This window comes from Rhodovulum steppense (genome assembly GCF_004339675.1).
In the GTDB taxonomy this organism is placed as follows: domain Bacteria; phylum Pseudomonadota; class Alphaproteobacteria; order Rhodobacterales; family Rhodobacteraceae; genus Rhodovulum; species Rhodovulum steppense.
Map to the genome: position 1 here is coordinate 165,756 of NZ_SLVM01000003.1, position 54,536 is coordinate 220,291.

At 67.3% G+C, this 54,536-nt stretch carries 53 protein-coding genes and 1 pseudogene (1 of these 54 only partly in view); 47 read left to right on the plus strand and 7 right to left on the minus strand.

Annotation, left to right across the window (positions count from 1 at the left end; translation table 11 throughout):
• The 34 genes from EV216_RS03130 to EV216_RS18550 all read left to right on the plus strand — a co-directional run.
• On the plus strand, window positions 1–767 hold the 3' portion of the coding sequence (locus EV216_RS03130) for an ABC transporter permease (RefSeq protein ID WP_132693605.1). Its footprint begins 154 nt before the window's first position; 767 of the gene's 921 nt are visible here — the last part of the coding sequence; its start codon lies off the left edge, out of view; its stop codon occupies window positions 765–767.
• Window positions 768–787: 20 nt separating this feature from the next.
• Window positions 788–2,413, plus strand: coding sequence for an ABC transporter substrate-binding protein (locus EV216_RS03135; protein ID WP_132693606.1), 1,626 nt, complete (start codon window positions 788–790; stop codon window positions 2,411–2,413).
• Entirely contained in the window at window positions 2,403–3,347 is a 945-nt protein-coding gene (locus tag EV216_RS03140) for an acetamidase/formamidase family protein (RefSeq protein WP_132693607.1), read from the plus strand. Before EV216_RS03135 ends, EV216_RS03140 begins: the two co-directional genes overlap by 11 nt.
• Window positions 3,344–5,137: an ABC transporter ATP-binding protein gene (locus tag EV216_RS03145; RefSeq protein ID WP_132693608.1), complete on the plus strand. Its 1,794-nt coding sequence runs from the start codon at window positions 3,344–3,346 to the stop codon at window positions 5,135–5,137. Before EV216_RS03140 ends, EV216_RS03145 begins: the two co-directional genes overlap by 4 nt.
• Before the next feature lie 24 nt (window positions 5,138–5,161).
• Window positions 5,162–5,851 (plus strand): cysteine hydrolase family protein, encoded by a 690-nt coding sequence (locus EV216_RS03150; protein ID WP_132693609.1) that lies wholly within the window; start codon window positions 5,162–5,164, stop codon window positions 5,849–5,851.
• A gap of 340 nt (window positions 5,852–6,191) precedes the next feature.
• Window positions 6,192–6,398 (plus strand): cold-shock protein, encoded by a 207-nt coding sequence (locus EV216_RS03155; protein WP_132693660.1) that lies wholly within the window; start codon window positions 6,192–6,194, stop codon window positions 6,396–6,398.
• A 165-nt stretch (window positions 6,399–6,563) separates the two neighbouring features.
• A complete protein-coding gene (locus tag EV216_RS03160) occupies window positions 6,564–6,773 on the plus strand; it encodes a hypothetical protein (RefSeq protein WP_132693610.1) in 210 nt (69 codons plus the stop codon).
• A 223-nt stretch (window positions 6,774–6,996) separates the two neighbouring features.
• The gene (locus tag EV216_RS03165; RefSeq protein WP_132693611.1) at window positions 6,997–7,809 is read left to right on the plus strand and encodes a transglutaminase-like domain-containing protein; all 813 of its coding nucleotides are present in this window, start codon (window positions 6,997–6,999) and stop codon (window positions 7,807–7,809) included.
• Between the two features lie 470 nt (window positions 7,810–8,279).
• Window positions 8,280–9,302, plus strand: coding sequence for a TRAP transporter substrate-binding protein (locus EV216_RS03170; protein WP_132693612.1), 1,023 nt, complete (start codon window positions 8,280–8,282; stop codon window positions 9,300–9,302).
• Between the two features lie 184 nt (window positions 9,303–9,486).
• Window positions 9,487–9,999, plus strand: coding sequence for a TRAP transporter small permease (locus tag EV216_RS03175; protein ID WP_132693661.1), 513 nt, complete (start codon window positions 9,487–9,489; stop codon window positions 9,997–9,999).
• 3 nt (window positions 10,000–10,002) lie between these two features.
• Entirely contained in the window at window positions 10,003–11,289 is a 1,287-nt protein-coding gene (locus tag EV216_RS03180) for a TRAP transporter large permease (protein WP_132693613.1), read from the plus strand.
• A gap of 34 nt (window positions 11,290–11,323) precedes the next feature.
• Window positions 11,324–11,761 carry a universal stress protein gene (locus EV216_RS03185; RefSeq protein ID WP_132693614.1) on the plus strand — a complete coding sequence of 146 codons (438 nt, stop codon included), beginning with the start codon at window positions 11,324–11,326 and terminating at the stop codon, window positions 11,759–11,761.
• A 90-nt stretch (window positions 11,762–11,851) separates the two neighbouring features.
• Entirely contained in the window at window positions 11,852–12,016 is a 165-nt protein-coding gene (locus EV216_RS18130) for a hypothetical protein (RefSeq protein WP_165899125.1), read from the plus strand.
• Complete coding sequence (locus tag EV216_RS03190; RefSeq protein ID WP_132693615.1) at window positions 12,013–12,696, plus strand: class I SAM-dependent methyltransferase; 684 nt, start codon at window positions 12,013–12,015, stop codon at window positions 12,694–12,696. The genes EV216_RS18130 and EV216_RS03190 overlap by 4 nt, the downstream gene beginning before the upstream one ends.
• Window positions 12,693–13,301: a methyltransferase domain-containing protein gene (locus tag EV216_RS03195; RefSeq protein WP_132693616.1), complete on the plus strand. Its 609-nt coding sequence runs from the start codon at window positions 12,693–12,695 to the stop codon at window positions 13,299–13,301. Before EV216_RS03190 ends, EV216_RS03195 begins: the two co-directional genes overlap by 4 nt.
• Window positions 13,302–13,739: 438 nt before the next feature.
• A complete protein-coding gene (locus tag EV216_RS03200) occupies window positions 13,740–13,994 on the plus strand; it encodes a hypothetical protein (RefSeq protein WP_132693617.1) in 255 nt (84 codons plus the stop codon).
• A 209-nt stretch (window positions 13,995–14,203) separates the two neighbouring features.
• On the plus strand, window positions 14,204–15,421 hold the full coding sequence (locus EV216_RS03205; protein ID WP_132693618.1) for an MFS transporter: 1,218 nt from the start codon (window positions 14,204–14,206) through the stop codon (window positions 15,419–15,421).
• Window positions 15,422–15,637: 216 nt separating this feature from the next.
• The gene (locus EV216_RS03210; RefSeq protein WP_132693619.1) at window positions 15,638–16,051 is read left to right on the plus strand and encodes a universal stress protein; all 414 of its coding nucleotides are present in this window, start codon (window positions 15,638–15,640) and stop codon (window positions 16,049–16,051) included.
• Between the two features lie 43 nt (window positions 16,052–16,094).
• Entirely contained in the window at window positions 16,095–17,792 is a 1,698-nt protein-coding gene (locus EV216_RS03215; RefSeq protein WP_132693620.1) for a BCCT family transporter, read from the plus strand.
• Window positions 17,793–17,921: 129 nt separating this feature from the next.
• A complete protein-coding gene (locus EV216_RS03220; RefSeq protein WP_132693621.1) occupies window positions 17,922–18,218 on the plus strand; it encodes an ArsR/SmtB family transcription factor in 297 nt (98 codons plus the stop codon).
• A complete protein-coding gene (locus EV216_RS03225; RefSeq protein ID WP_132693622.1) occupies window positions 18,215–19,270 on the plus strand; it encodes a permease in 1,056 nt (351 codons plus the stop codon). Before EV216_RS03220 ends, EV216_RS03225 begins: the two co-directional genes overlap by 4 nt.
• 16 nt (window positions 19,271–19,286) lie before the next feature.
• A complete protein-coding gene (locus EV216_RS03230; RefSeq protein WP_132693623.1) occupies window positions 19,287–19,523 on the plus strand; it encodes a thioredoxin family protein in 237 nt (78 codons plus the stop codon).
• Window positions 19,524–19,550: 27 nt separating this feature from the next.
• Entirely contained in the window at window positions 19,551–20,462 is a 912-nt protein-coding gene (locus EV216_RS03235) for an MBL fold metallo-hydrolase (protein ID WP_132693624.1), read from the plus strand.
• Window positions 20,463–20,568: 106 nt separating this feature from the next.
• Complete coding sequence (locus EV216_RS03240) at window positions 20,569–21,447, plus strand: substrate-binding domain-containing protein (protein WP_132693625.1); 879 nt, start codon at window positions 20,569–20,571, stop codon at window positions 21,445–21,447.
• A 3-nt stretch (window positions 21,448–21,450) separates the two neighbouring features.
• A complete protein-coding gene (locus EV216_RS03245; protein WP_132693626.1) occupies window positions 21,451–22,884 on the plus strand; it encodes an ATP-binding protein in 1,434 nt (477 codons plus the stop codon).
• Entirely contained in the window at window positions 22,877–24,136 is a 1,260-nt protein-coding gene (locus EV216_RS03250; protein WP_132693627.1) for a sigma-54-dependent transcriptional regulator, read from the plus strand. Before EV216_RS03245 ends, EV216_RS03250 begins: the two co-directional genes overlap by 8 nt.
• Before the next feature lie 204 nt (window positions 24,137–24,340).
• A complete protein-coding gene (locus EV216_RS03255; protein WP_165899126.1) occupies window positions 24,341–25,429 on the plus strand; it encodes an indolepyruvate ferredoxin oxidoreductase subunit alpha in 1,089 nt (362 codons plus the stop codon).
• Entirely contained in the window at window positions 25,426–27,936 is a 2,511-nt protein-coding gene (locus EV216_RS03260) for a molybdopterin-dependent oxidoreductase (RefSeq protein ID WP_207893964.1), read from the plus strand. The genes EV216_RS03255 and EV216_RS03260 overlap by 4 nt, the downstream gene beginning before the upstream one ends.
• Window positions 27,937–27,954: 18 nt before the next feature.
• Window positions 27,955–28,710 (plus strand): 4Fe-4S dicluster domain-containing protein, encoded by a 756-nt coding sequence (locus tag EV216_RS03265; RefSeq protein WP_207893965.1) that lies wholly within the window; start codon window positions 27,955–27,957, stop codon window positions 28,708–28,710.
• Window positions 28,711–28,730: 20 nt separating this feature from the next.
• Window positions 28,731–29,885: an NrfD/PsrC family molybdoenzyme membrane anchor subunit gene (nrfD, locus tag EV216_RS03270; protein WP_132693629.1), complete on the plus strand. Its 1,155-nt coding sequence runs from the start codon at window positions 28,731–28,733 to the stop codon at window positions 29,883–29,885.
• 64 nt (window positions 29,886–29,949) lie between these two features.
• Window positions 29,950–30,807 carry a molecular chaperone TorD family protein gene (locus tag EV216_RS03275; RefSeq protein ID WP_165899127.1) on the plus strand — a complete coding sequence of 286 codons (858 nt, stop codon included), beginning with the start codon at window positions 29,950–29,952 and terminating at the stop codon, window positions 30,805–30,807.
• Complete coding sequence (locus EV216_RS03280; RefSeq protein WP_132693631.1) at window positions 30,791–31,042, plus strand: hypothetical protein; 252 nt, start codon at window positions 30,791–30,793, stop codon at window positions 31,040–31,042. The genes EV216_RS03275 and EV216_RS03280 overlap by 17 nt, the downstream gene beginning before the upstream one ends.
• 10 nt (window positions 31,043–31,052) lie before the next feature.
• The gene (locus tag EV216_RS18545; protein ID WP_132693632.1) at window positions 31,053–31,373 is read left to right on the plus strand and encodes a hypothetical protein; all 321 of its coding nucleotides are present in this window, start codon (window positions 31,053–31,055) and stop codon (window positions 31,371–31,373) included.
• 5 nt (window positions 31,374–31,378) lie between these two features.
• Window positions 31,379–31,558: a hypothetical protein gene (locus tag EV216_RS18550; protein WP_243641947.1), complete on the plus strand. Its 180-nt coding sequence runs from the start codon at window positions 31,379–31,381 to the stop codon at window positions 31,556–31,558.
• 53 nt (window positions 31,559–31,611) lie between these two features.
• On the opposite strand, the gene EV216_RS03295 is transcribed toward EV216_RS18550, so the two are convergent.
• Both EV216_RS03295 and EV216_RS03300 read right to left on the minus strand, forming a co-directional pair.
• Window positions 31,612–32,181, minus strand: a complete 570-nt coding sequence (locus EV216_RS03295) for a rhodanese-like domain-containing protein (RefSeq protein ID WP_165899128.1) — start codon at window positions 32,179–32,181, stop codon at window positions 31,612–31,614.
• A 170-nt stretch (window positions 32,182–32,351) separates the two neighbouring features.
• Window positions 32,352–33,731 (minus strand): GntP family permease, encoded by a 1,380-nt coding sequence (locus EV216_RS03300; RefSeq protein WP_132693635.1) that lies wholly within the window; start codon window positions 33,729–33,731, stop codon window positions 32,352–32,354.
• Window positions 33,732–34,087: 356 nt separating this feature from the next.
• On the opposite strand from EV216_RS03300, the gene EV216_RS03305 reads away from it, so the two are divergent.
• From EV216_RS03305 to EV216_RS03320, 4 genes are read left to right on the plus strand one after another with little or no spacing between them, the layout of a single operon-like run.
• Complete coding sequence (locus EV216_RS03305) at window positions 34,088–35,125, plus strand: ABC transporter permease (protein ID WP_243641951.1); 1,038 nt, start codon at window positions 34,088–34,090, stop codon at window positions 35,123–35,125.
• Between the two features lie 2 nt (window positions 35,126–35,127).
• Window positions 35,128–35,913, plus strand: coding sequence for an ABC transporter ATP-binding protein (locus EV216_RS03310; RefSeq protein WP_132693637.1), 786 nt, complete (start codon window positions 35,128–35,130; stop codon window positions 35,911–35,913).
• 9 nt (window positions 35,914–35,922) lie between these two features.
• The gene (locus tag EV216_RS03315) at window positions 35,923–37,662 is read left to right on the plus strand and encodes an MlaD family protein (RefSeq protein WP_165899129.1); all 1,740 of its coding nucleotides are present in this window, start codon (window positions 35,923–35,925) and stop codon (window positions 37,660–37,662) included.
• A gap of 8 nt (window positions 37,663–37,670) precedes the next feature.
• The gene (locus tag EV216_RS03320) at window positions 37,671–38,306 is read left to right on the plus strand and encodes an ABC-type transport auxiliary lipoprotein family protein (RefSeq protein ID WP_243641948.1); all 636 of its coding nucleotides are present in this window, start codon (window positions 37,671–37,673) and stop codon (window positions 38,304–38,306) included.
• 16 nt (window positions 38,307–38,322) lie between these two features.
• On the opposite strand, the gene EV216_RS03325 is transcribed toward EV216_RS03320, so the two are convergent.
• Window positions 38,323–39,570, minus strand: a complete 1,248-nt coding sequence (locus EV216_RS03325; RefSeq protein ID WP_165899130.1) for a M20 family metallo-hydrolase — start codon at window positions 39,568–39,570, stop codon at window positions 38,323–38,325.
• The gene (locus tag EV216_RS03330) at window positions 39,563–40,225 is read right to left on the minus strand and encodes a DUF1028 domain-containing protein (protein ID WP_132693641.1); all 663 of its coding nucleotides are present in this window, start codon (window positions 40,223–40,225) and stop codon (window positions 39,563–39,565) included. The genes EV216_RS03325 and EV216_RS03330 overlap by 8 nt, the downstream gene beginning before the upstream one ends.
• A 120-nt stretch (window positions 40,226–40,345) precedes the next feature.
• Here EV216_RS03330 and EV216_RS03335 point away from each other — a divergent pair, with 120 nt between their 5' ends.
• The 5 genes from EV216_RS03335 (at window position 40,346) to EV216_RS03355 (ending at window position 46,521) form a co-directional block, all read left to right on the plus strand.
• Window positions 40,346–41,923, plus strand: coding sequence for an ABC transporter substrate-binding protein (locus EV216_RS03335; protein WP_132693642.1), 1,578 nt, complete (start codon window positions 40,346–40,348; stop codon window positions 41,921–41,923).
• 99 nt (window positions 41,924–42,022) lie between these two features.
• Window positions 42,023–42,970 carry an ABC transporter permease gene (locus EV216_RS03340; protein WP_132693643.1) on the plus strand — a complete coding sequence of 316 codons (948 nt, stop codon included), beginning with the start codon at window positions 42,023–42,025 and terminating at the stop codon, window positions 42,968–42,970.
• Window positions 42,967–44,829 (plus strand): dipeptide/oligopeptide/nickel ABC transporter permease/ATP-binding protein, encoded by a 1,863-nt coding sequence (locus EV216_RS03345; protein WP_132693644.1) that lies wholly within the window; start codon window positions 42,967–42,969, stop codon window positions 44,827–44,829. Before EV216_RS03340 ends, EV216_RS03345 begins: the two co-directional genes overlap by 4 nt.
• Window positions 44,826–45,779 (plus strand): ABC transporter ATP-binding protein, encoded by a 954-nt coding sequence (locus EV216_RS03350; RefSeq protein ID WP_132693645.1) that lies wholly within the window; start codon window positions 44,826–44,828, stop codon window positions 45,777–45,779. Before EV216_RS03345 ends, EV216_RS03350 begins: the two co-directional genes overlap by 4 nt.
• Window positions 45,748–46,521 (plus strand): FadR/GntR family transcriptional regulator, encoded by a 774-nt coding sequence (locus EV216_RS03355; protein WP_132693646.1) that lies wholly within the window; start codon window positions 45,748–45,750, stop codon window positions 46,519–46,521. Before EV216_RS03350 ends, EV216_RS03355 begins: the two co-directional genes overlap by 32 nt.
• A 113-nt stretch (window positions 46,522–46,634) precedes the next feature.
• Here EV216_RS03355 and tspO read toward each other — a convergent pair whose 3' ends face one another.
• The 3 genes and pseudogenes from tspO to epmA all read right to left on the minus strand — a co-directional run bounded on the left by tspO (window position 46,635) and on the right by epmA (window position 49,346).
• Window positions 46,635–47,093 (minus strand): tryptophan-rich sensory protein TspO, encoded by a 459-nt coding sequence (tspO, locus tag EV216_RS03360; RefSeq protein ID WP_132693647.1) that lies wholly within the window; start codon window positions 47,091–47,093, stop codon window positions 46,635–46,637.
• A 217-nt stretch (window positions 47,094–47,310) separates the two neighbouring features.
• Window positions 47,311–48,200 (minus strand): annotated as a pseudogene (locus tag EV216_RS03365) (IS5 family transposase).
• A 108-nt stretch (window positions 48,201–48,308) separates the two neighbouring features.
• Window positions 48,309–49,346, minus strand: coding sequence for an EF-P lysine aminoacylase EpmA (epmA, locus tag EV216_RS03370; RefSeq protein ID WP_132693648.1), 1,038 nt, complete (start codon window positions 49,344–49,346; stop codon window positions 48,309–48,311).
• Window positions 49,347–49,447: 101 nt separating this feature from the next.
• On the opposite strand from epmA, the gene efp reads away from it, so the two are divergent.
• The 4 genes from efp to EV216_RS03390 all read left to right on the plus strand — a co-directional run.
• A complete protein-coding gene (efp, locus tag EV216_RS03375; protein WP_132693649.1) occupies window positions 49,448–50,014 on the plus strand; it encodes an elongation factor P in 567 nt (188 codons plus the stop codon).
• Between the two features lie 168 nt (window positions 50,015–50,182).
• Window positions 50,183–50,947: an enoyl-ACP reductase FabI gene (fabI, locus tag EV216_RS03380; RefSeq protein WP_132693650.1), complete on the plus strand. Its 765-nt coding sequence runs from the start codon at window positions 50,183–50,185 to the stop codon at window positions 50,945–50,947.
• Between the two features lie 12 nt (window positions 50,948–50,959).
• Window positions 50,960–53,446 (plus strand): DUF3141 domain-containing protein, encoded by a 2,487-nt coding sequence (locus tag EV216_RS03385; protein ID WP_132693651.1) that lies wholly within the window; start codon window positions 50,960–50,962, stop codon window positions 53,444–53,446.
• On the plus strand, window positions 53,443–54,536 hold a 1,094-nt coding region (locus EV216_RS03390; protein ID WP_132693652.1), incomplete at its 3' end, for a bifunctional enoyl-CoA hydratase/phosphate acetyltransferase. The genes EV216_RS03385 and EV216_RS03390, both read left to right, overlap by 4 nt.

Consider the following 54,536-nt stretch of genomic DNA (forward strand, 5'->3'; position numbering starts at 1 on the left):
GCGCCCAGCTTGGCCTCGATCAGCCCTTCCACATCCAGTATGCGCGCTACCTGGGCAACCTGCTTCAGGGCGATCTGGGCCGGTCCTACCTGCAACGGACCGAGGTTTCGGAACTGATCGCGGCGCGGATGCCCGCCACGCTGTTGCTGATGGCAGCGGCGATCACGGTCGAACTGATCCTGGGGCTGACCATCGGCGTCATTGCCGCGCTCCGGCGCAATTCGGCGCTGGACCAGTCGCTGATGGTGTTTTCCTTCGTCACCATCTCGGCGCCGCAATTCGTGGTCGGCATCCTGCTGCTCTATGTCTTCGCGGTGCAACTGAACTGGTTTCCCATCGGCGGCTACGGCACCTTTGCCCATCTGGTGCTGCCCGCGATCACCATCGGGCTTCTGGGCACCGGCTGGTATTCGCGCATGATGCGCAGTTCCATGATCGACGTTCTGGCGCAGGATTTCGTGCGCACCGCGCGGGCCAAGGGGCTGGGCCGGATGCGCATCATCCTGCGCCATGTCGCCCCCAACGCGATCCTGCCCATCATCGCCATGATCGGCATCGACATCGGGCTGTTCATGTCCGGCATCGTGGTGGTCGAAAGCGTGTTCGGCTGGCCCGGTATCGGCCAGCTGGCCTGGCAGGCGATCCAGCGCGTGGACATTCCCATCATCATGGGGGTCACGCTGATTTCGGCCTGTTTCATCGTGCTGGGCAACCTCTTGGCGGACCTGATCGCCCCGCTGGTGGACCCGCGGATCAAGCTCAAATAACCAACAGGAGAGGAAGACCCATGAAAAAGACGCTTGCCACAAGCCTCCTTGCGCTGGGAACGGCCTTCGGCCCGGTTCAGGCGCAGGATTTCCTGGATGCCAAGCAGGGCGGCGCGATGATCGTCACCTACAAGGACGACGTCTCCACCCTTGATCCGGCCATCGGCTATGACTGGCAGAACTGGTCGATGATAAAGTCGCTGTTCGACGGGCTGATGGATTACGAGCCCGGCACCACCGAACTGAAAAAGGACCTGGCCGAGGATTACACCATCTCGGATGACGGGATGACCTATACCTTCACGCTGCGCCAGGGCGTCAAGTTCCACAATGGCCGCGAGATGACGGCCGAGGACGTGAAATATTCGCTCGACCGGGTGACCAATCCCGCGACGCAAAGCCCCGGCGCCGGGTTCTTCGGCTCGATCGCGGGTTATGACGCGATGGCCGCGGGCGAGGCCGACAGCCTGTCGGGCGTGACCGTGATCGACCCCTATACCGTGGAAATCAGGCTGTCGCGGCCCGATGCCACCTTCCTGCATGTGATGGCGATCAACTTCTCGTCCATCGTGCCGAAAGAGGTGGTCGAGGAGTTCGGCGAGGATTTCGGCAAGAACCCGGTCGGCACCGGCGCCTTCTATCTTGAAAACTGGACGCTGGGCCAGTCGCTGACCTTCGCCCGCAATACCGAGTACTGGAACGAGGGGCTGCCCAAGCTCGACAAGATCACCTTCGAGATCGGGCTGGAACCCATCGTCGCCCTTCTGCGGCTGCAACAGGGGCAGGCCGATATCCCCGGCGACGGCATCCCGCCCGCCAAGTTCCTGGAGGTGACGCAGGATCCGGCCTTCAAGGATCTGGTGATCGAGGGCGGGCAGTTGCATACCGGCTACATCACCATGAACGTCAACATGGCGCCCTTCGACAACGTCAAGGTGCGCCAGGCGGTGAACATGGCGATCAACAAGGACCGCGCCGTGCGCATCATCAACGGCCGCGCGGTGCCCGCCAACCAGCCGCTGCCGCCCACGATGCCGGGCTATGCGCCCGATTACGAGGGCTATCCCTACGACCCCGAGGCCGCCAGGGCGCTGCTGGCCGAGGCGGGCTTCCCCGACGGCTTCTCGACCGAGATGTACGTCTTCAACACCGACCCGAACCCGCGCATCGCGCAAAGCTTCCAGCAGGATCTGGCGGCCATCGGCATCCGTGCGGAAATCCGCAGCCTCGCACAGGCCAACGTGATCGCCGCGGGCGGCGAGCCGGACCAGGCGCCGATGATCTGGTCGGGCGGCATGGCCTGGATCGCCGACTTCCCCGACCCGTCCAACTTCTACGGGCCGATCCTGGGCTGCGACGGCGCGGTGCAGGGCGGCTGGAACTGGTCGTGGTACTGCAACGAGGACCTGGACGCCGCGGCCAATGCCGCCGACGCGATGACCGACCCCGCCGAGGCCGAGGCGCGCGAGGCCGCGTGGCGCGACATCTACCTCAAGATCATGGAGGATGCGCCCTGGGTGCCGGTGTTCAACGAACAGCGCTTCACCATGCGCTCGGCCCGTCTGGGCGGCCCCGACGCGATCTTCGTCGATCCGGTCCATGTGCCGGTGAACTACGACTTCGTGTATTCGACCGATGTGCAATAACTGCAATCACACGATCCACGGTCGTCATCATCATTTCGGGTGGGATCGGTCGATCCCCCCCGTCGCCACCGTGGCGCCCGGGGAATCGGTGCATTTCGAATGCGTCGATGCCTCGGGCGGGCAACTCGCGCAGGACAGCAGCGCCGCCGATCTGGCCAGCCTGTCCTTCGAGCGCGTCAACCCGGTCACCGGCCCCGTCCATGTGGACGGGGCCAGACCGGGCGACGTGCTGAAGATCACCATCGACGGCTTCACGCCGTCGGGCTGGGGCTGGACGGCGAACATCCCGGGCTTCGGCCTTCTGGCCGACCAGTTCCCCGAAGCGGCGCTGAACATCTGGTCCTATGATGCCGACACGCTGGCCCCGGCGCTTTACTGCGACGTGGCGCGCGTGCCGCTCAAACCCTTTGCCGGCACCATCGGCCTTGCCCCAGCCGAGGCCGGGCATCATTCCGTGGTGCCGCCAAGGCGGATGGGCGGCAACCTGGACATCCGCGACCTTGCCGCGGGCACGACCCTTTACCTCCCCGTCGAGGTCGAGGGCGCGCTGTTTTCCATCGGCGACACCCATGCCGCCCAGGGCGATGGCGAGGTCTGCGGCACCGCGATCGAAAGCCCGATGAACGTCTCGCTCACGCTCGACCTCATCAAGGACCAGCCGCTGAAATTCCCGCGCTTCACCACGCCGGGGCCGGTGACGCGGCATCTGGATGCCCGGGGCTACGAGGTGACGACCGGCATCGGCCCCGACCTGATGACCGGGGCGCGCGACGCGCTGGCGGCCATGGTCGACCTGATCTGCGCGCAGCACAAGCTGTCGCCGGTTCAGGCCTACATGCTGTGCTCGGTCTGCGGCGATCTGCGCATCTCCGAGATCGTGGACATGCCGAACTGGGTCGTCTCGTTCTACCTGCCGCGGATCGTCTTCGAATGAGCGAACCGGCCGCAACTCCCGGGCGCGGGGACGCGCCGCGCCCGGTCCTGACCGTCGAGGGGCTGACGATCCAGGTCGCCACCCCCGACGGCGCGCAGATCGTGGTCGAGGACCTGGGCTTCACCCTGAACCGGGGCGAGACGCTGTGCCTTGCGGGCGAATCCGGCTCGGGCAAGTCGATGACGGCGCTGGCGATCATGGGGCTTCTGCCGCAGCCCATGGCGCGGATCGCAAGGGGCTCGATCCGGCTGGCGGACGGCACCGAACTTGCAGGCCGGCGCGAGCGCGATTTCCGCGACATCCGCGCCAACCGGATTTCCATGATCTTCCAGGAGCCGATGACCTCGCTCAACCCGGTGATGACCATTGGCCGGCAACTGACCGAGGTGCTGCTGGAACACCGCGCCTGCCCCCGCGCCGAGGCGCCTGCCCGCGCGCTCGATCTGCTGCGCGACGTGCAGATCACCGATGCCGAGCGGCGGCTGAAACAATATCCGCATGAATTGTCGGGCGGCATGCGCCAGCGCGTGATGATCGCCATCGCGCTGGCCTGCAACCCCGAGATCCTGATCGCCGACGAACCCACCACCGCGCTGGACGTGACCGTGCAGGCCGAGGTGCTGGAACTGATCCGTGCCTTGCAGCGCGAACATGGCACCACCGTCCTGATGATCACCCATGACATGGGCGTGGTCGCCGAAATGGCCGACCGGGTGATCGTCATGCGCCACGGCCGCCAGGCAGAGGCCGCGCCGGTGCGCACCCTGTTTGCCGCGCCGCAGACCCCATATGCGCGGCAATTGCTGGCCGCCGTGCCGCGCCTTGGCCAGGCGCCCGCCCGCCCCGTGCCCGACCGCACCCGCGACGTGGTGGACGTGGCCGACCTGAGCGTGCGGTTCCCGATGCGGGGCGGCGTGCTGAACCGGGTCACCGCGCAGGTCCACGCGGTCGAGGGCGTCAGCTTCCGCATCAGCCCGGGCGAGACGCTGGCACTGGTGGGCGAATCCGGCTGCGGGAAATCGACCATCGGCCGGGCGCTGATGGGCCTTGTGCCGTGGCAGGGCAGCATCCGCATCGCGGGCCAGCAGATGGCCGGGCTCTCGCCCCGGGGGCTGAAACCGATCCGGCGCAACATCCAGATGGTGTTCCAGGATCCCGGCGCCTCGCTGGATGCCCGGATGAAGGTGGGCCGGCAGGTGGCCGAACCGCTGATCGTGCACGGGCTGGCAAGGGGCAGCGAACTGACCGACCGCGTCGAATGGCTGTTCCGCCGCGTCGGCCTGACCCCCGACCAGATGGACCGCTACCCGCACGAGTTTTCCGGCGGCCAGCGCCAGCGCATCTGCATCGCCCGCGCGCTGGCGCTGCGGCCCAGGGCCATCGTCGCCGATGAAAGCGTCTCGGCGCTGGACGTTTCGGTACAGGCGCAGGTGCTGGAGCTTCTGCGCGAATTGCAGCAGGAGGAGGGGCTGGCCTATCTGTTCATCAGCCATGACATGGCGGTGATCGAACAGGTCGCCGACCGCGTGGCGGTGATGAATCTCGGCCAGATCGTCGAGACCGGCGCGCGCGAACAGGTGCTGCGCGACCCCGCCCATCCCTATACGCGCCGCCTGTTGTCGGCCGTGCCCATCCCCGACCCCGAGCACATGCGCCCCCCCGTCCTGCCGCGCGAGGGCGAGGTCGGCTCGCCCGTCCGGCCGCTGGGCCAGCCCCCCGCGCGCAACGAGATGCACGAAATCGCCCCCGGCCACTGGGTCGCGCGCCCCGCAAAATCCCGCGCGGCCTGACCGCCGCCCTTTCAGGAGACCCCCATGAGCTGGAAGACCGCCTTTCGCTCCTTCTACTACGAAACCGCCGACGAGCCCGAGGATATCGTCCTGCCCCCCGCCGAAACGGCGCTTCTGGTGATCGACATCCAGAACACCTATCTCGAACCCAAGGACACGCCCGAGGAAAACACCCGCTGGCAGCCCTTCTTCGACCGGATGCGCGACGTGGTGATCCCGAACACCCGGCGCTTGCAGGACTGGGCGCGCGGGAACGGGATCGAGGTGATCCATGCCCGCATCGCCTGCCTGAAACAGGACGGGCGCGACCGCTCGCTGTCCCAGAAGAAACCCGGCTTCAACTACCTGCTTCTGCCCAAGGACCGCGCCGACAGCCAGATCGTGGACGAGGTCGGCCCGCGGGCGGACGAGATCGTGGTCACCAAGACCACCGACAGCGCGCTTACGGGGACCAACCTGCGGATGATCCTGCACAACATGGGCATCCGGCATGTGATCGTGGCGGGCATCTTCACCGATCAATGCGTCAGTTCCAGCGTGCGCAGCCTGGCCGACGAAAGCTTCAACGTCGTGGTGGTCGAGGATTGCTGTGCCGCCGCAACCGACGAATTGCACCGCCATGAACTCGCCGTCATCAACATGATCTACTGCCATGTCGTCAGCAGCGCCGAGGTCAGAGGCTTCCTTTTGCAGCAAGAGCCGGGCCGATCCTGAACGTGCCCGCCCGGAACATGCCACGAATGTCGGCGGTGCACGCGGGCGGCAGAAGAATAAGCAGGAGATCGAACAGCCCGTGTTTTCGACAAGATGTCCGTGGGAGCACATTCCCGCGAAACAGGTGCTTTGCACCGCAAAATCCCCGGATAGAAAAGGTTTTTCATTCATTTCCATATTGCCCCTTGAAAAGCCCTTGCCGAGTAATCAGGTGTTGGGGGCTGCGTTCTTCTCTTTCGAACCTCTGCTTCCGTTCACCCGGCTCTCAGTTGATCGATACGGACTGACCGTGCCGGGCTGTCGCATTCTGCGGGCAGCACCTGAACAGGAGACCACGGATATGGCCAATGGCACCGTGAAATGGTTCAATTCCACTAAAGGCTTCGGCTTCATCGAGCCCGCGACGGGCGGCAAGGACGTTTTCGTCCACATCTCTGCGGTCGAGCGCGCTGGTCTTACCGGCCTCGACGACAATCAGAAGGTGACCTTCGACGTTGAGTCTGGCCGCGACGGCCGCGAAAGCGCGAGCAACCTCGCCCTCGTCTGAGATCGGAGCGGCGAGGCGGCGACTCCGCTGCCTCCTGTCCATACAAGCCGAGCAAAACAAGGCGCCCTCCCGTTCGAACGGGAGGGCGCAGATCGTTCCGGGAAGACCGGATCACGGCCGATGGTTCGACGGGCCGTCGCCTCTTTTGGGCAAAGGACGAGGCACATGCGCACGAAAGACACCCTGTTCCGTTCGACATCGCAGGAAACCAAGGCGGACACCACGGCACGCGTAGCCCGGGAAATCATCCAATCCGAGGCCGAGGAACGCCAGAAGAAGACGGCCGCCCAGAGAGCTGCCCGCCTTGAGAGGGAAGCCGTGGACCGGGGTCTGGCCGAACCCCGCAAATCCAGCGCAGCCGCGCCAAAGCCGTGAAGTCCGACCTGCGGCTTGTTCGGGCTGCAATCGGCGTCCGCCTGCACCTTTCCTGACCCCTTGCGTCGGCCGGGCCTGCCCCGTTTCGGAACAGGCGATGTTTCCGGGTCAGGCGCCGTCCCGCGAAGAACGCGCGGCGGCGCGGGCTATCGGGGGGCCGACTGGGCCTGTATGGTGACAATATGCAGAATGACCCATCGCCTCCTCGTTCCGGGCACGCGGCATGCTGATACGCATCGGGTGCCGCCTGGATTTCGTGTTCTCGCAGCCGACGCCAATGATTGCGATGCTGAATGTGCATTGCGCGCGGTTCGACGACCTGGAACGCGCCGACAACCTCGTGACCTCGCCCAGCGTGCCGCTGGAAAGTTACAGGGACGGCTTTGGCAACTGGTGCACGCGGCTGGTGGCGCCGGTCGGCGAGTTCACCCTGTCGACCGACGGCCTCTTCCGCGATTCGGGCCTGCCCGATCCCGTCTCGCAGGACGCGGGGCAGCACGCGGTCCAGGACCTGCCGGTCGAGACACTCGTCTTCCTGCTGGGCAGCCGCTACTGCGATACCGACCTCCTGTCCGAGCAGGCATGGCAGTTGTTCGGGAGAACGCCCCCGGGGTGGGCGCGGGTGCAGGCGGTCTGCGATTTCGTGCACGACCATGTGACGTTCGATTACATGAAGGCGAACGCGACCCGGACCTCCTCGCAGACCCTCGCCCAGGGACAAGGCGTTTGCCGCGACTTCGCCCATCTCGCCATCGCACTCTGCCGCTGCCTGAACATCCCCGCCCGGTACTGCACCGGCTATCTCAGCGATGTCGGAGAACCCGAACCCCATCCGCCCGGGGATTTCGCGGCCTGGATAGAGGTGTTCCTGGACGGCCGGTGGTGGGTTTTCGACCCCCGCAACAACGCCCGGCGGACCGCCAGGATTCTCGTCGCGCGCGGCCGGGACGCGGCCGATGTACCCCTGACCCAGACCTTCGGCCCAAACATGCTGACGGATTTCCGCGTCTGGGCGGACGAGATCAGGACCGCTTGACGGCCCTCTGGCGACAGCGGGATCTCGTCGGATTTTCCGAACGGCCCGCCATCTCGGCCATGCCTTGCGCACGCGCGCATCGTGGGGAGCCTGGTCGATCTGCATCAAGCGGAGTTTCGGCCCCCACCCCCCGCATGACCGTCGCGCACGGGTCCGACGAAATCGGGTGAACGACCCCGGCCTGCCTGTCCGAAAGGCTGCCAGACCGTCAATTTGCTTCGTATTACTAACCTAAAAGCGGAACTAGAGGGCTGCTTCCTTGACACCGCACCCGGAGATTGCGAAGGTGTTTCGATTGAATGTCATGGAATGGCAGAAAGATGCAGATGGAATCTGCGGCCTTCCAGCCAGGTTCGCAGGCAGCAAATCATTTGATTTGCCTAAGCATATGGGCAGCCGTCGCCCGGCAGAACCACCCGACGGTTCGGGCCGCATCCGGCCCGTACGAAGGCAACCAGAGGAGAGATCCGATGAGAAAGTTTCACCGCCTTGTGGCGACCACGGCGCTTGGAGTCGCGCTGACGGCGACGGCCGCGCAGGCCGATACCTGGCGCTATGCGTTCGAAGAGGCCATGGACGAGGTGCAGGGCATCTTTGCCCAGAAGTTCAAGGCGGAGGTCGAGGCCAATTCCGACCACGAGATCCAGCTTTTCCCCTATGGCACGCTGGGCGAATCCGCCGACACCATGGAACAGGCGCAGGCCGGCATCCTGCATTTCGTGGACCAGTCCCCCGGTTTCACCGGCTCGCTCATCCCCGAGGCGCAGGTGTTCTTCGTGCCCTACCTGCTGCCGACCGATACCGAGACGCTGGCCAGTTTCTTCCGCAATTCCGAGGCGATCAACGGGATGTTCCCCGAGCTTTACGCCGAGCAGGGGCTGGAGCTTCTGACCATGTTCCCCGAGGGCGAGGTGGCGATCACCACCAAGGGGCCGTTCACGTCGCCCGAGGAGCTGAATGAGGTCAAGGTGCGCACCATGACCAACCCGCTGCTGGTGGAAAGCTACAAGGCCTTCGGCGCGACGCCCACGCCCCTGCCCTGGGGCGAGGTCTATGGCGCGTTGCAGACCAACATCATCCAGGGCCAGGAAAACCCGATGTTCTTCATCGAGTCGACCAAGATGTACGAGGTCACCGACCACGTCACGATGATCGGCCACAACAACTTCACTACCGCGGTCATGGCCAACAAGGACTTCTTCGACGGGCTGTCGGAGGAGGATCAGCAGGTGATCCGCAACGCCATCGACGTGGCCTTCGACCACATCATCGACTATCAGGACGGGCTGCACGAGGCCTCGATCGAGAAGATCAGGGCGGCCAAGCCCTCGATGACCTTCACCACGCTGACCGAGGAACAGCGCGCGCCCTTCAAGGAGGCCGCCCGGGAGGTCGAGGCGCGGTTCATCCAGATGACGGGCGAGCGTGGGCAGGCGATCCTCGAACAGATGAAAGAGGACCTCGCCGCGGCGCAGGAGGCGTCCTCGAGCTGATGACGGCCCCTGGCGGGCGCCCCCAGCTTGGGCGCCCGCCTTTTTCGCGCCCCTTCGAAGGATAACGGCCTTGCCGGACAGCCCGTCCCCGCAGCCCCGTCCCCACACCGATCCCGCAGCGCCGGACAGCGCGGCCGAAACCGCCTATGTCTCGACCCTGCCGGGGGTGCTGGGCAGGCTGGATATGGCCATCGCGCGGCTGGAATCGGTGCTGCTGGCGGGCGGGGTCCTGCTGATGGCGCTGAACACCATCGCCAATGTGGTCGGGCGCTATGTCTTTCAAAGCTCGTTGTTCTTTTCCGAGGAACTGAACCGCATCCTGATCATCGTGATCACCTTCGCGGGCATCAGCTATGCGGCGCGGCAGGGGCGCCATATCCGCATGACGGCGATCTACGACATGCTGCCGGGTCGCGCGCGCAAGGCACTGATGATCGGGATCGCGCTGGTCACGGCGGCGTTCATGTTCCTGCTGTGCTGGTATTCGCTGCAATACCTGCTGACCCAGGCGGGGCGCGGCCGCGTATTGCCTGCGCTGCAAATCCCGGTCTGGACGACGCTGATCATCGTGCCCATCGGGTTCTTCATGACCGGGCTGCAATACCTGCTGACCGCCATCAAGAACGTCATTTCCAGGGATATCTACCTCTCGACCGCCGTGCTCGAAGGGTATGAAGACGACGAGATGGAGGTCTGAGCCATGGGCATCACGATCTTTTCCATCATGGTCGTCCTGCTGCTGCTGGGCTTTCCCATGATGATCCCGCTCATCATCGGCGCCTTCGTGGGGTTCGTCACGCTGTTCGGCGGCCTTTCCCAGCTGGAAACCATGATCCAGCAGATGATGGCGGGGATCAGGCCCGCCTCGCTGATCGCGGTGCCGATGTTCATCTTCGCCGCCGACATCATGACGCGCGGCCAGTCGGCGGGGCGGCTGATCGACATGGTGATGGCCTTCGTCGGTCACCTGAGGGGCGGGCTGGCGATTTCCACCGCCAGCGCCTGCACCATGTTCGGCGCGGTCTCGGGGTCCACGCAGGCGACCGTGGTGGCCATCGGCGGGCCGCTCAGGCCGCGGATGCAGAAGGCGGGCTATGGCGACAGCTTCATCCTGGCGCTGATCGTGAACGCCTCCGACATCGCCTTTCTGATCCCGCCCTCCATCGGGATGATCATCTATGGCGTGGTGTCGAACACCTCGATTGCCGAACTGTTCATCGCGGGGATCGGGCCGGGGCTGCTGATCCTGGTGCTGTTCTCGATCTATTCCTGGATCTACGCGGTGCGCAACGACGTGCCGACCGAGGAACGGGCCGACTGGGGCACACGCCTGCGCGCGGTGCGCGGCGCGCTCTGGCCGCTGGGCTTTCCGGCGATCATCATCGGCGGCATCTATGGCGGCATCTTCAGCCCGACCGAGGCGGCCGCGGCCTGCGTGCTTTACGCGATCATCCTGGAAATGGTCGTGTTCCGCGAGCTTGACCTTGCCGGCCTCTACCGCACGGCCAAGTCCACCGGGCTGATCACCGCGGTCGTGTTCATCCTGGTCGCGGCGGGGGCGGCGTTTTCCTGGGTGATCTCGTTCGCGCAGATCCCGCAGGCGATCCTGTCGGGCGTCGGAATCGACGAGATGGGACAGATCGGCGTGCTGTTCGTCATCTCGATCGCCTTCTTCATCGGCTGCATGTTCGTCGATCCCATCGTGGTGATCCTGATCCTGGTGCCGATCTTCGCCCCGGTGGTCAGTTCGGTCGGGCTGGACCCGGTGCTGGTCGGCACGCTCATCGTGCTGCAGGTGGCCATCGGGTCGGCCACGCCGCCCTTTGGATGCGATATCTTCACCGCCATCGCGGTCTTCAAGCGGCCCTACTGGGAGGTGATCCGCGGCACGCCGCCCTTCATCGTGATCCTGCTTTGCGTGTCGGTCGCGCTGATCTTCTTCCCGCAGATCGCGCTGTTCCTGCGCGACCTCGCCTTCGACAAGTGACCGCGCCCGCAACGTCGCGACGAAAGGAGGACGCATGTTCAAGTCCATTCTCGCCCCCTTCGACGGGTCGGAGAACGGCAAGCGCGCGCTGCAGAAGGCGGCAGAGCTTGCCCTGCTATGTCACGCGCCCTTGTCGATCCTGACGGTATACCGCCATCACTCGATGCTCGAGGCGTCGCTGTCGATGGTGCGCAAGGACGAGCCGGGAAACCTGGACGACGTCATGCGCGGCCATGCAAGGGAGGTCGCCGAACTGGGCAAGCAGATCCTGCGCGAGGCCGGGGTCGAGGCGCCGCGCGCCTTCGTCAAATCGGGGCCGACCGCGCGAACCATCGTGCGTTTCGCCGCGGACCATGGCCACGATGTCATCGTGATCGGCAGCCGCGGCATGGGCTCGATCGAGGATTACCTTCTGGGCAGCGTGTCCCACAAGGTGACGGGCATGGCGCGCTGCCCGGTGCTGGTCGTCTGAGTCCGGCACGACCCTCGGCGAGGATTGAGTTCCCGGTCGATCCGGCCGATAAGAAGACATTCGAGAAATCCGGCGGAAAGGCGACCGCACATGTCGCGGGCGGCTCAGGACATGAGCGATCTGTTCAAGGAACTCGACGACTGCCCGACACCGATCGGGGCGCCGGGAATGCGTCGCCGCCGTGACCTTCGACACCCGCTGACCGGGCGGGGCTTCACCCGGACGGTCGATCTGGCAAGGGCAGCGGCGGCATGACGCCTGCTGGTCCCGATAGGGCGGTCGCCCTTCGACCCCAGGCCTGCCCGGTCTGCGCCGCTGCGGGCGCGCCTTTCCTGTCGATCGAGGGGCGGGACTATTTTCGCTGTCCGGCCTGCGACGTGCGGTACCTGCACCCGGCACAGCGGCCCGGGCGAGAGGCGGAACAGGCGCATTACCTTTGTCACGAAAACCACCCCGACGATCCCGGCTACCGCCGGTTCCTGTCCAGGCTGGCCGATCCGCTGATCGCGCGGCTTGCGCCCGGGGCAAGCGGGCTGGACTATGGCTGCGGGCCGGGCCCGGCGCTGGCAGCCATGCTGTGCGAGGCGGGGCATCGGGTGGCCCTTTACGATCCGTTCTTCGCACCCGATCCGGCGCCGCTGGCGGCCACATACGATTTCGTCACCTGCACCGAGGTGGCCGAACATTTCCACCGCCCCGCGCAGGAATTCGACCGCCTGCGCGCGTTGGTCCGCCCCGGCGGCTGGCTGGCATTGATGACCTGTTTCCAGACCGAAGATGCGCGTTTCGCGGCCTGGCACTACCGCAAGGATCCCACCCATGTCGTGTTCTACCGGGAAGAGACGTTCCGGCGTCTCGCGGCGACCTGGGGCTGGGCCTGCGAGGTGCCGGTGAAGGATGTCGCGCTGCTGCGACGCCCCGGGGCGGGCGCATGACCACCTGGCTGCACGAGGAACGGCTGTGCGCCGTACAGGCGATGGTGCGCGACAGCGGGGCGCGGCGGGTGCTGGATCTTGGCTGCGGCGAGGGGGATCTGTTCCTCCGGCTAGCGACGGAACCCCATGTCGCGGAACTGGTGGGCCTGGATATCTGCGCCGCGTCGCTGGACCGGCTGCGCCGACGGCTTGCGGCCTGCGAAATGCGGGGGCCGCGCATCGACCTGCGCCATGCCTCGATGACCGAGCCCTCGGCCGATCTGGCAGGCTTCGACTGCGCCCTGCTGGTCGAGACGATCGAGCATGTCGATCCCGGTCACCTGTCGCGGCTGGAACACGCCCTGTTTCGCAGGATGCAGCCCGCGACCGTGGTGATCACCACCCCGAATGCCGAGTTCAACCCGCTGCTGGGCGTGCCGACGCACCGCTTTCGCCATCCCGGGCACCGCTTCGAATGGGACCGCGCCCGGTTCCGCGCCTGGTGCGCCCGCGCCGCTGCGACGGCGGGCTATAGCGTCGCGGTTCAAGACATCGGTGGGTGCCATCCCGATCTGGGCGGAGCCAGCCAGATGGCCGTGTTCCGCTGCGGTAAGAACGCGGCCTGAACGACGCCGGATGACAGGATCGAAAGACGCGAGGGCCGAAGACCAGGCTCGGTTGACTGACTGCCTGAACCACATCGACGCCAACCCGGCCGGGATGGGCGCGCGCCGGTCTCGTCGTTGGTTCATGTCTGCGGGTTCGGCCCCGAGCGATACGGCGCGCCCGCAGGCACCGTTCCCGGCGGTCCGACGCTGCGTACGCGGGCGACTGCCGGGCGGGCTGTCCCGCAATCGTCTGCGCATTTGCGCGGCGACTGGCGGGATGGTGGACAAACCTGCCTGAAACTCCTATGTACGGGCGCGGGGCGATCCCGATGCATACTTTCGTATGCCGGTCATTCGATCGCATTAATCATAAATCAATGATGTTCCGGCACATCGTCTGCAACTGACGTGGCGGATGGGCCGCGGACACTGAAATTTGAAGAAAAAGGACACCACATGACACTCAAGGTCGATATTCAGCAAAAAGGGCACGAACTTGTCGGCAAGGGCACGATCGACGGGATCGTGCCGTTCTATTTCAAGGATCAGGGGCATCGCTGGATGGTCCGGATCGGTCGGCACTGGACGCTGAAGGAGCAGGAAACGCCGAACGCGCCCGGCCCGTCGATCGCCTCCTCGCGCAGCAAGATGTACTGGGCCATCGCGCAGTATCGGAACCAGTCGCGGGACCGGGCTGTCGGCGTGGCGTGACGGCTTCCCCGCACTGCCCTCCGGCCCGGGAGATCTGAACGGAGCCCTCCGAAGGCAGGCCAGGCATCGGCGCAGGGTTCGGCCCGGCACCTTGCCTCTTTACCAGACCGATGCCACGATGACGATCTGCCGGACAGGGGGCGGTACGCATGGCTGCATGCGGACCGTGCGTCTGTTGCGACCCGCCGATCCCACTGGACCTTCAACGGATGCTCGATTTTCTGCGCGCGAACCTGCGCTGGCTTGGGGCGGGGTTCCTGCTGACCTTCGCCTCGGCCTTCGGACAGACCTGGTTCATCTCGCTTTTCGCCGGTGCGATCAAGGAGGCGCACGGGCTGACCGATGGCAGCTGGGGCGGGCTTTACACCCTCGCCACGCTGGCGGCGGCGGCACTGATGTTCTGGCGCGGTGCGCTGGCCGATACCGTGCCGCTGTCCCGGCTTGCCCCCGCCACGACCGTCGTTTTCGCCTGCGCGGCACTGGCGATGGCCTGGTCGCCCTCGATCTGGGTGCTGCTGGCATCGCTTTTCGTGCTGCGGTTTTGTGGGCAGGGCATGTTCAGCCATATTGCAATGACGGCGATGGGCCGGTGGTTCGAGGCGCGGCGCGGCCAGGCCGTGTCGATCGCCAATCTCGGCCACCCGGTCGGCGAGGCGGCGCTGCCCGTCGCCACGGTGCTGGTGATCGGCGCGATCGGCTGGCGGCCGACATGGGTCCTGGTGGCCGCGATCCTCGCCTTGGTGCTGGCCCCCGTGCTGGCGCTGCTGCTGTCCGAGAGCCGCGCGCCGCAGGGCGTGGCCCGCGCCGCGGCCAGCACCGGGCTTGAGGGGCGCCACTGGCAGCGGCGCGACGCGGTGCGGCACTGGCTGTTGCCTGCGCTGGTGCCGGTGCTGCTGACGCCCGGATTCATCGGAACGGTGGTTTTCTTCCATCAGGTGCATGTGGCCGGGGTGAAGGGATGGACGCTGGTCGACATGGCACCCGGCTATTCGGCCTTCGCGGTGACGACGGTGGTGTTCGCCTTCGCCTCGGGCTGGCTCGCCGACCGGTTCGGGCCGCATCGTCTGCTGCCGGTGCTGTTGCTGCCGACCGGGCTCGGCGTCGCGTTGATCGGCCCTGCCGACAGCGTGGCCGTCTGGTATGTCGTGCTCGCCGTGATCGGTATGACGCAGGGTATGTCCAGCGCGCTGTGGGGCACGCTGCTGCCCTTCGTCTATGGCACGCAGAATCTGGGGGCGATCCGCGCGATGGCGACCACGATCATGGTGGTGTCCACCGCCATCGGCCCGGGGATCACCGGCGTCCTGATCGACCGGGGCATCGACTTCCCCACCCAGAGCCTGTTCATGGGCGGCTGGTGCATGGCTCTTGCGCTGGGATGCCTTGCCATCGAGCGGCGGCTGAGCAGCGAACTGGCGCGATACTGACCGGCGCATCATGCGAGTCCGCCCGTGGCGCCGCCGGGGTGGCCATGCCGCCGAACTTGATGTTAGACTTGCCGCAACGAACGGAAAACGAGTGCGGGGGACGTGCCGCCACCCATCATGCGGCCCCAGATCATCCGGGCCGCCCCGACTTCGACAAATCGGTCGAACGGCACAGCGTCCTTGCCGCACTCATGACCGGGTGACGGGAGGAGGAACATGTTCTCCAGGATTGTGGTTCCGGTGGATCTGGCCCATCTCAACAGGCTCGACAAGGTTCTGAGCGTCTCGGCCGACCTGGCCGGGCTTTATGACGTGCCGATCATCTATGTCGGCGTGGCCAGCACCGTGCCCGACGAGGTCTCTCGCACACCGGAGGAATATGCCGGAAAACTTGAGGCATTCGCGGCCGCGCAGGCCAGGGCTCACGGCATCGAGGCCATGTCCCACCCGCTGGCCAGCGCCGATCCGCAGGGCGATCTGAACAGGATCCTGCGCACCGCCATTGACACGCTGGGCGCCGACCTCGTCGTGATGGCCTCGCATGCGCCCAACTGGCTTGACTGGCTGCTGGCCTCGCATGGCGGCAGCGTGGCCGAACACAGCCATGCCTCGGTCTTCGTCGTCCGCTGAGCCGATCCGGACCCCGCACAGGGAACACGAGAGGGATAACCGCATGAGCGACACACGAACCGGCGCATCTGGCCAGGACAGCGAAAAACCCGAGCTCGAGGTCGCCGCAGAGGAAAGCCCCGATGTCGAGCCGATCCCCGAACCGGAGGGACCGACCGAAGTCATCGAGACCGATTACGAGATCGGGCAGGACAATGTCGAACGGAGCTGGACGCTGAGCTTCGATATCCACCAGGTGGTGTTCACCTGGTCGGCGCTGGCAATCATGGCCTTCATCGTGCTGACGCTGGCGTTGCAGACCGAAATCGAACCCTTCTTCACCGGCCTGCGGAACTGGCTGACCGGCAATCTCGACTGGTTCTTCTTGCTGTCGGGCAACATCTTCGTCATCGTCTGCCTGGTGCTGATCGTGACGCCGCTGGGCAGGATCCGCCTGGGCGGCCCCGAGGCGACGCCGGATTACGGCTATATCGGCTGGTTCTCGATGCTGTTTGCCGCGGGGATGGGCATCGGGCTGATGTTCTTCGGCGTGTCCGAACCGCTGAGCCATTATTCCTCGGCCTTCGGCGGCATAAGTGTGGGCGAGGATGGCGCGCGCACCGACTGGGCGCCGCTAGGCGGCGCCGAGGGCAACGTGGCCGAGGCGACGCGGCTGGGCATGGCCGCGACCATCTTTCACTGGGGTCTGCATCCCTGGGCGATCTATGCGGTGGTGGCACTGGCGCTGGCCTTGTTCAGCTATAACAAGGGGCTACCGCTGACACTGCGCTCGGCCTTCTATCCGATCTTCGGCGACCGGGTCTGGGGCTGGCCAGGCCACATCATCGACATTCTCGCGGTGTTCGCCACCATCTTCGGGCTGGCGACCTCTCTGGGGATCGGGGCGCAGCAGGCGGCGGCCGGGCTGGACTATCTGTTCGGTCTGGGCACCGGCGAGGCGACGCTGGTGTTCCTGATCATCTTCATCACCGCCATCGCACTGGTCTCGATCGTGCGTGGCCTCGATGGCGGGGTGAAGGTGCTGTCCGAGATCAATATCGCGCTGGCCGCGGCGCTGCTGCTGTTCATCATCCTTGCCGGTCCGACCGTCGAGATCGTCACCGGGTTCTTCGCCAATCTCGGCGCCTATGGGCAATACCTGCCAGCGCTTTCGATGCCCTTCGGTCGCGAGGATGCCAATTTCGCGCAAGGCTGGACGGCCTTCTACTGGGCCTGGTGGATCAGCTGGTCGCCTTTTGTCGGCATGTTCATCGCACGCGTCAGCCGTGGCCGCACGGTGCGCGAGTTCCTGATCGCCGTGCTGATCGTGCCGACGCTGTTGTCCGTTCTGTGGATGACCGCGCTGGGCGGCACAGCGATTTCCCAGGTGGTGAATTACGGCGTCACCGCCGTGCAGGACGCCGCGCTGGAACTGAAGCTCTTCGAAATGCTGGCCGGCCTGCCGCTGACGGCGATCACCTCCTTCGTGGGGATCGTGCTGGTGCTGGTCTTCTTCATCACGTCGTCGGATTCGGGCTCGCTGGTGATCGACACGATCGCGGCGGGGGGCAAGATCAACGCGCCCGTCGTTCAGCGGGTGTTCTGGGCCATCGTCGAGGGGCTGGTGGCGATCGCACTGCTGCTCGGTGGCGGGCTGATCGCGTTGCAGGCGATGGCGGTCTCGACCGGCCTGCCCTTCACGCTGGTCCTGCTGGCCGCCTGCTATGCCATCATCCGCGGCCTGATGAACGAGCCACGCTGACGCAACGCCCCTTCGCCGCCCTCCGGCGGCGAAGGCCCCCAGACCGGTCGCGCTGCGGGAAAGAGGTTGCGAAAATCTGTCCATAACCCAAAATATGTGCATATCCGCATAAGCGCAGAAGTCGTCGCCATGCCCCTTGCCGTCCTGTCCGCCCTTTCCGAACCGACCCGCCTTGGGGCGATGGCGATCCTGTCGGATGGCGGCGAGCATTGCGTCTGCGAATTGATGGCCCGGCTGGAGGCCACGCAAAGCCGGATGTCGCGCCACATGAAGGTGCTGAAACTGGCGGGCCTCGTGGTGGACCGGCGCGATGCGCAATGGGTGCGCTACCGGCTGAACCCCGATCTTGCACCCGAACTTGGCGCCATCGTCACCGCCGCGCTGGCCGCGGCCGCGCAGGACAGCCCCGAAAGGAAGGTCGCATGAGTGCCGAAACGCAAGCCCCCGACCGCCGCGGCCTGCCCGACTGGGCCTGGTATGCCGGGCTGCCGGTCGCGGCGCTGGCCTGGTGGCTGGCCTATGGGCAGCTTGTGCCCTTCTCGGAATGGGTCGTGTCGCTGCTGCCGGTCGACCGCCACAGCCATACCGGCGAGGCGCTGGCCTTCTTCGTCTATGACGTGCCCAAGGTATTGCTGCTGCTGACGCTGATCGTCTTCGTCACCGGCGTCCTGCGCAGCTGGTTCAGCCCGGAAAAGACCCGCGCGATCCTGGCCGGGCGGCGCCAGATCTGGGGCTATCCGCTGGCCGCCACCCTCGGCGTGATGACGCCGTTCTGTTCCTGCTCGTCGGTGCCGCTGTTCATCGGCTTCGTCTCGGCGGGCATTCCGCTGGGCGTGACGTTTTCCTTCCTGATCGCCGGGCCGATGGTCGGGCCGGTGGGGCTGGGCCTGCTCTACGGTCTGGTCGGCTGGCAGGTCGCGACGCTCTACCTGGTCTTCGGCTTCACCATCGCGACGGTGGCAGGCTGGGTGCTGGGCCGGATGCGGCTGGAACGCTTCCTTCAGGACTGGGTGCGCGAACTGACCGCCGCGCCGGTGGGCGATCTGCCGCAAGAGCGGCTGGGGATGGTCGACCGGCTGAAGATCGGGCTGGACCAGGTGCGCGAGATCGTCGGCCGGGTCTGGATCTGGGTCGTCGTCGGCATTTCCATCGGCGCGCTGATCCACGGCTATGTGCCCGAGGCGGTGATGCTGCGCATCATGGGCGGCGAGGCGTGGTGGTCGGTTCCGGCGGCCGTCGTCGTGGGCGTGCCGATGTATACCAATGCCGCGGGCGTCATCCCGATCGTCGAGGCGCTTCTGGGCAAGGGGGCCGCGCTGGGCACGGTGCTGGCCTTCATGATGAGCGTGATCGCCCTGTCGCTGCCCGAGATGATCATCCTGAAACAGGTGCTGACGCTGCGCCTGATCGCGATCTTCGTCGCCGTTGTCAGCCTGGGCATCCTCGCCACCGGCTTTCTGTTCAACGCCATCGTCTGACCGAAAGGAGACGCCCATGAAAACCGTCAAGGTCTACGGCCCCGGCTGCAAGCGCTGCGAGACGACCGAGCAGATGGTGCGCGAGACCGCCGCCCGCCTCGGGCTGGAGGTCGAGGTCGAAAAGGTGACCGACGCCCGGTCCATCGCCATGGCCGGCGTGATGTCCACCCCGGGTATAAGCGTCGATGGCAAGCTGGTGCATGCCGGCGGGCTGCCCGATGCGGTCAGGCTTGAAGCCTGGCTGTCGGCCTGACAGGATCGTCCGGCGGAGGAGCCGTTGATGAGATTCCGATTGCTGGCCACCATTGCCGCGGCCCTGCCGACATATGCGCTGGCCGATGTGCTGGAGGTTCAGCCCGTCGCTGACGATGTCTGGGCCATCGTCGGCCCGATGGAACAGCGCGACCCCCAGAACCTGGGCAACAACGCCACTTTCGGCCTTGTCGTGACCGGCGCGGGTGCGGTGCTGATCGACCCGGGCGGGTCGTGGCAGGGGGCCGAGATGCTGCATGCGGCGATCCGCGGCGTGACCGACCAGCCGGTGACCCATGTCATCAATACCGGCGGGCAGGATCACCGCTGGCTGGGCAATGGCTACTGGCAGGCGCAGGGGGCGACCGTGATCGCCTCGGTGGCCGCCGTCGCGGACCAGCAGGACCGCGCCTCGATGCAGATGACGGGGCTGGCCGAGCTGATCGGCGACGGGCTTGCGGGCACCGAGCCCAGCCATGCGGATGTGACCTTCGAGACCGATCACACGCTGGACCTGGGCGGGATGAGCTTCGAGATCATGCATCGCGGCCCGGCGCATACGCCCGGCGACAGCTTCGTCTGGCTGGACGAACGCGGCGTGATGTTCACCGGCGACATCGTCTATGTCGGGCGCATCCTGGGCGTCGGCCCGCAATCCGACGCCAAAAGCTGGATCGAGATGTTCGAGGCGATGGCCGCCGTCCAGCCCGCCCATATCGTGCCCGGCCACGGCCCCGCCACGGATCTCGCCACCGCGCGACGCGACAGCTACGATTACCTGGTGAACCTGCGCATGCGGATCGGCGCGCTGATCGAGGACGGCGGCACCATGATCGACGCCCCCGGCATCGACCAGTCCGACTGGGCGTATCTGGACCAGTTCGACAGCCTCGCGGGCCGCAACGCCCAGGCCACCTATGAGCAGATGGAATGGGAGTGAGGCCCGCCCCCCGGACGGGCCTCGCGGGGTAGCGCGCCCGAAGTTCTCCGGTCGCGAAACGCGCCGCGCCGGTCTGACAAGGGGGTGCGCGCAGGAGACAGGCGGCATGACGGGCGCGGTGCTTTCAAGGCGGCGGCTGACGGCGGGACTGGCCGCAGCGCTGGCGCTTGCAGGCCCCGCCCGTCCGCAAGGCATCGTCGAACGGGCCGCACCGCTGCGCATCGGGCTGACCCCGGTCTTTCTGGACAATGAATGGCGCGTGCTCGAAGCGCTGGCCGCCCATGTCCGCGGCGTCACCGGCCGCGAGGTCGAGTTCGTCCAGCGCCGCACCTACAAGGAGGTCGTGGCGCTGCTGCTGCTGGGCGAACTGGATGCCGCCTGGCTGTGCGGCTATCCGTTCCTGCAACATGCCGACCGGCTGAGCGTGCTGGCGATCCCGCTCTGGCAGGGCCAGCCACGCTATCAATCCTATCTCATCACCGCCGAGAACCGCCGGGCGTCAGGGCTGGCCGATCTGCGCGGCGACATCCATGCCTATTCCGACCCGGATTCGAATTCCGGCCATCTGGTGACGGTGGCCGAACTGATCAGGCTGGGCGAACGGCCCGAGGCGTTCTTTGCGCGCAGCTTCTTCACCTTCGGCCATCGCAACGTGGTGCGCGCGGTGGCCCGTCGGCTGGCCGGATCGGGCAGCGTGGATGGCTATGTCTACGACACGCTGGCCGAGACAGAGCCCGATCTGGTCGCGCGCACCCGCATCCTGTGGCGGTCGGACTGGCACGGCTTTCCGCCCATCGTGATCCCGTCCGAGGCCAGCGACAGCCCCGCCGCGCGCGCGCTGGACCGCGCGCTGTTCGGCATGGCCGGGACCGGGCCGGGGCGCGATGTTCTGCGCCTGTTGCAGCTTGACGGTTTCGCCCGGCCCGCCCCCGACAGTTTCGACAGCATCGCCGCGCTGATGGCGCGCGTGGCCGACCGGGGCTAGGCGATGGGCACGCGCCTGCCGCTTCCGCTCAGTCTGCGCGTGCCGCTGATCGTGGCAGGGCTGATGGTGCTGATGGGGGTGATCGCTTCGCAACTGGTGGTCACCTCGCTGGTGCGCTCGCAGGAACGCCAGTTGGCCGATCTGGCGCAAAGCGAGTTCGCCACGCTGTCGACCACGCTGGCACCGCTGATCCAGCGCGAGGATCTGTGGGAGATGTTCGACGCGCTGGACCGCGCCACGTTTCAGGCAGGACGCTTCGCCCCGGCGGCGGCCAGCCTCGTGGATGCGCGCGGGCAGGTCATCGTCTCGACCCGGCCCGAGCGTCACCCGATCGGCAGCCCGGGCGTAGCCCTGATCGCGGGCGCGGTGCCGCTGGAGGATCTGTCCTATGACAATGCGCGCGAGCTGATCTCGGTCCGGCAGGTGGTGGAATACCAGGGCCGCCCGGTCGCCCAGCTTGTCATTGATTTCAACGCCTCCGAACTGGCGGCCGAGCGTCGCCGGGCCTGGTTCTGGCTGATCGCCGGGAACACGGCGGCGACCCTGATCTTGGCGCTTGCGGGCTATCTGCTGATCCGCCGGGTGCTGGCGCCGATCGGGCGGCTCTCGCGCGAGATGTCGCGATCGGGCGGCGCCTCGCAGACCTTTCCCGAGGCGATGATCCCGCGCCACGATGTCGAGCTTGCCAACCTTTACGACACCTACAACGCGATGATCCGCGCGGTCGAGGCGCGCGGCCAGACCGAGCGACGCTTGGCAGAGCGCGAGCGCTTCGTCAGCCTCGGGCGGCTGGCGGGCACGCTGGCGCATGAGATCAACAACCCGCTGGGGGGATTGCTGACCGCGGTCGATACGCTGAAACGGTTTCCCGACCGGGCCGATGTGGTCGGCAAATCGGCCGATATCCTGGAACGCGGGCTGAAGCAGATGCGCGACGTGGCGCGCGGGGCGCTGAACGTGCAGCGCAATTCGCAGGCCGGAACGCCGCTGTCCGCCGCGGATTTCGAGGATCTGCACCTGCTGATCCGCCCCGAGATCGAGCGCAAGGCGCAACGGCTGCACTGGCAGGTCGCCCCGGACGTGGCCGATTGCGGCCGCCTGCCCGCCGGGCCGGTGCGGCAGGTGGTGCTGAACCTGTTGCTGAACGCCGCGGCGGCGACCGGGCCCGGGGCCGATCTTGGCCTGATCGCGCAGCGGGACGCGGGCGGGCTGCGCCTGACGATCTGGGATAGCGGCCCCGGCCTGCCGGACCACCTGCGGCCGCGGCTTCTGAGCGATGCGCCGGTCGAGCCGGGCGACGGGCTTGGCTTGCGGCTGGTGCGCGATCTGGTGCAGAGCATGGGGGGCGGGATCGCGCTGGGTCAGACGGCGGCAGGGCAGAACGCGATCCTGATCGACCTGCCGCTGGCCGAGGACGGGACCGGAACCGATGCTTGAGGGCCGCCATATCGCGCTAGTCGAGGATGACGAGGTTCTGGGCGCGGCGCTGCTGCACCGGCTGGAACTTGAAGGCGCGCGGGTGGTCTGGCTCAAGACGCTGCACCGCGCGCTGGGTGCGCTGCGCACGCCGCGCCATCCCTTCGACGCGGTGCTCTGCGACATCCGCCTGCCCGACGGCACCGGCGAAGAGCTGTTCACCCGTCTGTGCGAACATGCCATGCCGCCGCCCTTCGTCTTCATGACCGGGCAGGGCGAGACCGACCAGGCGGTGCGGCTGCTGCGTTCGGGCGCGGCCGATTACGTCCTGAAACCGTTCGAGCCCGGCGACGTGATCGAGCGGCTGGCGCAGGTCTCGGCCCCGCTGCCGGTGTCGGGGGGCGGCGCGTGGTTCGGCATCTCGCCCGCGATCCGGGCGCTTGACGACGAGATCACGCGCATCGCCGACCGGCCCGAGCCGGTGCTGATCCTGGGCGAGGCGGGCACCGGCAAGCGCATGGTGGCGGAACGCCTGCACGCGGTTTCCGACCGGCGCGCGGCGCCCCTGGTCGCACTCGACCTGACCCGGCTTGCCCCCGCCGAGGCGCAGGCGGCGCTGTTCGACCCGCAAACCGGGGCTTTCGCGCGGGCGGGCGAGGGGATCGTCCTTCTGGAACAGATCGCGGCGGCCGATGACGCGGTGCAGGCGGCGCTGGTGACGCGCATCTGGTCTGCCGGGGCAGGCCCGCGGATCGTCGCCACCGGCGGCCCGGATCTGGGCCGGGCGGACCTGCGCCCGGATCTCTATTTCCACGTCTCGGTGCTGCGCCTTGCCATCCCGCCGCTGCGCGACCGGCCCGAGGATGCGATCTGGCTGATGACGCGGCTGTTCGAGGGGCTGAATGCCCGGCGCGACACGCCCTTGCACGGCATCTCGGCCCAGGCCGAGGCCGCTGCCCGCGCCCATGACTGGCCCGGAAACGGGCGCGAGATCCGTGCCCGTCTGATCCGCGCGATGGCGATGGCGCGGGGCGAGATGCTGTTTCCCTCGGACCTGTTCCCCGAGGGCGTGCCGGGCGCACAGGGCACCGAGGCCGGAGACAGCGCCTTTCTGTCGCTTGCCGCCACCCGCGACGCCGCCGAGAAGGCCCAGATCGAACGCGCGCTGGCCCGCTGCGAGGGCTCGCTGACCGAGGCGGCGCGGCTGTTGCAGGTCGGGCGCTCGACGCTGTGGGAAAAGATGCAGAAGCTGGGGATCACACCGCGCGAGTGAATGTCCGGATTTCCGGACGGGGGCGGGGATCGGGCGTCCGGAAATCCGGACGGCCGAAAATGATGTTTTTTCACAGAGCCTTGGCGGCCAGCACCCGCACGACTCCGTGGTATGTCACGGCATACATTACGCTAGGCTGGGCAGTGGGAGAACCAAGCCAGCAGGCGTGCCGCCATGTGCCGCGCCTGCCGCCAGGGAGGTGGGATGACCGCGATCCGCGCCAGCGACGCGCCGGGGCGAGTGCCTGCGGGACGGGTGCGCCTTGACAGGGCCGCCTGTCTCAGCGCGCAGCGCCCCGGCGCGCCTTGCACCGCCTGCGCCACGTCCTGCCCAGGCGCGGCGATCCGCATCGCCGGGCGCGATCTGCGCGTGGCCGAGGCCGCCTGTTCCGGCTGCGGCCTCTGCGCCCCGTCCTGCCCTACGGGTGCGATCACGGTGGCCGGGTTCGCGCCCGCCGCGCTTTTCGATTGCGCCCGCGTTCGCAAACCCGCCGCGGGCGCGGTCCGCCTGCCCTGCCTGGGCGGACTGACCCCCGAAACCCTGCGCGCGGCGCTGGCCCATGGCGATGTCGGGCTGATCGACCGCAGCTGGTGTGCCGCCTGCGCGCTGGGCCGGGGCAACGCCGCCCCCTGGGCCGGGGCCGTGGCCATCGTCAATGCCGAGATGCAGGCGCTGGACCTGCCCCAGCGGGTGCGCGTCCGGCCCGAACCGACGCATGTCTGGCGCGCCCGCCCCGCCCCCGCGCCCGCCGCCGACGCCCCCGCAAGGCGCGGGCTGTTCGACCGGCTGGCCCGCGCGGCGACGGCCGACCAGCCGCGCGACCCGCTGGCCGCGCTGCCCGGCACCGCACGCACCCCGGGGCCGGACGCCCGGGCCGCGCAACTCGCCGCGCTGGCGGGCGACAGGCCGCTGCCGCGCGCCCTGTTCCCGGCGCTGGAATTCACCGGGCAGCACAGCGATCTGGACGCGCTTGCACGGCTCTGCCCGACCCGGGCGCTGGCCTGCACCGAAACCGACAACGCCCGCGCGCTGATCTTCGATGCCATCGCCTGCATCGGCTGCGGCGCCTGCACGGGGTCGGGCGCGCTGCGTGCGATCCCGGCCCCCGAGGGCACCCACAAGGGCCCCGAAACGCTTGCGACCGAGCCGCGCGCGACCTGCCCCCGCTGCCGGATGCGGTTCACGCCCAGACCCGGGCAGACCGCCTGCGCGGCCTGCGCCCGCGATACCGATCTTGCCGCGCTGGCCCATGGGCTGATGCGGCCAGGATCTGCCCAGACCGACCAAGAATGACCGGGAGGAACACCAAGATGGACGAGATCAACACCAGTGTCAGCCGCCGCAGGTTCCTGCAGGCCACCGGCGTCACCGGCGCGGCCGCCGCGACGGCGGTCATGGGCGTGCCGGGCACCGGGCTGGAGGCGACCAGCGCCGAGGCCCAGACCGCCCGCGCGCAACCCAATACCGTGGTGACCAAGAACATCTGCCACCAATGCCCGGCGCGCTGCGGCATCGACGTCTACACCACCGACGGGCGGGTGCATGCGATCTATGGCACCGCCGATCACCCGATCTCGAACGGCAAGCTCTGCCCCAAGGGGCCGCTTGGCGTCTACATCCTGTATGATCCCGACCGCTGGCGCGGCCCGATGAAGCGCACCAACCCCGCCAAGGGCCGCAACGAGGATCCGGGCTTCGTGCCGATTTCCTGGGACGAGGCGCTGGACACCGTCGCCGCCCGCCTGAACGCGCTGCGCGAGGCGGGCGAAAGCCATCGCTTCGCGCTGCTTTACGGGCGCGGCTGGGGGGCGTCCTGCGCCGGGCTGCAAGGCACGTTCGGCAAGCTCTACGGCTCGCCCAATGTGGCGATCGGGCATTCCTCGATGTGCTCGGACGGCTCGATCATCTCGAAGAAGATGCTGGACGGCAATGCGGGCTACAACGCCTATGACTACGCCCACACCAACTATATCCTGATGTTCGGCGTGGGCTTCCTGGAAGCCTTTCGCCCCTACAACAACAACATGCAGGTCTGGGGCCATATCCGCGGCCGCAAATCGCCCAAGACGCGCGTCACCGCCGTCGATGTGCATGTGAACACCACGCTCGCGGCCTCGGACCGCGGCCTGCTGATCCGGCCCGGCACCGACGGCGCGCTGGCGCTGGCCATCGCCCATGTGATCCTGACCGAGGGGCTGTGGGAGAAATCCTTCGTCGGCGACTTCCGCGACGGGCGCAACCGCTTCGTGGCGGGCCAGAGCGTCAGCCCGGCGCTGTTCGAGGAGAAATGGACCCAAGGCCTGGTCGAGTGGTGGAATGTCGAGCTCAAGGACCGCACCGTCGATTGGGCCGCCGGGATCACCGACATCCCGGCCGACCGGATCCTGGCCACCGCGCGCGAGTTCGGCAGCACGCGGCCCGCGATGGCGATCTATGAACGCGGCGCCCATGCCCATTCGAACGGCATCTACAACGGCATGGCGATCCATTCGCTGAACGCGCTGGTGGGCTCAATGTATGCGGTTGGCGGGCTGATGAACCAGATGGGCCCCAGCTATGGCGCCATGCCCGCCGACGAGAACGAGTATATGGACGACTGGGCGCAGAACGGCGCCTGGAAGGACATGCCCCGCATCGACAGGAAGGGGTCGGCCGATGGCTATCTGATGGCCAACAACATGATGCAGGAGGTCGGGCCGAACCATCTGGCGGGCAATCCCTACAAGCTCGACACCATGATGTTCTACCTGACCAACCCGATCTGGACCGCCCCCAACGGCCAGGTCTGGGAGGAGGCGCTGAAGGATGTCTTCATCATCGACACCTCGCCCTTCCCGTCGGAAACCGGGCATTACGCCGACCTGATCCTGCCCGACCATACCTATCTGGAACGGTTGCAGGACGCGCCGACCTATCCCTTCCAGGGCTTCCCGATGACGCAACTTCGGGTGCCCGCGGTCGAGCCGCTCCATGACACGAAATATTATGGCGACGTGCTGATCGAGATCGGCAAGCGCATGAACGGGCCGATGGGCGAATATTACCGCGCCCTTGGCGATACCGAGAACGTGCTGCGCCACCTGGCCGAGGGCTTCCGCGCCGATCCGGGCGACAATGGCGTGACCGATTTCGAAAGCTGGAAGGAAAAGGGCGTCTGGTACAAGAAACCCTATATCTACCGGCAGGTGAACGGCACCTTCTACCGCTGGGACGGACGCGACTACACCATCGAGATGACCGAGGAGGAGGTGCAGGCGAACCTTCTGAAGACCCCCTCGGGCCGGTTCGAGTTCCGCTCCTCCCAGATGGAGGCCAACGCCGCCTGGATCGCCGAAAGGACCGGGCGCGACCCGGCCCGGCTGATGTTCCCGATCTGGGAGGAGCCGCAGCATCCCGGCGGCGGCGATCTCTTCCTTGTCACGCCCAAGGTGGCGCTGCATGCCGAGGGGCGCGGCCACAACATCCCCATGGTGATCGCGCATCTGCAACCCACCGTCGGCGGCCGCGGCGAGGCGTTCTGCGAGATCAACCCCGCAACCGCCGAGGCCCGCGGCATCGGCGATGGCGACATGGTGCGGATTTCGTCCGATGCGGGCGAGGTGACGGCCCGCGCCCGCGTCTATGCCGGGGTGCGGCCCGATACCATCGTGCTGCCGATGGAATACGGCCATTGGGCCGCCGGGCGCTGGTCAAAGGCGGTGCCGACCCAGCACAGCGGCGAATGCACCATCAACCAGTCGGACCGGGTCACCGGGCAATGCAACTACTACACGACCAAGGTCAACGTGACCAAGGCCTAGGGACGGGAGGACTCTGATATGCCCAAATGGGGAATGGTCATCGACCTTGAAACCTGCACCGGCTGCCAGGCCTGCACCACGGCCTGCGCGATGGAGAACAACCGCCTGCCGGGCGAGAACTGGCAGGACGTGCTGTTCTATTCCGAGGGCAGCTATCCCAACATGAAGCTCAGCTGGCTGCCGCGCCCCTGCATGCAGTGCGAGAACCCGTCCTGCGTGTCGGTCTGCCCGACGCGGGCCACCTACCAGACCGAGGACGGGGTGGTGCTGGTGGACTGGAACAAGTGCATCGGCTGCAAGTACTGCATGGTCGCCTGCCCCTACGGGGTGCGCTTCTACATGGACGAAAAGCCGGTGGTCGAACCCGATATCCGCGCCGCCTTTCCCGGCGAGGGGCAGCGGTCCTGGAACCCGCCCTTCAGGATGCCCGACGAATACGAGGACCCGTCGAAGGGCATCGGCATCCAGCCCAAGGGCGTCGTGTCGAAATGCACCTTCTGCTATCACAAGGTCAGCCAGGCCCCCGAAGGCGTCGCCGATCTGGACGAGGCGAACCCCGAGACCAGGGAATTCACGCCTGCCTGCGTGCGCGTCTGCGCGCCCAAGGCGCGGTTCTTCGGCGATCTCGACAATCCCGAAAGCAAGGTGAACGAGCTGATCGCCGAAAAGGGCGGCGTGCGGCTCAAGGAAGAGACCGGCAACAAGCCGAAGGTCTATTACCTGTCCGGGGGCGGCGCGCCCGTCGTGCCCGGCAAGCGATCCACGCGGTCCTGATCGGACGGGAGGAATGAACCATGGCGAGCATGACTGAAACGGCCCCCGCCGTCGAACGGGGCAATCACTTCCAGATGCACCTGATCGTGGCGCTGGCGCTTGTCGCCATCGGCGGCGGCTATGCGCTGTTCGAGTTGCTGCAATACGGAAAGGTGCAGTTCAACACCACGAATTACGGCATCTTCTGGGGCTTTCCCATCGTCGTCTACGACTACTTCCTGCTGACCTCGACGGGTCTGGCGATGGTGGCCGCGCTTTACCATGTCTTCGGCCTGGAGGAGTTCAAGTTCGTCGCCAAGCGATGCCTGTGGCTCGCGCTGGCGGGCCTGATGGGCGGGGTCGCGGTGCTGTTTCTCGAACTCGGCAACCCGTGGATCGCGCTCTGGGCCACGCCGCTGAACATGCAGACATCCTCGCCGCTGTTCTGGAAGGTGCTGCTGGTGGGGGCCTATACCGCGCTTCTGGCGATCGTGCTGCTGGGCACCATCGTCAACCGCGACGACCGGCGCAATCCGCTGATGTATGCTGTGGGCCTGCTGGCGCTGCTGATCACGCTGGCGGCGGGCTCGGTCTACGGCATGATGGCGATGCGGCCGGTCTGGTTCGGCGGCCAGTTGCCGGTGGTGTTCCTGATCGAAAGCTTCATGGGCGCGCTGGCCTTCACGGTGTTCTTCACCCATCTCAAGAACGGCTTCAACCACGACACGATGCGGCCGCAGACCCGCGCGCTGTTCGAGGGCACGCTGGCCAACATGTTCGCGATCTCGATCGCGCTGCACTTCATCCTGCATGCGGGCCGCGTCGTCACCGGGCTCTGGTCGAATGCCGAGGGCTTTCAGGTCTGGGGGCATATCGTGGCCAGCCCGCTGTTCCACTTCTCGATGTGGGGCTGCATCGCGCTGCCCTTCGTGCTGATGCTGCTGCCCGCGACGCGCCGCAACGGGATGGCGCAGATCCTCGCGGCGGCGCTGGTGATGATCGGCCTTCTGATAAGCCGTTACGAGTTCATCATCGGCGGCCAGCAGGTGACGCTGTTCAAGGGCAGCTGGTCGCCCGAGATCCTGTCCTATTCGCCCTCGATCGGGGAATGGGCGCTGCTGGTGCTGGCGGTGGGCATCGCCAATGCGGTCTATGCCTTCGCCGCCTGGAAGCTGGGCGCCGAGGAACACCGCTGAGCGCAGGACCACGGGCGGGGCGGCCATTGCGCGCCGCCCCGCCGCATCACGACAAGGGGACGACATGACCAGCCCGACCGCCGCCACCGCCTATGCACGACGCGATCTCTGGCTCTGCCTTGCGCGCGCCTTTGCGCCGCCCGCCACGGGGCCGGATTACCTGGCCAGCTTTCGCGCCGACCTGCCCGAGGACCTGGCCGCCATCGGCGACGAGATCGGTATGCATCTGGGCGCCGAGATCGCCGGTTTCCGCGCCGCCGCCGCCCGGATCGCCGCGCCGATGGACCTGCAACGGCTCTATGCCGCGCTGTTCCTGACCCCGCCGACCCCGGTCATGGTCAATACCTGCTTCTACATCGACGGCGGGTTGAAAGGCGCCAGCGAACAGGGGCTGGAACAGGCCTATGCCCGCCACGGCTTTCAACGCCACACCCATTTCAGCGACCTCAACGACACCGTCGGCGTGCAGGGCGATTTCCTCGCGCTGCTCTACGACCGCGCGGGCGACAAGGCGACGGCGGGCGACGACATCGCCGCGCGCGCCTATCTGGCCGAGGCCGAGGCTTTCATCGCCGACTTTCCCTGCCGCTGGATCACGCCCTTGCTGCGCGATCTGGAAACGGTCTGCCGCAGCCATGACCTGAACCAGGCCTATGCGCATCTGGCGCGCATCATCTGGCTGGCGGTCGAGAGCGCGATGAAGGCCCCCGAGAGCGCCGGGATCAAGGACGGCATGGCGCAACTGCCCGCCGGATCGGCCCGCGGCATCGGCGCGCTGACCGCCGCGGACCTGGCCGAGATCGCCTATCGGCTGGAGCGGGACGGGCTGTCCTGGGGCCATGTCACGCTGCATGAGGGCTGGGACGACGCGGTATTCGCGGCGCGGCAGGTCAAGGGAGAGGGCGTTGAAACGGTCGATTGAGATCGCGGCCGCGACCCTTGCGCTGACGCTTGCGGCACCGCCCGCATTGCCCTGGTCCTGCGCCTCGGACGAGCCGCTGGCGGCAACCGCGACGCCCGAGGACCGCGAACGGATCGCGGCCGAGATCGCCCGCCAGCGCGCGCTGGCCGAGGCGATGGACTGCATAGCGGCGGGCCGCGCCGACTGTCCCGCGATGCCCGCGCTGACGCCCGTGGGGGCACAAGCTGGCCAATGAACCGATCCGCGTGATCGCGCTGATCTGCCTGGCGCTGGCCACCCCCCTTCAGGCGGAAATGGGCGGCGAGGATTACCGCAGCGGGGCGGGTGCCCTGAGCGCGGAGGAACGCGCCGCCGCCCGCGCCCGTCTGGCCGAGCAGATCGCCGCCGAACGCGCCCGCGCCGAGGAGGCCGCCCGCCGCGCAAGCGAGGACGCCGCCCGCCTTGCCGCCGAGCGCGCCGCCCTGCCCCGCGCCGAACGGCTGATCGAGGCGCGCTGCCGCACCTGCCACGACCGCGCCAGATCGACGCCGCGCGGCTGGGGACACTGGGCTGGACCTTCACGGTGATGCGCATGGACCTGCTGAACGGCGCCCGCCTGCAACCCGGCGACCGGGCCGAGATCGTCCGCCACCTCGCCGCCCGCAACCCCGAGCGCACGCGCCTGGAATGGGCCGTGGCGGCGGTGGCGGCTTTATCGGCCCTGCTGCTGGCCTTCGCCCTTCGTCGCCGGAGGCGCGGCGGGGCACACTGAGGAAAGGCCGCGTATCGCCGGACCGGACAGGACGGTCCGCCGTCCGCGCGCTGTCAGCGCCATGCGCGACCGGAGCCCGTTGTCCTCGCCAGAGAGTCGGAGAACGGCATCACGACCGCCCTGCCCTCGGCGCGCCAGCGCCTGATGCCACCTTCGATGTGATCGACATGGCGAAAACCCGACTTTTCGAGGAGGGGCAGGACAGCCTGGGTCCGACGGCCGCTTCGACAAACAAGCAGGATCGGCGCATCGGGACCGACCTCGGCCGCCAGAGCAGCGACGAAGCGATCCGCATCGTAGGAACCATCTTCGGCAAAGAACGTCATCAGGATCGCATCCTCGATCACGCCAGTCGCGTGCCACTCCGCCGCCGTGCGGATATCCACGATGACGGGCTCTGACGCCCAGCCACCCGATGGTGCGCATAGCACCAGACAGGCGCACACCATGCCAAACCACTTGCACATCATGGTCGCCACCTCTCGCCGCCTGCCATCCATATGCCCGATCCCGCAAGAACGGACGAAACCCCGTTCGCCCACCCTCAGGGAGATGAACCGCAGCAGCGCCGCCCGGTCAACTGCCCCTTCCCGCAGATGCCCCAAAAGAATGTGAACAGGCATGGCAACCCGATCCCTTGCCCCGGGGGTAGATGGGATCGGCATTGGGCACCGATGGGGGCCGACTTCGACACCGAACGACGCCGAACTTGGCCGTCACCCCTCGGCCCGCCATGGCCGGAACGGACGACAGCGGTTCTGGCCCGATCCGCCTTCGGCACGAGGGAGTGGTCTCAGAAACTACCCAGCAACGTGCCCAGCGTCACCAGCACGATCAGCGCCAGAACCGGGATCGCCACCGCAACCATGGCAACGTCGCCATAGGCCTGCCGGTGGGTCAGCCCGCAGATCGTCAGAAGGGTGATCACCGCACCATTATGCGGCAGCGCATCCAGCCCGCCAGTGGCCACGGCCGTCACCCGGTGCAACAGGTCGGGCGATATCCCGGCCGCCGCGCCCATCTCGCGATAGGTTTCGCCAAGCGTCGCAAGCGCGATCGACATCCCACCCGAGGCCGATCCGGTCATGCCGGCCAGAAGGCTCGTGCCCACCGCCAGCGAGATCAGGGGATTGTCGCCGCCCACCGTCACCACCCAGTCGCGGATCATGCCGAAGGCGGAAAGCGAGGCGATCACGGCCCCGAATCCCACAAGGCTCGCGGTGTTGAAGATGGGCTTAAGCGCGTCAGACGCGCCCCGTTCCAGCGTGTCGGCCAGGCCATCGGCCAGCCGCCGCCAGTTCAGCGCCACCAGCGCCAGCGAGGCCAGCGTCAGCGCCGCGATGATCGACCAGACCCCGCGCAACGCGCCGATATCGGTCTGGCCGTATTCAGGCCGGGCCAGATAGCCCGTGTCCATCGTCGGGATCACCGCAAAGGTGAAACCGAGGTTCAGCACCAGCACAAGCACAAGCGGCGCTGCCGCCACGCCCAGCGGGGGCGCCGCCCGCCCGTCCGTCCCGGTGCCGTCCTGCGGCGCGTCGCCATAGCCCGGTCCCAGCGCCCGGGCGCGGTATTCCAGCCAGGCCCAGCCCAGCCCCAGCATCAACGCCCCGCAGATCACCCCGAGTCCCGGCGCGGCGAAGGGGGTGGTGCCGAAATAGGGCATCGGAATGGCGTTCTGGATTGCCGGTGTACCCGGCAGCGCCGTCATGGTGAAGGTAAAGGCCCCCAGCGCGATCGTGGCCGGGATCAGCACCTTGGGCAGTTCGGCCTCGCGGAACAGCGCCGAGGCGATGGGCCAGACGGCGAAAGCCACCACGAACAGCGACACGCCGCCATAGGTCATCACCGCACAGGAAAGGATCACCGCAAGGATCGCACGGCGTGGCCCCAACCCGCGGATGATGCCATCGGCCAGCGCCCGCGCCGAGCCCGAGGCCTCCATCAGCTTACCGAACACCGCGCCCAGCAGGAAAAGCGGGAAGTACTGGATGACGAAGCCGCCGGTGGCCTGCATGAATACCTGCGTATAGCTGGCCAGCACCGGCCCGCCCTCGGCCAGCAATACCGCCAGCAGCGCCAGCGCCGGGGCCAGCAGCAGCAGGCTGAGGCCGCGATAGGCCAGCCACATCAGCGCCCCCAGCGCCATGGCGATGACAAGGATGCCGACCATCGCCTAGCCCGCCCGCACGGCGGATCTGCATCCGGCCGACCCGCAGGCACGATGGCCGGGGGCGATGGCCTTGCGATGATCCTGTCCGGGCATGTGATTTCCATGCTGCATTGCGGCATGAATATCCTGACGGAAGGTCCGGGGCAATGGTGCCCTTCGCCGCCGCTGCCTAGACCCGGACGACCGAGCGGTGTCAGGATCGCGACCGGCATCGGCCCTGCCGTTCCATCCTGCCCCGGTCTGTGCGATGACATGGCATGGACGACGCATACCAAGATCGGGACGCGGCCGTGACGCTCGCGCGGGAGGGGGACGGGTGGCGGCTCTCGCTGTCCGGGCGGCCCGACCTGCGCAGGATGCCAGGCATCCTCGCGGCACTTGGCCGCGTCGAGGGCGGTCCGCTGGAAATCGACCTTGCAGCGGTCGACCGGATCGACACGGCGGTCGCCTGGGCCATCCTGCGCACCATCGAGGACCGCGAAAGGCACGGGCTGGGCACGCGAATCGAAGGCGCGCGCGATCCTGTTGCCCGGCTTCTCGACACGGTCCGCTCGGCCCTTCCCCAGCCCGAGCCTTCGCCGCAGCGCCCTGTCGGGATACGGGCGCAGCTTGAGCAATTCGGCCGCTCCGTCGTGGGGATCGGATCCTCGCTCCGCGAGGTCTCGGGCACTCTCGGACTGTTTCTTGCGCGCTTCGGCCAGTCGCTTGCCCGGCCGTCCCGGTTTCCGCTGACCGCGCTGGTCCATCACTGCGAGGATGTCGGCTACCGCGCGGTGCCGATCGTGTCGCTGATGGCCTTCCTGATCGGCGTCGTCCTGGCCTTTCAGGGCTCGGCCCAGTTGCGCCAGTTCGGGGCCGAGGTCTTCGTCGTCGATCTGATCGCGATCTCGATCCTGCGCGAGTTGGGCATTCTGCTGACCGCGATCATCGTCGCGGGGCGCACCGCCTCGGCCTTCACCGCCGCGATCGGGTCGATGAAGATGCGCGAGGAGATCGACGCGATGCGCACGCTGGGGATCGACCCCGGCATGTCGCTGGTCCTGCCCCGGGTTCTGGCGCTGGTCCTGATGCTGCCGATCCTGGGCCTGATCGCCAATGTCGCGGGGCTTGCGGGCGGGTTGCTGATGTCGTGGATCGAACTGGGGATCTCGCCGGCGATCTTCCTGACCCGGCTGGTCGAGAACACGGATGTGACGCATGTCTTCGTCGGCCTCGTCAAGGCGCCGGTCTTTGCCGTCGTCATCGGCGTGATCGGCTGCCGGGCGGGACTGGCCGTGGGCTCGACGGCCGAATCTCTCGGCCGCATGACCTCGGGCGCGGTGGTCGCGGCGATCTTCGCGGTCATCGTCACCGACGCGGTCTTTTCGGTCTTCTTCGCGGAAATGGGGATATGACGATGGCAGAGACGGTCATCGCCGTCCGGGGCCTGAGAAACCAGTTCGGCAGCCTTGTCGTTCATGACGGCCTGGATCTGGATGTTCACCGGGGCGAAATCCTGGGTGTCGTCGGCGGATCGGGCACCGGCAAGTCGGTTCTGCTGCGCAGCATCGCGGGGCTGAACCGTCCCGCCGCCGGAAGCGTGACCATGCTGGGCCTCGACATGGGCGCGGCGAGCGAGGCGGAGCTGGCCGCTCTTGGCCAGAGGATCGGCGTCATGTTCCAGGATGGCGCGCTGTTCTCGTCGCTGACCGTCCGCGAGAATGTCGAGGTGCCGCTGAGATCGGTGCCCGGCCTCGATGCGCAAACCCGCGAGGCGCTGGCCCGTCTCAAGATCTCGCTTTCGGGCCTGCCCTGGAACGCCGGGGACAAGTACCCGTCCGAACTGTCGGGTGGGATGCGGAAACGGGCGGGTCTGGCCCGCGCGCTCGCGCTGGACCCCGAGATCGTCTTCCTCGACGAGCCGACAGCCGGTCTGGATCCGATCGGCGCCGCCGCGTTCGACGCCCTCATCCGAGATCTCAGCCGGAACCTCGGGCTGACCGTCTTTCTGGTGACCCACGATCTGGACACGCTTTACGCGGTCTGCGACCGGATCGCGGTGATTGCCGAAAAGAAGGTTCTGGTGACCGGAACGCTCGACGACATGCTTGACGTCGATCACCCTTGGGTGCGCGACTATTTCTTGGGGCCGCGGGGGCGGGCCGCGCGCGACGCCGTTGAGTCCGCGCCCGCAAATGGGTAGGCCTGGATGATGGAAACCCGCGCGAATTATGTCCTTATCGGCGCCTTCACCCTTCTGGGCTTTGTCGGGCTGCTTGCCTTCTTCCTCTGGTTCGCCCGGGTCGAGCTGAACCGCCAGTTCGCCTATTACGATGTCGAGTTTCCGACCGTCTCGGGCCTGTCGGACGCTTCCGAGGTGCGCTTCAGCGGGCTGCCGGTGGGCAAGGTCGTCGATGTGCGTCTGTCGCCCGAGCGCACCGGCCGGATTCGCGTCCGCATCGAGGTCAGCGCCGAAACCCCGGTACGCACCAGTTCGGTCGCGACGATCGAATCCCAAGGTGTCACCGGCGTTTCCTATGTGGGGCTGTCGTCCGGAGATCCGGCCGATCCGCTCCTGGACGATGTCGCAGGCGACGGTGTGCCCTTCATCGAGTCGGGACGTTCGGTGCTTCAGACCCTCAGCGAGGATGCCCCGGCCATCGTGGAGGAGGCGCTGGTCGCCGCGCGCCAGTTGACCGGCCTTCTCGGACCCGAGAACCAGGGCCGCATATCTTCGATCCTGGAGAATCTCGACCGCTCCTCCGCCGATCTCGGACAGGCGCTCGACAGCTTTTCGAAAGTCACGGATACCGTCGCAAGCTCGACCGAGCAGATCGCCGCCTTCGCGACTCGGCTCGAAGATATATCGGCGGCCGCAACGACCGCGCTTGAAACCGCCGACGGCACGCTGCGCGAGGTCACCGAGCTCGCGCGACGGGCGGGGACCACGCTGGATGCAGGTGATGCGGCACTGGACAGCGGACGGGCGACGCTCGACTCTGCCAATCTTTTCATCCGCGAACAGCTTCCGCCTGTTCTGGAGGATGTGACGCTGACCACCGCCGCGCTGCGCGAGGAAATCGCGGCCCTCGGGACCGACGCCCGCGCCATGATGACCGAGTTCCGCATGACCGGAACCCTGGCGAACACCCGGTTGACCGAGGCCCGGCAGACGCTTCAGGCAACCGACGACATGCTTGCCGTCATGACGGACTCGCTTGCCTCGCTCGACCGCGCTGCGGATCAGCTTGACAGCTTCATCGCCACCGACGCCACGCCGCTGGTCGCGGATGCACGCGCGCTGATCGCCAATGCCGATCGCGTCGTGGCCTCGGCGGCCACCCTCGCCGAGAACGAGTTGCCGACGATCCTCGAAGACATCCGCACCGCCGCCGCCACCGCCGCGCGCACGGTCGAGACGGTCGGCGCGGACCTTTCCACCGCCGCGGGACGGGCCGACGCAATCTCGGCCGACGCCTCGTCCGCGCTTGCAAGCGTCACCGACACCTTTACCCGGGCGAACGCGACGCTCGACCGGCTGAACACCACGCTGGAAACGGGCGATCAGGCGCTGGCCGCAGCCGACCGCGCCTTTGCATCGGCCGACCGGGTGCTACGCGAGGAGATCGGCCAGATGACGGCAAGCCTGCGCGACACGCTTGCCCGGCTCGACACCGCCATCGACCAGGTTTCGGCCGACGTGCCGGTGATCGCGGGGCAGATCAGGGAAACCGCGGAACGGGCCAACAGCGCCTTCGGCGAGATCGAGCGCACCGCGACGAGCCTTGGCCCGCCGCTGCGCAGCTTCGCGGGCGAGGGCCTGCCGCAATATGCCCGCCTCGCGCGCGAGACCCGCGACCTGGTCGACCGGCTCGACCGGCTGATCCGCCAGATCGACCGCAATCCGGCGCGGTTCCTGCTGGGTGGCGAAGACCCGGTCTACAGACGATGAGGATGCCCATGAACCGACGCCTTCTGCTTGTCGCCCTGTCTGCCACCGCCCTGTCCGGCTGTTCGGCAATCGGGGCGCTGAACACGGCAAGCGCTGCGCTCGACGTCTACCAGTTGCGCGCGCCGGATTTCGGCCCGGTGGCGACGGGGCGGCCCCAGAGCCTGAGCGTGGTGATCGAGGTGCCGACGGCCAGCGGCGCGCTCGATACCGACCGCATCCTCATCCGGCCCACGCCTTCGCAGATCCAGTATCTGAGCGATGCCCGCTGGGCCGAAACCGCCCCGGTCATGGTGCAGACCGCGCTGGTCGAGGGGCTGGAGCGGTCGGGCGCCTTCCGCTTCGTCGCTCGGCGTCCGCTGGGCGCATCGGGGGATTATGCGCTCGTCACGTTGCTGCGCGATTTCCAGGCCGAGATCGACCCCGCGACAGGGCAGAGCATGGTCAGGATCGCGCTTACCGCACGCCTTGTGCGCGAAAGCGATGCCGCGATCGTCGCCTTGCAGACCTTCTCTGCCGAAATGCCCGCGGCAAGCACGCGCACGCCCGACCTGATCGCCGCCTTCCAGACCGCCTCGGACCGCACGCTTGACGCTATCATGCGCTGGCTGCTTGTCACGCGGAACGTGGGCGTCGCCCGGTCCTGACGCCCGCAGCAGCGACTCATGGCGCCGTTTCGCCTACACGGCGGGCGATGGCGGTCACCGCACCGGCCATGGCCAGCACCGCGTCGTGCAGGGCTGTCATTGGCACCGTTTCGGCGGGATGGTGACTGATCCCGCCTGCGCAGGCGGTGAAAATCATCCCCACCGGGCACAGATCGGCCATAGCGGACGTGTCATGCGTGGCGCCGGATGGCAGAAGCCGCGCACGCCCCGTGGTTGCGTGGACGGCGCCGGACAGCAGATCCCGAAGCGAAGGATCGCAGGGGGTTGCGGGCTGCGCATAGGATCGCGTTATCGCATGTGCGATCTGACGGCGGGTGGCGATCTCTGCCACCCGGGCCGTGATCTCTTCGGCGGCTCCTGCCCGCACCGCATCCGAAGGCGAGCGGATCTCGATGGTCAGCGCCACCTCGCCGGGGACCGCGTTCACGACACCCGGGCGCAGTTCCAACATGCCGACGGTCGCCAGCACGCCATCGCTTTCCCGCGCGACGCGTTCAACGGCCAGGACGATCTCGGCGGCGGCGGCAAGCGCGTCGCGGCGCAGGGACATCGGCACCGTTCCTGCGTGGGCGGCCTGTCCGGTCAAGCGGACGCTGTGGCGTTCGATCCCGCTGATGGCCGTCACCACGCCCAGGGTCAGCCCTTCGTCTTCCAGGACCGGCCCCTGTTCCAGGTGGCATTCGATCCATCCCAGCACCTGCGCCGGATCTCGTTTCAGCCCCGGCAGCGCATCGGGCGCCAGCCCGAAGCCCGCCATGGCCTCGCGCAGCGCCTGCCCGGCACCGTCGCGCAGCTCCAGCGCGGCCATGTCGAACGTATCGGCCAGAACGCGCGGCCCCATCAGCGCGGTCGGAAAGCGGACGCCCTCTTCGTCGGCAAAGGCCAGGACCTCGACCGCGAAGGGCGGCACGAAGCCGTCCGCACGCAGCTTCATCATGGCAAGCGCGCAGACCACGACCCCCATAATCCCGTCATAACCCCCTCCCTCGCACACGCTGTCCTGATGCGACCCCATCAGCAGGGCCGGTGCGCCCGGCGGCCCGTCGCACCGACCGATCAGCGTGCCCGCCGCATCAAGCGAGACCGAAAGGCCCGCCTCACGCATCAACTCGGTCAGAACCGCCAGCGCCGCCCGGTGTTCCGGCGAGAACGGCAGCCGCGTCACCCCCGGACCGGGTTCCGAACACTGCGCAAGACGGTCCAGCCAGGCCTGTGCCTGCGCGCCCCAATCGGCCTCAGACATGGGGACGGTCCGGATCGCGGCGGGTCGGCACGGTGGGCAGCCAGTCGGCATAGGCACCGGTGAGGGTGCGGGCATGCAGATCCTGTAGGGCGGTAACGGGCGTTTCCGACCAGTCCACCCGCAAGCTCAACGGCGGGGCATCGTCGGCCACCACCAGAAGCGCGGCCGATTGCAGCCCGCGCGTGTCGCCCCCCGCCGCCGCGGCCGCGGCGAGGGCAGCCAGAAGGCGGTCGGGCAACGACCCCGAAGCGGCAAGAAATCCGTCGCGCAGGGCATCCAGAACCTCGGGTCCGGCCAGCAGGTTGCCCGACACGACCAGTCCCGGCGCGACGATCTGTCCGCGCCAGCCGGTGTTCCGGCTGCCGGTGCGCGCGGCGGTCTGCCCGGCCCGGTCCAGCGCCGCGATCTGGCGCCACTCCCGTCCGGGATCGCCGCAGGTGACCCGCACCACGGCCTGTTCGGCCGACAGCCCGTTCCGCATCAGGATCAGGATATCCTCACCCCACATGGTCGAGGGGGCGGCCCCTTGCGAGGCCGACAGGCCCGCGCGCGAATCGCCACGCAGCACCCAGCCGCCCACGCAAAGCGATCCGGTCGCCGCCGCCCCGCCCATCGCGCCGGTGCCCAAATCACGGGCAAGAATCGAGAATGTCATCGCATACGCTCCCACGGATAGCCCGAATTATCATGATAATTTTGACGCGTTCAAATTATCACGATAAATTTTTCCGAAAAGCGACACGCGCACAGAAACACAGATCAGGGAGTGCCGAACATGGCCCATTCACGACTGACCCGACGCGGTTTCGGGATTCTGACCGCCACATTGCTTGCCAGCGCGACGCTGGCTGTCCCGGTTACGGCCCAGACCCCGCCCGAGGTGCTTGTGATAGGCCAGATCGCCGAGCCGAAATCGCTCGACCCGCATGCGGTGACGGCCGTCAACGACTTTCGCATCCTGATGAATGTCTATGACGGGCTGGTGCGTTATGCGCCCGGCACGCTGGATGTCGAACCCGCACTGGCGACCGGCTGGGACATCTCGGACGATGGCACGGTCTACACCTTCACTCTCAGGGAGGGCGTAAGCTTCCATGACGGCAGTGCGCTCGATGCCGAGGCCGTTGTCTTCAACTTCGAGCGCATGCTGAACGAGGATCATCCCTTCCACGCCACCGGACCCTTCCCACTGTCATTCTTCTTCAGTGCGGTGCAAACGGTCGAGGCGGTCGACCCCGGCACGGTGCGGTTCACCCTGAACGAGCCCTATGCGCCGTTCCTGTCGAATCTCGCCTATCCGACCGGGCTGATCGTCTCTCCCGCAGCGGTGATGGCGCATGGGGCCGAGTTCGGGCGCAACCCGTCGGGCACCGGGCCGTTCCGGTTTGCCGAATGGCGCGCCAACGAGCGGGTCGTCGTGACCCGCAACGACGATTACTGGGATGGCCGCGCCGCCAGCGAGGCGGTGGTCTTCCGCCCGATCACCGATGCCAATACCCGCGTGGCCGAGATGCTGGCGGGCGGCATCGACCTGATGGTCGAAGTTCCCCCCGTCGCGCTGTCGCAATTCCAGGGCGCGAATTTCCAGGTCGTCGAACAGGCCGGGCCGCATCTGTGGTTCCTGATCCTGAACGCAAAGGAAGGCCCCTTTGCCGACAGGCGCGTGCGGCAGGCGGCGAATTACGCGATCAACAAGCAGGCGCTTGTCGATGATGTGCTGGAAGGCACGGCCGCTGTCGCCGCCGGACCAACCCCGCCCGCCTTTGCCTGGGCCTATAACGACGCGCTTGAGCCCTATCCCTACGATCCCGACCGCGCGCGCGCCCTGATCGCCGAGGCGGGCGCCGAGGGGGCCGACCTGACCTTCTATGTCACCGAGGGCGGTTCGGGCATGCTTGATCCGATTGCGATGGGCACCGCGATCCAGGCCGACCTGGCCACGGTTGGTTTCAACGTGAAGATCGAAACCTACGAGTGGAACACCTTCCTCGGCAAGGTGAACCCTGGACTGGAAGGCAAGGCCGATCTGGCCGAGATGGCCTGGATGACGAACGATCCCGACACCCTGCCCTTCCTGGCCCTGCGCACCGATGCCTGGCCCGACAAGGGCGGCTTCAACTCGGGCTATTATTCGAACCCGCGGGTCGATGACCTGCTCGAAGCCGCCCGCGCCAGCACCGATCAGGACGAGCGCGCCGCGCTCTATCGAGAAATGCAGCAGATCGTGCAGGAAGACGCGCCCTGGGTTTTCGTCGCGAACTGGAAGCAGAACGCCGTGACATCCGACCGGGTGACGAATTTCCGGCTGGAACCGTCATTCTTCCTGCTGCTGAAGGACGTCGAAAAGAACTGATCCCGGGAAAGGGGCACGCTGGCGTGCCCCTTCGCCCCGGACGGCCTGAGCGCCGGGGCGGGATCACGCGCCACCGATACAATCAGGAGGGGCCACCGGATGGGGGGCTACATTCTCAGGCGGCTTATCTCGGCCATTCCGGTCCTTCTGGGCATCACGATGATCGTCTTCCTGATCATGGCGATGATCCCCGGCGATCCGGCGACCGCGATCCTGGGGGCCTATGCCACCCCCGAGAATGTCGAGCGGCTGAACCGCTATCTTGGCCTGGACCAGCCACTCTTGCAGCAATACCTGATCTGGCTGGGCAACCTGTTGCAGGGCGATTTCGGCCGATCCTTCGCGCTGAACCGACCGGTGCTGGACGAGGTGCTGGAACGGTTCTCGGCCACACTGATCCTGGCGGGCACGGCCTTCGTGCTGTGCTCGTTGCTGGGCATCTTGGCGGGTGTGGTGTCGGCGGCGCGGCAATACGGGCTGGCCGACAAGACGATCACCTTCGCGGTGATCGTCGGCATCTCGGTGCCGTCCTTCTTTCTCGGCATGATGATGATCCTGTTCTTCGCGGTGCAGCTGCGCTGGCTGCCGGTGTCGGGGATGTATTCGATCTGGGGCGGCGGCGACCTGCCCGACCTGATCCGCCACCTGACCATGCCCGCGCTGGCGCTGTCGGTGGTGGCCACGGGCGTCATCGCGCGCCTGACGCGCGGCGCGATGCTGGAGGTTCTGCGGCAGGACTTCATCCGCACCGCGCGTGCCAAGGGCCTGCACGAACGCCGCGTGATCTGGGGCCATGCACTGCGCGCGGCGATGGTCAGCGTGATCCCAGTTCTCGGGATTCAGGCCGGTTTCGTGCTGTCGGGAGCGGTTTATATCGAGATGGTGTTCCAGTGGCCCGGCATCGGGCGCATGCTGGTCGACGCGATCCTCAAGCGAGACATCCTGCTGGTGCAGGGGGGCGTGGTCTTCGTCGCGGCCTGCTATGTCGGGTTCAACATCGTGGTCGACGTGGCGCAACACCTGCTTGACCCCAGGATCCGGGCATGAGGCTGTTTCTCCAGCTTCTGTTCCGCAACCGGCTGGCGGGGTTCGGCGCGGTCGTGCTGGGGGTGATCGTCGTGCTGGCGGTGCTGACCCCGATCCTGCCGCTGCACCCGCCCAATGAGACGAACACCGCAAACCGCTTTCTGCGGCCTCTCTCCGAAGGCCACTGGCTGGGCACCGACCACCTGGGCCGCGATCTGATGTCACGTCTGATGTGGGGCACGCGGCTGTCGCTGGCCGTTGGGTTCGCGGCCGCGCTTTTCGCGGGACTGGCAGGCGCGGCGATCGGGGTTCTCGCGGGCTATTTCGGCGGGCGGATCGACAATGTCACGATGCGCGGAATCGACATGCTGATGGCCTTTCCCTATATCCTGCTGGCGCTGGCCATCGTGGCGGTTCTGGGTCCGGGGCTGATGAATGCGCTGATCGCGGTCGCCGTAGTCAACATTCCCTTCTTCGCACGCAATATCCGCGGCGTGACCGCGGGCATCGTGCATCGCGAGTTCGTCGATGCCGCGCGGCTGTCGGGCATGGGGAACGCGCGCATCCTGTGGTCCGAGGTGCTGCCGAACGTCGTCCCGGTGATCGTCATCGCCATGTCCACCACCATCGGCTGGATGATCCTTGAGACCGCGGGCCTGTCGTTCCTCGGCCTGGGCAGCCAGCCGCCGCAGGCCGATCTGGGCTCGATGCTGGGCGAGGCGCGCTCGGCGCTGATCACCGCACCGCACACGTCCATCGTGCCGGGGGCGATGATCCTGCTGATCGTGATGTCGGTGAACCTGCTGGGTGACGGCGTGCGCGACGCGCTGGACCCGCGGCTGCGCTCGGGCGCACCAAGCCGACCCGAGGCCACGACGCGCGTGGAAAGGGCAACGGCGCCCGAGGCGACCGAAAGCGGGCTTCTCCGCCTTGACAGGCTTGAAACCCAGTTCCGCATCGGCAAGCGGGTCTACCGTGCGGTCAATGGCGTTTCGCTGAACCTGTCGCCCGGCGAATGCGTGGGACTGATCGGGGAAAGCGGGTCGGGAAAGTCGGTGACGGCGCTGTCGGTGATGGGGCTTGTCGCCTCGCCGCCCGGGGTCATTACCGGCGGCGCGGTGCGGCTGGATGGGCAGGACCTGATCGGTGCCCCCTACGAGATGCTGCGCGCCCTGCGCGGGCGTCGGGTCGCCTATATCTTCCAGGATCCACTATCCACCCTGCACCCGCTCTACCGCATCGGCGACCAACTGGCCGAGGCGATCACCGCGCATCAGCCGGTCGGCCGTGCCGCGGCGCGGGCAAGGGCGGTGCGCCTGCTCGAGGACGTGCGCATCCCCAATCCCGCCGCGCGGGCGCGCGCCTTTCCACACGAGCTGTCCGGCGGCATGCGCCAGCGGGTCGGCATCGCCATGGCGCTGGCCAACGACCCAGACATCATCATCGCCGACGAGCCGACGACCGCGCTTGACGTGACGGTGCAGGCCCAGGTGCTGGCGCTGCTTGACGAGTTGCGCCGCTCGCGCGGGCTGGCGATCCTGTTCATCACCCATGATTTCGGCGTCGTCAGCCAGCTTTGCGACCGGGTCGCGGTGATGTATGGCGGCCGCGTCGTCGAAGAGGGGCCGACCACCGACCTTCTGGCCGCCCCCGCCCATCCCTATACCCGGCGGCTGATCGCCTGCGTGCCCGAACTGGGCGGCGGCCGACGTCGGCTTGCCGCCATCCCCGGCCTGCCGCCCGCGGTCGATGACCTGCCGCCCGGCTGTGCCTTCGCCCCGCGCTGCGAGCGTGCGCAAGACGCGTGCCGGGCAGGTGAAATCGCCCTGGCGGGGAAGGTCCGAAAGGTGCGCTGCCTGTTTCCGGAGACCACGCCATGACCCTTGCGCTGCAAACCCGGGACCTGGCCCGGAGCTTCGATATCGGCCGCCGCCTGATCGGCCCGCCACGGGCGCGGCTGCATGCGGTGCGACCGATCTCGATCCAAGTGCAGCAGGGCGAGACGCTGGGCATCGTGGGCGAATCCGGCTGCGGCAAGTCGACCCTGGCGCGGATGCTGGTGGGGCTGGTCGCGCCAAGCGCGGGCAGCATCGAGATCGAGGGCCGCCTGCTGGACCGTGCCGACCCCGCCGCCTTTGGCAGGCTGATCCAGTATGTTTTTCAGGATCCGGTTTCCAGCCTGAACCCGCGCAAGACCATCCGGCAGATCCTCGCGGCGCCGCTGCGCCACCTGCGCGGCCTGCGCGGCCGGGAACTGGACGCCCGGATCGCCGAACTGTTCGCCGCGGTGAGCCTGCGCTCGGATTTTCTGTCGCGCTATCCGCACGAGTTTTCCGGCGGGCAGGCACAGCGCATCGGCATCGCCCGCGCCCTGGCCGCCAGCCCCCGCATCCTGGTTCTCGACGAGCCCGTTTCGGCGCTGGACGTCTCGGTGCAGGCACAGGTTCTGAACCTGCTGGCGGATCTCAAGGCGAAGCTTGGTCTGACCTATCTCTTCATCAGCCACGATCTGGCCGTGGTCGAGGCGGTGAGCGACCGCATTGCCGTGCTGTATTTCGGCGCCCTTGTCGAAAGCGGGCCTGCGCACAAGGTCTTTGCGACCCCGCGGCATCCCTATACGAAGCTTCTGGCGCTTTCGGCGCCGGTGGTGGGCCGCCCACTCGGGGGGGCGCAATCGGGCGAACTGCCCGACCCCCTGAACCCGCCGCCGGGCTGTGCCTTTGCGGGGCGCTGTCCCCACGCCACGGAAATCTGCCGCCGAGAGATGCCCGCCCTGCGCGCCATCGAAGGAGACCAGCATGCCGCCTGCCACCACCCCCTCGCGCCATGAACGTCTGTCCCGCCCGCAGCATGTCGCCGAGGCGATCAAGACATGGGTCATGGAGAACGGCTGGCAGCCGGGGGACCGGCTTCCGTCCGAGGTCGAACTGATCGACCGTTTCGGCATGGCCAAGGGCACGATCCGCGAGGCCATCCGCATTCTCGAAGCGCAGGGGCTGGTCAGATCGCGCACCGGTCCGGGGGGCGGGGTGTTCGTCCATCGCGTGTCCGATGAACGTGCGACCGCGCTTCTGGGCAACTATTTCTACTTCCAGAAACTGACCATCGACGACATCTACCAGATCCGCGAGGCGCTGGAACCCGAACTGGCCGCCGCGCTGGCCGGGCGGTTGAGCCCGGCCCAACTCGCCTCTCTGCGCGCCGTCATGGCCGATTATGCCGAACCGGCCGCCAGCGCCGAGCAGGAGCGCGATCAGCATGTCGCCTCGCTGCGCTTCCACGCGCTTCTGGCGGACATATCGGACAATCCGCTGCTACGCTTCCTGATCCGCTTTACCGCAAACATGCTGTCGGACATCACCGTGTCGCGGCGGCTTTACGTCCAGCCGAACCGCGAACTCTGGGCCTCGGGCCTCGACTACCAGTCGCGGCTTCTGGCGGCGCTGAGCGAGGGCGACGCAACCGCCGCGCGCAAGGTCATGACCGAGCACATGCGCAATGCCCGTCGGCTGATGCGACAGCAGGAGGCGGTTCTGACACAGCGCTTCCTGCCCGAGGGGCAAATCCTCTGAGCGAGCCGGAGGGCGCGCGGTGAAGCGGGGCGCATCGTCCGGTCGCCGGATCCGTCCTTGTCAGCCAGTGTATCACGCCCGGCCCGCTGTCCTGAAGGCGCCGTCTTTCCCAGTCAGGCATGCCCGCGGGACGGGTTTCGTCGCATGACCGAGATGTTGAGGGCAAGCGCGAAGCTGCCCCAGGCCAGGTAAGGCACCATCATCAGCGCGGCCAGGATGTCATGGCGCAGAAAGGCCAACGCGGTCGCCAGGACCGCCACCCATAGCAGCGCGATGATCACTGCCCCCGCGCGGATCCGGTGCAGGCCGAAAAAGACCGCCGACCAGAGCGTGCTGATCGTGATCTGCAACGACCACAGGCCAAGCGCCAGTTCGTTGCCGGGTTGCAGCGCCACGCGCGCGGCCGCCAGCGACATCAGAACATAGAGCACGGCCCAGATTACGGGAAACAGCCGATCGGGCGGCGTCCAGTCGGGCTTGTCGAGGTCACGATACCAGGACCCAGGCTTGAACAGGACGCCTGCTGCGGCCGGCACGGCGCAGATGGCGAGGTAAAGTGGAAACAATGTCATGTATATCCTCCGCGCTGATCGCCGGACCCACGCCGGAATGGCCGCGATGCCGCTTTCTGGCAACGCTACCGTCGCCCGGCCCCGGCTTGAAGCCCTTCCGAACGCCGCGCGCCCGCCAAAGCCCCGCCTGTCGAGCAAGACCAGGGACGAGAATGCCGCAGCATGGCGTTGTTGCGCAGCTCACGCCTGAGGCGTGACTTCCCCTTTCCCGTTGATTTCAGGCCACAGGAATGATCTCGGCCGCTCCGAGGACCGAGAAGCGGTTCAGCAATGCTATGCGGATCTGGATTTCGGCGGTCTGGCGGTCGGGGTCTCTTGCCGCGATGCGGTTTCGGACGTGGTATCCCGTCCATCGCTTCCAGAAGGCCCTGCCGTAGTGCCGGGTGGCGCGCAAGGTTTCGTTTCGGGCGATTGCGCCGGGGCAGCCCTCTTGCCACGGTCGGCCGTTCTTGCGGATCGGGATGATCGCGGCGGCTTGGCGCTCGATGATGGCGGTGTGGCCGCGGCGCGTGTCACAGGCACCGTCCGCGGTCACGGTCCCGATGTCTTCGCCCTCGGGGATCTGGTCCAGCAGGTCCGGCAAGACCGGACTGTCGCCATCGCTGCTGGGAGTGAATTCCACTGCCCGGATGTCAGACGTGGCGGTATCCATCGCCAGATGGAGCTTGCGCCACTGGCGCCGACCCTGGACGCCGTGCTTTCCGGCCTGCCATCCGCCGCCACCGAGGAACTTGATCCCCGTGCTGTCGACCAGCAGGGTCAGCGGGCCGTCGACGCGCCGATACGGGATCTGAACGGCGAGCGTCTTCTGGCGTCGACACAAGGTGGTGTAGTCGGGCACCGCCCAGTCCAGGCCCGCCAATTTCAGCGGGTTGGCCACCATTCCGGTCGTTTGCCGCAGCGGCAGCTTGAACAGGACCCTGATGCTCAGACAGAACTGGATCGCCGCGTCGGAAAACACCGCAGGCCGCCCGGGGCTGCCATCAGGCGGCGCGAGCCAGGTCATGTCCTTTCCAGCCAGATCGGCAGCGACCCGCGCTTGCGGAGCGCGGCTGTGTAGCTGAACCAGTTCGTCGTGTGGTAGCGGGCGCGTGTCGGTTTGCTCATGTATCTCGTCTAACCGCATGTATTCAAAATGTGAATCCTCGGCAGACAGAGTTCTGCAACAACGCCAATCGGCACCGTCCGGCATCACCGTCGCAGGATTGCGCCGCCTCAGCCGGGCGGGGTCCAGAGGACGTCTTCGATGCGCGGCGCGGCGGTGGCCAGCATGGCCAGCCGGTCGAATCCCAGCGCGATGCCCGAGGCGGGCGGCATCAGCGCCAGCGCGGCCAGGAACTCCTCGTCCAGCGGATAGCGCTCGCCGTAGACGCGCTGTTTCTCGTCCATCTCGGCGGCAAAGCGGCGGCGCTGTTCGGCCGGGTCGGTCAACTCGCCGAAGCCGTTGGCCAGTTCGACCCCGCAGGCATAGACCTCGAAGCGCTCGGCCTCGCGCGGGTCGTCGGGGCAGGTGCGGGCAAGGGCCGCCTCGGCGGCGGGGTAGCGGTCGAGGATGGTCACCCTGCCCTGCCCCAGATGCGGCTCGACCCGGGCGACCAGAACGCGGCTGAGGATGTCGGACCAGCTGTCATCCCCGGCCAGCCCGATCCCGACGCCCGTGGCCTGCGCCGCCAGAGCGTCGCGGTCGGTCGTGCCATCGGGCCGGATCGTGGCCAGCAGGTCGATCCCGGCATGGCGCGCGAAGGCCTCGGCGACCGAAAGCCGCTCATAGGGCTGGAACGGGTCGCAGTCGGCATCGCCGTGGCGCAGAAGGGTCGTGCGCGCCGCCTGGCAGGCAAGGCGCAGCATCGCGGCGGTATCGTCCATCAGGACGGCGTAATCCTCCTGCGCACGATACCATTCCAGCATGGTGAATTCGGGGCTGTGGCGCGGGCCGCTTTCGCGGTTGCGCCAGACATGGGCAAAGGCGGCGATCCGCGTCTCGCCCGCGGCCAGCAGTTTCTTCATCGCGAATTCGGGCGAGGTATGCAGATACATCCGCCGTGCCACGCCGTCATTGCCGATGGCATCGGTGGCAAAGGCATGCAGATGCGCCTCGTTTCCGGGGCTGATCGCGAGCGCCGCGGGATCGACTTCGGTGAATCCCTCCCCCTCCAGCCAGCCCCGGATCGCGGCCTGGATGCGGTTGCGGGCCAGCAGCGCGGGGCGGCGGTCGGCATGCCGGTCGGGGTGCCACCACGGGGTCTGGGTCACGATCTGCGCCTTTCGTCTGGAATTTCGCGCCAAGTTCGGCTAGGGGCCTGTCCGATCCGGCGCTTAACGCGCGCAACGCCTGTCCACAAGGAACCCGCCCCGTGAAAGTCATCGCCTCCTCGCTCCGCAAGGGCAATGTCGTCGAAAAGGATGGCCAGCTCTATGTCGTTCTCAAGGCCGAGAACTTCCACCCCGGCAAGGGCACGCCGACGACATCCGTCGACATGCGCCGGATCTCGGACGGGGTGAAGACCACCGAACGCTGGAAGACCACCGAGCAGGTGGAAAAGGCCAATGTCGACGAACGGGAATACGATTTCCTGTATGACGATGGCGAGGGCTATCATTTCATGAACCCCGAAACCTTCGATCAGGTCGTGGCCAGCCCCGACGTTGTGGGCGATGCCGCATCCTATCTGGAGTCGGGAATGCGTGTCTTTCTTCAGACCTTCGAGGGCAATCCGATCGCGATCGAGCTGCCGCAGAAGATGGTGGTCGAGGTCACCGAGACCGAGCCGGTGGTCAAGGGCCAGACCGCATCCTCCAGCTACAAGCCCGCGATGACCAATATCGGCGTGCGGGTGATGGTGCCGCCGCATATCGACGTGGGCACGCGCATCGTCATCAACACCGCCGACAACACCTATGTCGAACGCTCCAAGGAGTGAGCGGCGCGCCTGACGGGCGGGCAGGGCGGTCACATCCTCTGCTCCTGGCTGGCAGTGGCGCCCTCCGGAGCCGGTCACGTCCCCAGAGCTGCGATCCGCGTCCTGACCATGTTACATGCGTGACATATGCGCTACCTATGCTGCAGATGCGAAATCGCAGGGGGTGCCATGTTTTCTCTTGAAGGTCAGACCGCGCTGGTCGTCGGCGTCGCCAACGAGAACTCGATCGCCTGGGGCTGTGCCCGGGCGCTGCGCGCGCAAGGCGCACGGGTTGCGATGACCTGGCTGAACGACAGGGCCGAACCCCATGTCCGCCCGCTGGCCGAGGAGATCGGAGCCGAGATCACCGGGCCGCTGGACGTGCGCGATGCCGCGCAGATGGACGCGCTGTTCGCCGGTATCACCGAGCGTTGGGGCCGACTGGACACGCTGGTCCATTCCATCGCCTTCTGCCCCCGCGACGACCTGCACGGTCGGGTGATCGACTGTTCGGCGGACGGATTCGCACTGGCGATGGACATCTCGGTACATTCCTTCCTGCGGATGATCCGCCGGGCCGAGCCGCTGATGCCAGAGGGCGGCACATGCGTCACCGTGTCGTTCCAGGGGGCAAGCCGGGTGGTCGAACATTACAACATCATGGGTCCGGTCAAGGCGGCGCTGGAATCGGCGGTGCGCTATGCCGCCGCCGAACTGGGGCCTGCGGGTATTTCCGTGCATGCCCTCAGCCCCGGGCCGATGGCCACGCGCGCGGCATCGGGCATCGCCGAGTTCGACGAGTTGCTGGACGAAGCCGCCGCACGCGCACCGATCCATCACCTGGCGACCATCGAGGATGTGGGCGCCTTCTGCGCGTTTCTAGCCAGCCGCGAGGCCCGCAACGTCACCGGCGGGGTGCATCCCGTCGATGGTGGCTATTCCATCATCGGATAACGGAGAGATCGCATGCAGACCGCCGCCCCTCGCCCCTCGACGCTAGAAGCGGCTGACCTGATTTCCGCCACGCTCGGGGGCATGGGTGCCCTGCCGCAGGACTGGCTGGAGGGTGTCGGCACCCGTGTCGGCGAGGCGCTGGACGGCGCGCAACTGCTGCGCAACGTGGCCGCCCGGCACGGCAACACGATCTTCGACGATCATGCCGCAAGGGCGCATGCCGCACTTGGTACACTGACCGCGACCGGGGCGGCGCTGGCGACGCCCGACAAGCCCCTGTCCGCCGCCTGGGCCGAGTGGCTGCGTGACGCGGGCGAGCGGTTCGTACTGACGATGGACCTTCTGCGCCAGCGCGGCGACACTTTCCGTTCGCACGAGGCCGCGGGTTGTCCACCGGTACTGATCTACGATTACGAGGTGATCGTGGACGGCACCGATCTGTTCCATCCCTGCAACTATCAGCTGTTGCGGATCGTCCCGCCCGAAGGCGTCGAGATCCTTGACTTCAAGCGCCCTTACATCATTATCGACCCGCGCGCGGGCCATGGCGGCGGCATCGGCGGCTTCAAGTCCGACAGCCAGGTGGGCGTGGCGCTGTCCAATGGCCACCCGGTCTATTTCGTCGCCTTCGGGCGCGTGCCGGTTCCCGGCCAGACACTGGCCGATGTCACCCGCGCCGAGGCCGAGTTTGTTCGCGAGGTCACCCGCCGTCACCCCGATGCCCCCAAGCCAGTCATCATCGGCAATTGCCAGGGCGGCTGGGCCACGCTGCTGCTGGCGGCGACCAATCCCGACCTGACGGGGCCGATCGTGCTGAACGGCGCGCCGGTCGCCACCTGGTCGGGCGAGGTCGGTCGCCACCCGATGCGCTACAACGCGGGGATTCTGGGTGGAGCCTGGCAGCCGATGCTGTGGGCCGATCTGGGCGGCGGCGTGTTCGACGGCGCGAATCTCGTGATGAATTTCGAGATGCTGAACCCCGGCCGCACCTGGTTTCGCAAATATGCCGACCTGATGGCCGATATCGACGATCCCAAGGCCCGCGCGCGTTTCCTGGAATTCGAACGCTGGTGGGGCGGCTTCTTCATGCTGAACGAGGCCGAGATCCACTGGATCGTCGAACAGCTTTTCGTCGGCAACCGCCTGACCAAGAACACCGCGATGCTGGAACCCGGTCGGCTGGTCGACATCAAGCAGATCCGTGCGCCGATCATCGTCTTCGCCAGCCATGGCGACAACATCACGCCGCCCCAGCAGGCGCTGAACTGGATCCTCGATGCCTATGCCGGGGTGGAAGAGATCCGCATCCGCGGCCAGCGCATCGTCTACATGGTGCATGACGAGGTCGGCCATCTTGGCATCTTCGTCTCGTCGACCATCGCGAAGAAGGAGCATGCCGAGGTCTCGTCCACACTCAAGACCATCGAGGCGCTGGCGCCGGGGCTTTACGAGATGAAGATCGACGCGGTGAAGGGCGCCGGCGCGGACAAGAGCTTTCATGTCCGCTTCGCCGAGCGCAGCTTTGCCGATCTCGAGACCATCGCAGGCACGCGCGACGAAGAGGCGGGATTTGCCGCTGTGGCCCGCGCCAGCCAGATGCAATCGGAGGCCTATGACACGCTGGTCCGTCCGCTGATCCGCGCCGTGGTCAGCCCCCGCGCGGCCGAGGCAGCCCGCGCGCTGCATCCGCTGCGCGCCCAGCGGCTGGCATGCTCTTCGCTGAACCCCGCCATGGCGGCACTGGCCACGACCGCCAACCGGCTTGGCGAGTCCCGCATGCCCGCCGACCCCGCCAATCCCTTTCTCGCGATGGAGCGGCTTGCCATCGACGTCACCGAGCAATGGATCGACCTTGCCCGCGACATGCGCGACGCGGCCTACGAGATGGGTTTCCACATGCTCTGGAACAACCCTTGGGCGCGCGCCTTCGGCCAGCCCATGGCCCTGCGGCGCACACGCAAGACCGAGGACGAGCTTCGCGCGCTGCCGATCGTTCAGGCAGCGCTGTCGCATGTGGCGCAGGGCGGTTTCGTCGAGGCGGTGATCCGCATGCTGGTATTGCTGGCCGAGAACCGTCATTCGGTCCGGCGCGACCGGCTGGAACGCTCGGCCCGGGTGCTGAACCAGGATGCGCCCTTCCGCGACCTGCCAACGGCGATGCGCGCGCATATCATCCACGAACAGACCCTGATCGCGACCTACGACCCCGAAGGTGCCATCGCGGCGCTGCCCATCCTGCTGCCCGATCCCGAGTCCCGCGCGCTTGCCGCCCGCGTGGTCCAGTATGTCCCGGGCCCGATCGACGAGATGGCCCCCCACACGTTGCAGATGCTGAATCGGTTCCGCAAGGTTCTGGGGCTTGGTCCGGTGACCGGTGACGTGCCGGATGACCCGTTGAAGGAACTTGAAACCGGGGCCGCATCGTCGCCGGAAGGGCAGGGGGGCGAGTCTCCCCCGCGCCTGTCCGCCGCACGGCCCCGGGAGGGTTCTACCGAATGAGGATCGCCGAGAACCGCGTTTTTGGCGAGATTCTGGTTGGGGACGTTGCCGAGATCGTGCGCATCTGCACGGAGGACGATTTCTACGTCTTCGCCACCGCCTCTGGGAACCACAACCCGCTGCATCTGGCGCGGCATGACGGCGACGGGGATGGCACGGTCGAGGCGGTGGCCCCGGCGATGTGGGTCGCCTCGCTGGTTTCGGCGGTGATCGGCAATATCCTGCCCGGGGCGGGGGCGCTTTACCGGGCGCAATCGCTGCGCTTTCTGGCCCGTGCCCATGCCGGTGACGCACTGGTGGCGCGGGTGCGCGTCACCGAAAAGCGGCCGCCCGACGGGCTGGTGATGGCGACCGAGGTGGTGCGGAAATCCGACGGCGCAACGATCCTGAGCGGCGAGGCCGAGGTGCAGGCGCCCGCGCGCAAGATGCGTTTCGACGACCTGGAGATCCCCGGCCTGCTGATCGAGCGGCACCGCCATTTCGACGCGATCATCGCGCGTGCCGAGCCCCTGCCGCCGCTGCCGACCGCCGTTGTCGCGCCCGAGGAGCCCAATTCGCTGGGCGGCGCGCTGCTGGGGGCGCGGCACACGATCATCGCGCCGATCCTGGTCGGCGACGGGGCGAAGATCGCGGCGGCTGCGCGCGCGATCGGCTGCAGTCTCGACGGGATCGAGATCATCGAGGCGGCGGACCACCGGGCCGCGTCGCATCTGGCCGTCGACCTGGTGGCCGAGGGCCGGGCCGCGGCGCTGATGAAGGGGCATCTGCATACGGATGTGCTGCTCAAGGCGGCGCTGCGCAAGGAAAACGGGCTGCGCGCGGGCCGCCGCTTCACCCATGTCTTCGTGATGGATGTGCCGGGCGTGGCGCATCCGTTGCTGGTCACCGATGCCGCGATCAACATCTCGCCCGATCTGCGCACCAAGATGGATATCGTGCAGAACGCCATCGACCTTGCGCGCTCGATCGGGATAGACGAGCCCAAGGTAGGGGTGCTGTCGGCGGTCGAGACGGTGAACCCCGACATCCCCTCCTCGCTGGATGCGGCGCTGCTGTCGAAGATGGCCGAACGCGGCCAGATCACGGGCGG

What these genes read in the sequence shown, in the direction of transcription:
- EV216_RS03135 (WP_132693606.1), top strand. Translation starts at nt 788, where the DNA reads ATGAAAAAGACGCTTGCCACAAGCCTCCTTGCGCTGGGAACGGCCTTC.
- EV216_RS03140 (WP_132693607.1), top strand. Translation starts at nt 2,403, where the DNA reads ATGTGCAATAACTGCAATCACACGATCCACGGTCGTCATCATCATTTC.
- EV216_RS03145 (WP_132693608.1), top strand. Translation starts at nt 3,344, where the DNA reads ATGAGCGAACCGGCCGCAACTCCCGGGCGCGGGGACGCGCCGCGCCCG.
- EV216_RS03150 (WP_132693609.1), top strand. Translation starts at nt 5,162, where the DNA reads ATGAGCTGGAAGACCGCCTTTCGCTCCTTCTACTACGAAACCGCCGAC.
- EV216_RS03155 (WP_132693660.1), top strand. Translation starts at nt 6,192, where the DNA reads ATGGCCAATGGCACCGTGAAATGGTTCAATTCCACTAAAGGCTTCGGC.
- EV216_RS03160 (WP_132693610.1), top strand. Translation starts at nt 6,564, where the DNA reads ATGCGCACGAAAGACACCCTGTTCCGTTCGACATCGCAGGAAACCAAG.
- EV216_RS03165 (WP_132693611.1), top strand. Translation starts at nt 6,997, where the DNA reads ATGCTGATACGCATCGGGTGCCGCCTGGATTTCGTGTTCTCGCAGCCG.
- EV216_RS03170 (WP_132693612.1), top strand. Translation starts at nt 8,280, where the DNA reads ATGAGAAAGTTTCACCGCCTTGTGGCGACCACGGCGCTTGGAGTCGCG.
- EV216_RS03175 (WP_132693661.1), top strand. Translation starts at nt 9,487, where the DNA reads ATGGCCATCGCGCGGCTGGAATCGGTGCTGCTGGCGGGCGGGGTCCTG.
- EV216_RS03180 (WP_132693613.1), top strand. Translation starts at nt 10,003, where the DNA reads ATGGGCATCACGATCTTTTCCATCATGGTCGTCCTGCTGCTGCTGGGC.
- EV216_RS03185 (WP_132693614.1), top strand. Translation starts at nt 11,324, where the DNA reads ATGTTCAAGTCCATTCTCGCCCCCTTCGACGGGTCGGAGAACGGCAAG.
- EV216_RS18130 (WP_165899125.1), top strand. Translation starts at nt 11,852, where the DNA reads ATGTCGCGGGCGGCTCAGGACATGAGCGATCTGTTCAAGGAACTCGAC.
- EV216_RS03190 (WP_132693615.1), top strand. Translation starts at nt 12,013, where the DNA reads ATGACGCCTGCTGGTCCCGATAGGGCGGTCGCCCTTCGACCCCAGGCC.
- EV216_RS03195 (WP_132693616.1), top strand. Translation starts at nt 12,693, where the DNA reads ATGACCACCTGGCTGCACGAGGAACGGCTGTGCGCCGTACAGGCGATG.
- EV216_RS03200 (WP_132693617.1), top strand. Translation starts at nt 13,740, where the DNA reads ATGACACTCAAGGTCGATATTCAGCAAAAAGGGCACGAACTTGTCGGC.
- EV216_RS03205 (WP_132693618.1), top strand. Translation starts at nt 14,204, where the DNA reads ATGCTCGATTTTCTGCGCGCGAACCTGCGCTGGCTTGGGGCGGGGTTC.
- EV216_RS03210 (WP_132693619.1), top strand. Translation starts at nt 15,638, where the DNA reads ATGTTCTCCAGGATTGTGGTTCCGGTGGATCTGGCCCATCTCAACAGG.
- EV216_RS03215 (WP_132693620.1), top strand. Translation starts at nt 16,095, where the DNA reads ATGAGCGACACACGAACCGGCGCATCTGGCCAGGACAGCGAAAAACCC.
- EV216_RS03220 (WP_132693621.1), top strand. Translation starts at nt 17,922, where the DNA reads ATGCCCCTTGCCGTCCTGTCCGCCCTTTCCGAACCGACCCGCCTTGGG.
- EV216_RS03225 (WP_132693622.1), top strand. Translation starts at nt 18,215, where the DNA reads ATGAGTGCCGAAACGCAAGCCCCCGACCGCCGCGGCCTGCCCGACTGG.
- EV216_RS03230 (WP_132693623.1), top strand. Translation starts at nt 19,287, where the DNA reads ATGAAAACCGTCAAGGTCTACGGCCCCGGCTGCAAGCGCTGCGAGACG.
- EV216_RS03235 (WP_132693624.1), top strand. Translation starts at nt 19,551, where the DNA reads ATGAGATTCCGATTGCTGGCCACCATTGCCGCGGCCCTGCCGACATAT.
- EV216_RS03240 (WP_132693625.1), top strand. Translation starts at nt 20,569, where the DNA reads ATGACGGGCGCGGTGCTTTCAAGGCGGCGGCTGACGGCGGGACTGGCC.
- EV216_RS03245 (WP_132693626.1), top strand. Translation starts at nt 21,451, where the DNA reads ATGGGCACGCGCCTGCCGCTTCCGCTCAGTCTGCGCGTGCCGCTGATC.
- EV216_RS03250 (WP_132693627.1), top strand. Translation starts at nt 22,877, where the DNA reads ATGCTTGAGGGCCGCCATATCGCGCTAGTCGAGGATGACGAGGTTCTG.
- EV216_RS03255 (WP_165899126.1), top strand. Translation starts at nt 24,341, where the DNA reads ATGACCGCGATCCGCGCCAGCGACGCGCCGGGGCGAGTGCCTGCGGGA.
- EV216_RS03260 (WP_207893964.1), top strand. Translation starts at nt 25,426, where the DNA reads ATGACCGGGAGGAACACCAAGATGGACGAGATCAACACCAGTGTCAGC.
- EV216_RS03265 (WP_207893965.1), top strand. Translation starts at nt 27,955, where the DNA reads ATGCCCAAATGGGGAATGGTCATCGACCTTGAAACCTGCACCGGCTGC.
- nrfD (WP_132693629.1), top strand. Translation starts at nt 28,731, where the DNA reads ATGGCGAGCATGACTGAAACGGCCCCCGCCGTCGAACGGGGCAATCAC.
- EV216_RS03275 (WP_165899127.1), top strand. Translation starts at nt 29,950, where the DNA reads ATGACCAGCCCGACCGCCGCCACCGCCTATGCACGACGCGATCTCTGG.
- EV216_RS18550 (WP_243641947.1), top strand. Translation starts at nt 31,379, where the DNA reads ATGGACCTGCTGAACGGCGCCCGCCTGCAACCCGGCGACCGGGCCGAG.
- EV216_RS03295 (WP_165899128.1), bottom strand. Translation starts at nt 32,181, where the DNA reads ATGCCTGTTCACATTCTTTTGGGGCATCTGCGGGAAGGGGCAGTTGAC.
- EV216_RS03300 (WP_132693635.1), bottom strand. Translation starts at nt 33,731, where the DNA reads ATGGTCGGCATCCTTGTCATCGCCATGGCGCTGGGGGCGCTGATGTGG.
- EV216_RS03305 (WP_243641951.1), top strand. Translation starts at nt 34,088, where the DNA reads ATGCCAGGCATCCTCGCGGCACTTGGCCGCGTCGAGGGCGGTCCGCTG.
- EV216_RS03310 (WP_132693637.1), top strand. Translation starts at nt 35,128, where the DNA reads ATGGCAGAGACGGTCATCGCCGTCCGGGGCCTGAGAAACCAGTTCGGC.
- EV216_RS03315 (WP_165899129.1), top strand. Translation starts at nt 35,923, where the DNA reads ATGGAAACCCGCGCGAATTATGTCCTTATCGGCGCCTTCACCCTTCTG.
- EV216_RS03320 (WP_243641948.1), top strand. Translation starts at nt 37,671, where the DNA reads ATGAACCGACGCCTTCTGCTTGTCGCCCTGTCTGCCACCGCCCTGTCC.
- EV216_RS03325 (WP_165899130.1), bottom strand. Translation starts at nt 39,570, where the DNA reads ATGTCTGAGGCCGATTGGGGCGCGCAGGCACAGGCCTGGCTGGACCGT.
- EV216_RS03330 (WP_132693641.1), bottom strand. Translation starts at nt 40,225, where the DNA reads ATGACATTCTCGATTCTTGCCCGTGATTTGGGCACCGGCGCGATGGGC.
- EV216_RS03335 (WP_132693642.1), top strand. Translation starts at nt 40,346, where the DNA reads ATGGCCCATTCACGACTGACCCGACGCGGTTTCGGGATTCTGACCGCC.
- EV216_RS03340 (WP_132693643.1), top strand. Translation starts at nt 42,023, where the DNA reads ATGGGGGGCTACATTCTCAGGCGGCTTATCTCGGCCATTCCGGTCCTT.
- EV216_RS03345 (WP_132693644.1), top strand. Translation starts at nt 42,967, where the DNA reads ATGAGGCTGTTTCTCCAGCTTCTGTTCCGCAACCGGCTGGCGGGGTTC.
- EV216_RS03350 (WP_132693645.1), top strand. Translation starts at nt 44,826, where the DNA reads ATGACCCTTGCGCTGCAAACCCGGGACCTGGCCCGGAGCTTCGATATC.
- EV216_RS03355 (WP_132693646.1), top strand. Translation starts at nt 45,748, where the DNA reads ATGCCGCCTGCCACCACCCCCTCGCGCCATGAACGTCTGTCCCGCCCG.
- tspO (WP_132693647.1), bottom strand. Translation starts at nt 47,093, where the DNA reads ATGACATTGTTTCCACTTTACCTCGCCATCTGCGCCGTGCCGGCCGCA.
- fabI (WP_132693650.1), top strand. Translation starts at nt 50,183, where the DNA reads ATGTTTTCTCTTGAAGGTCAGACCGCGCTGGTCGTCGGCGTCGCCAAC.
- EV216_RS03385 (WP_132693651.1), top strand. Translation starts at nt 50,960, where the DNA reads ATGCAGACCGCCGCCCCTCGCCCCTCGACGCTAGAAGCGGCTGACCTG.